Raw genomic sequence first — 44,275 nt, forward strand, 5'->3', positions numbered from 1 at the left:
GCTGTTCGAAGTTGCCCGCGCCCGAGTCCCAGGTCATGGTGGGGGCGTTGAAGCCGCCACCGGTCTTGGCGGTCCAGGTCCACAGGCCGGTGCGGCCGCCGGAGTAGTCGTAGAAGGTGCCGACGTCGGTCATGTGATCGCCGTTGAAGTCACCGACGATGGGCTTGGCGCGGGGCTGTTCGAAGTTCCCCGCTCCCGAATCCCAGGACATGACCGGAGCGTTGAAGCCACCACCGGTCTTGGCGGTCCAGGTCCACAGGCCGGTGCGGGCGCCGTCGTAGTCATAGAACGTACCGACGTCTGCGAGACCGTCGCCGTTGAAGTCACCCGCGATGGCCTTGGCACGGGGCTGTTCGAAGTTCCCCGCTCCCGAATCCCAGGACATGACCGGAGCGTTGAAGCCACCGCCCGTCTTGGCGGTCCAGATCCACAGACCGGTGCGGCCGCCGGAGTAGTCGTAGAAGGTGCCGACGTCGGTCATGTGATCGCCGTTGAAGTCACCGGTGACGGCTTTGGCGCGGGGCTGCTCGAAGTTGCCCGCGCCCGAGTCCCAGGACATGACGGGAGCGTTGAAGCCACCACCAGCCTTTGCGGTCCAGATCCACAGACCGGTGCGGCCGCCGGAGTAGTCATAGAACGTACCGACATCTGCCAGACCGTCGCCGTTGAAGTCACCCGCGATGGCCTTGGCACGGGGCTGTTCGAAGTTGCCCGCTCCCGAGTCCCACATGCTGACCGGCGGGTTGAAACCACCACCGGTCTTGGCCGACCAGACGAACAGAACCGTCCGGGCCCCCGGGTAGTCGTAGAACGCGGCCACGTCGTCCAGCCCGTCACCGTTGAAGTCGGCCCGAACGTCACTGGTGCCGCTCGCGTCGGTGGGGGGAGTGGCGGGCGGACCGTCCTCGGCGCCCACCGGCGCGGAATAGCCGACGATGTCGATGTTCGTGCGCGAGTAGCTGTTCTCCTTGATGCGGTCGCCGCTGTTGCCCTCGATGGTGTAGACGGTGGTGGCGTTCGAGGACTTGACGATCCCGACATGGTCGATGTCGCCGCTCTGGTCCCAGTCGAAGACGACCGCGTCGCCGGGCTGGGGGGCGTAACCGGTGGAACGCGCGTGCCAGGTCCCGTGCTTGGTGCCGTAATCCTTGAAGGAGCTGGCCCAGCCGGTGAGCACGCCGCCATTGGTCTCGGCGACGTCGGCGTCGGGCACTCCCGCGTTCTTCCACACGTACTTGGAGAAGTCCGCGCACCAGTCGCTGTCCCGCCACTGCACGCCGTCCGTGGCCGGGCAGCCACCCGCCGGCTTCCAGGACCGGAAGTACCCGGTGTAGTAGTTGCAACCACTGCCCATCGGCTCTTCGTGGTTGCGGGAGGCGTTGGCGAACTGGCTCTGCGCGACGGCGACGATGTTGCCGCGCGTCACGGCCGCGGCGGGCGCGGTCGTCGCGGCGACCAGCGCCGCAGCCAGGAACGCCGTGGCCGTGGCTCCCGCGCCCAGCCGTAAAAGGAATCCGGTGACGTTCTTGGACGTCGGTGCCGGGGGATTCTGCTCGCTCATGGCGGGCCCTTTCTCCAGGGGTGCTGACCTCTGTGAGAAAGGCTCGGCCAGGGCGCTCCAAGTACTCTCGAATCGTGCTCCAGCACCTTCTATAGAGGCGCGGCGCGCTCTATAGAGGCCGGTCGCCGGGCCTGATTCCGGTGGCTGAGGGCGTGGGCGGGCTAGCTAGGTGATCAGCGGAAGCTCAGCTCGTACTCGACCTGCTCGATCGGGTTGCCGTCACCGAAATCATGCTTGCGGGCCGCACCCGACTCGGTGAAGCCGCTCTTGGCGTAGAAGCGGCGTGACTGGGGCGTGTCGCGCAGCGTCCACAGATGTACCCCGCTGAAGCCCTCCTCGCGCAGCCTGGTCAAGGAGGCGGCGATCAGGGCGCCCGCGCTGCCGGTGCCCCACCCGTCCGGGTGGCTGTAGAAGCCGAAGATCTCCGCGTCTCCTGGCCGCGTCGGCGAGGGACCGAAGTAGGAGAAGGTCAGCGGCCGTCCGGCCAGGGCGGCGAGCAGGATGGTGCCTTGCCCGTCGGCGAGTGTCTCGTGCCACTTCTCGCGTCGGCTCCGTACGGCTTCGGCGAAGTACTCCGGGTCGAAGAAGCCTTCGTAGGCCACCTTCCAGGACTCCGCGTGGATCTCCCCCACCACGTCTCCGTCATCCGTGGTGGCCTGAAATGTCGATATACCTTCTGCCATGAGGTGATTCTTCCATTTTGGGCCTGCCGTCACCGCCCGTGACCACGGCGATCCCGCGCGGCTACAGGTCGCCGCGCCGCCACCGCCCTATCTCGGCTTCCAGCGCCCTCTCGTCCAAGGGGGACACCGACACGTTCTGGGCCCACACCGCCAGCAGCCGCGCGAGCTCCACATCCTCATGGTCGGCCTGGCCGTGGACGTGGAACCACGTGATCAGCGGCGCCGCGTGCGGCGCGTCCTCATCGCAGGCAGGGCAGAGCACGACCCCGGTACGACCGTGCACCCACCCTCCGCCGGCGTTGGCCCAGCCGTACGGTACCCGCGCCGACAGCAGCGCTTCGCCTTCGCAGCGCGGGCACGTGGGCGGCTCCGCGGTCAAGACGACCTCGATCCGCCGTTGGGTCACAGCATGATGGCTTCCGGCCCGAACAGCTGCTTCACGTCCGCGGCGAAGCTGGGCTCGGCGTTGACCGAGAACTCCGGCAGAGCGCACACCAGGGTCTTCCCGCTCAGCCGCTGCACGTTGATCCGCAGCGGCACGCTGCCCTGGTGCAACTTCAGCACGTTACGGAGCTCTTCCACGGTTTGCTGCGTGAGACGTTCCTCGCGAACCTGGATGGTGACGGGATGCCCGGAATCGCTGGTGATGCCGGACACGTCGAGCGGGGTGAGATCTTGCGCGAAGACGCTGATGGCGCCGTCCCGGTTGTTGACCTGGCCGCCGACCGACACCACGACGTCGCCGCGTAGCTCTGGGGCGTACAGCTCGTAGCTCTTGGGGAAGAACAGGCACTCGATGGCCGCGTCCATGTCCTCGACCGTGACGATCGCCCACACGTTGCCGGCCTTGTTGACCCGCTTGTCGACCTTGGTGATGAGGCCGCACACCCGTACGTCGCCGCGGTCGTCACGGCCGCTTTCGAGGAGTTCGGCGATGGTGGTGTCGCGGTTGCGGGCCAGCAGCCGCTCCGTGCCCGCCAGCGGGTGGTCCGACACGTACAGGCCGAGCATCTCCCGCTCGAAGTCCAGCAGCGTCTTCTTGTCCCACTCCATGTCGGGGATCTGGACGGAGAAGGCCGCCTCGCCCTCGTCGTCGCTCGGGCCGCCGAACAGGGAGTCCTGGCCGTGGGCCTCGTTCTTCTTGATGTCGATGACCGAATCGACCGCCTGCTCGTGCACCATGAGCAGCGCTTTGCGCTGGTGGTCGAGCGAGTCGAACGCGCCCGCCTTGATCAGCGATTCGATGACTCGCTTGTTGCAGGCCGTCAACGGCACCTTGCTGAGGAAGTCGTTGAAGTGCTCGTAGCGGCCCTTCTCGGCGCGGGCCTTGACGATGCCCTCCACCACGTTCTCCCCGACGTTACGGACGGCGCCCATGCCGAAGCGCACCTGGGTGTCACCGACGGCGACGAAGTCGAGCTGGCTGTCGTTCACGTCCGGCGGCAGGACCTGGATGCCCATCTTGCGGCATTCGGCGAGGTAGACACCCGCCTTGTCCTTGTCGTCACCCACGGAGGTGAGCAGGGCGGCCATGTACTCGGCGGGGTAGTTGGCCTTCAGGTAGGCGGTCCAGTAAGCGACCAGACCGTATCCAGCGGTGTGGGACTTGTTGAAGGCGTATCCGGAGAACGGCAGCATGACGTCCCAGAGCGCCTGGATCGCCTCGTCGCTGTACTTGTTGGCGCGCATGCCCGCCTGGAAGTTGGCGTACTCGGCGTCCAGGATCTCCTTCTTCTTCTTACCCATGGCGCGGCGCAGCAGGTCGGCGCCGCCCAGCGTGTAGCCGGCCAGCTCCCGGGCCACGGCCATGATCTGCTCCTGGTAGACGAGCAGGTGGAAGGTGGGGCCGAGGATGGGTTCGAGCGCTTCCTTGAGCTCGGGGTGGATGGGCTCGATGTCCTGGCGGGCGTTCTTGCGGTGCGCGTAGTTGGTGTGCGCGTTGGCGGCCATCGGGCCCGGCCGGTAGAGGGCGAGCACCGCGGCGATGTCCTCGAACCGGGTGGGCTCCATCAGTCGCAGCAGCTGCCGCATCGGGCCGCCGTCGAGCTGGAAGACGCCCAGGGTGTCGCCGCGGGCCAGCAGCTGGTACGTGGTCTTGTCATCGAGGGGAAGCGTCAGCGTGTCGAGCTCCACGCCCCGGTTCTGCTTGATGATCTTGATGGCGTGGTCGATGATGCCCAGGTTGCGCAGGCCCAAGAAGTCCATCTTGATCAGGCCCATGTCTTCACAGCTCGGGTAGTCGAACCCGGTGATGATCACCTTGTCCTTGTCCCGCATGTGCATGGGGATCAGGTCCAGCAGGGGCGCCGAGGACAGGATCACCGCCGCCGCGTGCACACCCGTACCGCGGATCAGGCCCTCGATGCCGCGGCCGGTGTCGATGACCTTGCGCACGTCCTGGTCGTTGTCGTACAGGGCGCGAATCTCGGCGCCTTCGACGTAGCGGGGGTGACTCTCGTTGAACATGTCCGCCAGCGGGACGCCCTTGCCCATGACGTCCGGCGGCATCGCCTTGGTGATCTTGTCGCCCATCACGAAGGGGTAGCCGAGGATGCGGGAGGCGTCCTTGACGGCGGCCTTCGCCTTGATCGTGCCGAACGTGTTGACCTGCGCGGTGGCCTCGCTGCCGTACTTCTGGGTCACGTACTGGACCATGCGGTCGCGCTGGCGGTCGTCGAAGTCGAGGTCGATGTCGGGCGGGCTGATGCGCTCGGGGTTCAGGAACCGCTCGAACAGCAGGCCGTGCTCCAACGGGTCGAGCTCGGTGATGCGCGTCGCGTAGGCGACGATCGAGCCGGTGGCGCTACCACGGCCGGGGCCCACCGCGATGCCGTTGTCGCGGGCGTGCTTGCAGATGTCGGCGACGACCAGGAAGTAGGAGGAGAAGCCGAGCGGGCCGATGACCTTCATCTCGGTCTCGTACCGCTCCGTGACCTCGGCGGGGACCGGGGTGCCGTAACGCATCTCCAGGCCGCGTTCGACCTCCTTGCGTAGCCAGGACTCCTGCGTCTCGCCCTCGGGGACGTCCGGGTATTGGGGCATCCGGTCCACGTAGGCGAACACGTCGCTGTAGTCGCCGACCATCTCGGCCACGAGCAGCGTGTTGTCACACCCTTCTGGCAGGTCGGCGAACAGCCTGCGCATCTCGTCGGCGCTCTTGAGGTAGTAGCCCGACCCGTTGAACCGGAAGCGGTTGGGGTCGTCCTTGTTCTTGCCCACGCCGACGCACAGGAGGCTGTCGTGCGCGTCGGCCTGGTCCTCGGTCACATAGTGGCTGTCGTTGGTGACCAGCAGCGGGATGTTGAGCTGCTTGGCCAGTCGCAGCAGGTCGGCCCGGACCTCCCGCTCGATGTCGATGCCGTGGTCCATCAGCTCCAGGAAGTAGTTCTCCTTGCCGAAGATCTCCTGGTATTCGCCGGCGACCCTGACCGCCTCGTCGTACTGGCCGAGCCGGATCCGGGTCTGCACCGCACCGGACGGGCAGCCGGTGGTGGCGATGATGCCGTTGGCGTATTGGGAGACCAGGTCCTGGTCCATCCGGGGCTTGGAGTAGTAGCCCTCGAACGAGGCCAAGGACGACAGCTTGAACAGATTGCGCAGTCCATCCGCGTCCTTGGCCCACATGGTCATGTGGGTGAACCGGCCACCGCCGGAGACGTCCTTGCCGCCTTCGCCGTCCGCCACACCGGTCTCGGCTCGCGACCCCCAGAAGACCGGCTTCTTCACGAACCGGTTCTCCGGCGCCACGTAGGCTTCGATGCCGATGATGGGCTTGACGGGGCTGTCCTTGGCCACCTTCTGGAACTCGTACGCGCCGAACATGTTGCCGTGATCGGACATCGCGATCGCCGGCATCTCGAGGCGGGCGGCCTCCTTGAACAGCGGCTTCATCTTCGCCGCCCCGTCAAGCATGCTGTACTCAGTGTGGACGTGCAGATGTACGAAGGACTTGCTCACCCGTTCCCCTAACCTTGCCCCGGCCCGACTGCACGCATGAGCCTATTCCGTCACGCGAGGCTGTTGGAGCATCGAACCCAAGGCACAGACACCCTGTTGCCAGGGTGTTGCCAGAGTGCAATGCGACTCCCGGAAGGTCAGCCCTTTCCGTTGGCGGCGCACCAGCCGGACCACGTGGTGGCACCCTTGCCCAGCTGCTTGTTGTAGAAGGAGCTCCAGGAGTTCTCGCTCGGGCCGGGCGCGGTGGGAGCGGCCTTGAAGAGCGGGTACGCGGTGTCGATCTCCGCCCGTAGCCACGGCTCGACGTCCAGGTAGGAATCCAGCGACCAGCTGCGGGCGTGGTAGGTCAGCTGGCCGCGGACGCCGGTCTCCGGCAGGCACATGAACGGCGCCCACGGGCTCGTCCTGGCCCAACTGATCTTGGTGTCCATCGCGCCCTTGGGGATGCTGCCCGCGACCGTACGGGCCGCGACCTCGCGATCGTCGACGTAGAAGTCGAACATCTCCTGGGCCGCGTAGACGCCGTTCACCAGGCCGAACTGCTCGCCCAGCGTGGCCCCGAAGTCGGTGCGTACCGGGATGTCACTGGTCCACTCGGTCTCGTCGTGCATCTGCCGCAGGGGCGGGCCGACGTAGGAGGAGGTGACGTTGAACGGGCCGAAGTTCACCGTGTCGTTGTTGATCGGGACGACGGGGTAGGTGCGCTGGTCGATCGGGTTCTTCCACTCCCGCAGGATCTTCGTGGGGTCGGCGGGGTCGGTGTAGAAGACGATCTCGCGGGAGAGCTGGTAGAGCTGCGTGGTGCCGGGCACCCGGTACAGCCGCCGGATGTTGTAGCCCTCGATGTTGAACAGTCTCTGGCCGTGGCGCAGCTGCGGGTCGTAGGCGTTGCCCTCGATGTTGGCGTAGACGGCCCCTGAGATCCGGAAGACCATGTCCTTTCCGTCCGGCCGCCCGTTGGTCTGCAGGGACAGCAGCCCGCTCTTGTCCGTGACCGTCTTGAAGACCGGTCCCGGATATGTCGGATCCTCGGTCTGCTGGTCCGCCGCCGCGCCGGGAATGGCGACGCACACGAACAGCGCGGCGAGGGCTGCGGACAGGGTTAAGCCACGACGCTTGGACAAGAGTGCTCCTGGGATGCCGAGGATGACAGTGATCACGCTGATCATCCCAGGCCGCTGTTCGTGATCATTCCGCGCTTCCCGGCGGTAAGAAATCTGACCACAATCGTCGACATAACTCGCAGGTACGGGAGGAGGCCAGGTGTCGAGCAGCGTGCTGACCCACGAATTCCACGTGAACGCCACACCGGAGAAGGTGTTCGAGCACCTGACGACGCCGGAGAGCTACATCGGCCTGTCCCCCCTCGTGGTGGCCGTCAGCGATGTGGACCGCTCGGAGCCCGACGTGATCCGGTACAGGGCCGTCGAGCGTTTCCGGTTTTTACGGATCTTCACCTACGACAACGCGATCGACGTGGCCCTGCACACCGACGGCCTGTCCGTCCACGGCGAGGTGCGGAGCCCGGGACGCATACGCATGGCCTACCGCTTCGACCTTGAGCCGGACGGTACTGGTACACGGATGAGCGACCGGCTCGACCTGACGGCGCCGTGGCTCCTGGCCGGGTTCGCGGCCGGCCAGGCGCGCAATGTCCAGCTCGCCCGCGCTCGGATCCTGGCAGCGCGGCTGTCTCGTAGGTAGGCCCTCAGTTGTCAGGCCCAGGTGTATCCGGACTGTCAGGCGCAGGTGTACCCGGACGGAAGTGCGGTGTTGCCGCTCGGGCGGGTCGCCTGGAAGCCCACGCTGGTGGTGCTGGCTCCGGGGGCGAGGGTGCCGTTGTGGGCGACGTTTCTGATGGTCACGGTCTGTCCGCTGACGGTGAGGGTGCCGTTCCACGAGCCGGTCACCGTGTGCCCGGCCGGCAGCGTGAAGGTGGCCGTCCATCCGGTGATCGTCGAGGTGCCGGTGTTGGTGATGGTCAGCGGCTGGACGACGTACCCGGTGGCCGCGCGAACTGGGCAAACATCCCCTTCGCAGCCGAAAATTTCGGAAATTAGCTGAAAATGGATGTTCTACGGAGAACGGCGAGGAGCCGCCCCCAGGGACCGGGGACGGCTCCACTCAAGTGGGCGACGTCATCTATGCCCAGGATTGTTCAACAATCCAGCTGACGTCGTTGGCCCATGAGGTGGCGCTGTCGAAGGCGTTCGAGCCGCCGTTGCTGGCGATGTAGACGATGTTGTTGTAGTGGCGGATGAAGCGGGTCGGGAAGTTGTAGGAGGCGAGCGAGGAGCCCTGGCCGCTCTTGCCGGCCTGCGGGCAGAAGGTGGCGTCGGCGGCGAACAGTGAGCTGCCGTCGTTGTGCTGCCGGTACAGCTGGTAGTTCTGGTGCCGCAGGAAGTCGCCGGGGTAGTTCCTCGACTCGAACGACACGCAAGAACCGCTGGCCAGGCCGCTGCGCACGACCCATGAGGCGTCGCTCTTGTCGAGAGACGAGCTGGCCGAGGTGATCACCGACGTGACGACCTGGTCGTTCTGGTGCCGGATGTAGCGGTCGGTGTAGGAGGGCGTCGTCGCGCGCAGCGAGATCGACGAGCCGGGGGTGAGCGTTCCGCCGGGGTTGCCGCCGCTCGACGGCGCGTATCCGGCGGCGACGATGCCGGCCTGCACCGAGTTCTCGGTGGCGTCCGACGGATAGCCGGAGGTCATCACACCTTCGTAGAAGGTGCCGCGGGCACCGACGCTGTTGTCGCCGCCGATGCCGAGGATGATCGCCCCTTCCTTCTTCATCGGGTTGTAGCCCGCGACATTGGGGCGCGCTCCGTTGTAGTACGTCGACAGGTTGCCCGACTGCGCGTTGCCGGCCCGGATCGACCAGTGGTTCGGCTCGCCCTTGATGATGGCGGTCAGGAACCGGTGGTTCACGGTCGGGTCGTTCGCGTTGTAACCCGGGTTCACTCCGGAGAACAGGCCGTTCTCGAGGTCGGCCATGACCCAGGGTCCGTTGCCCGTGCCGTAGCCCCAGACCTTGATGTTCCCGAAGTAGATGGCCTCCATGGTGCCGTTGCCGTTGTCACGGCTGTTGGTCTCGGCGTTGCCGTAGTCGAAGCAGCAGCCGCCGTTGTAGTGCGTGCCGTCGAAGACCGCGTACATCCCCTCGGGCTGATCGCCCTTCGCGACGCCATTGGTGTTGTTGTTGCGGTAGCCGGTGCCGGGAGCCACGTAGACGCCGTACGCCTTGTGACCGTTGATCATCGTCGGCGCGGCGGTCGCGTTCGCGAGGTTGTCATACCCGCCCGGAGACGGGCCGGGGAACCCGCCGGGAGGCGCCTGGGTGAGGTTGTTACCCCGACCCGACTGGTCGTAAATGATGGTGATGAGGCAGGTCGTACCCGCACAGAACGAATCCTGGGTGGCGGCGTTGGCGTATCCGCCCGCGCTCAGGAGGCCGATGTTCCTGGTGGTGTTGTCCGAGGTACGACGCACCTGGTAGAGCGAGCCGTTGTAGGTGCCGTACAGGGCGCGGGTCGTGCTGTGCGCCGCGACGCACGGGGTGCCGCCGGCGGCGTAGATGTCACACGACAGCGATGTGGCGGCTTGGGACGGCGCGGAGACCCCGGCCAGGAGGCCGGCGGCGAGCGCGACGGCCGCACCGGCGGACAGCAGTACCTTTTTAAGCTGCCGTAATTGGGACCGAACAATCATGATGAACCTCTGCCTTTCAGGGGGGCGTCGCTATATTCCAGGCACAGGTCATTAATGAAAGACGCGAAGGACGCCGCCATGCGGCCGTGCGCACAGCGACATGCCTGCCGACCTGCGATATCGCGACAGGGACGGAAAGGAGGTTACATTGTTAGCGCTAACATTCTTGCGTGCTATAAGACCTCCAGAGACGCGCTTATGGGTTGACTGGCTCACTATGGATCGGAAGCCTATGTTGCGTCAAGGTTTCAGCAGAGTTATGAAAACGCGGCGCGGCCAGAACGATCACCGGGAAACCCCGCATCGCCCCGCGAGGCGCTGCTAGATCCGGGCCAGCTCAAGGTCGGTGCCGCCGGCGCGGATCCCTTCGGCGGCCGCCTCGGTGAGCGCGGCGTCGGTGATCACCATGTCGAAGGCGGTCAGCGGCGCGACCCGGTACATCCCGAAACTTCCGTACTTCGACGACCCGGCCACCAGCACCGAGCGTGACGCCGCTTCCATCGCCGCCTGCTTGATCTCCACCTTCGCGGCGGTCGGAGTGGTGACGCCGCGGATGAGGTCCCACGAGCCGGTGCTGATGAAGGCCAGGTCGAAGGCGAGCTGCCGTACGGTGGCCGCGGCCAGCCGCCCCACACTGGAGCGGTTGTCGGGCTCGACCTGGCCGCCGGTGTGGATGACGGACAGGTGCCTGGCCGCCTGGAGCTCCTCGACCGTGGTGAAGTCGTTGGTCACCACGGTCAGCCCCTCGCGCGGGAACAGGAACGAGACCATGGACAGGATGGTCGTTCCGGCGTCGAGGTAGACGGTCATGCCGTCCTTCACCAGCTCGGCGGCGGCCCGGCCCATGGCCCGCTTCTCGGGCTGCTCGATCAGCGACTTGTCATGGAACGTCGGCTCGGTGTGCACCTGGTGGGCGATGCGCACACCGCCCGGCACGGAGAAGACCCGCCCCTGCCGCTCCAGCTCCGCGATGTCGCGCCGCACCGTCATGTGCGAGACGCCGAAGATCTGGGTGATCTGCTGGACGCTCAGCACACCCTCGCGCCGCAGCTGCTTGAGCAGCCGTTCGCGGCGCTGGTCCGGGATGAGTGGGGGCTCCTCCGGGGCGGTCATCGTGCGCTTTCCCTCCCTGTCGGCTGCTGGTCGCCCGCGGGTTCCGCACTGTGGTGGCAGTCGGTTCTGGCGGCCTGGAGAGCCTCGTCGACGAGCAGGCCGATGCCGTGGTGGTGGCGCTGAAGTCGCGCACAGCGCCCGTCGCCGATGCCGTGCGCGACTCGGTGGCGGCGCTGGACGCGTTGCGCGCCGCGGGATGCGAGCGCTTCTACTTCAAGTACTGCTCCACCTTCGACTCCACACCCGAGGGCAACATCGGCCCGGTGGCCGACGCGCTGCTGGACGCGCTCGGTGAGACCCGTACGGTGGTGGTGCCCGCCTTCCCGGCGACCGGACGCACCGTCTACCGCGCCCGGCTGTTCGTCCACAACGACCTGCTCGACGAGAGTCCCATGCGTGACCACCCGCTGACGCCCATGCGGGATTCGCACCTCGGCCGTCTGCCGTCGCCTCAGACGCGGCGGCGGGTGCACTTCATCGGACACGACACGGTACGGGCCGGCGCCTCGCACATCCGTACGGCCCTGAACGCCCCGGAAGCCGATGGCGCGCTGACCGTCGTCGACGCCACCACGGACGCGGACCTGCGCGCCATCGCGGCGGCTACCGCCGAGCTGCGGCTGGTGACCGGCTCGGCCGGTCTGGCGCTCGGCCTCACCGGCCCGCACCCCGGATCCGCCCGAGCGCTCGCCCGCCCCGCCGATCGCCGGTTCGGCGTGGTGCTGTCAGGCAGCGCCTCGGCGGCGACCCGCGCGCAGGTCGCCCATGCCCGCCCGGCACTCCCCCACCGGCGCCTCGATCCGGTGGCGCTGCGCCGCGACTTCGAGGGCGTCGTCGCCGACCTGGTCGGCTTCGTCGTGGCCAGCTGGCACGAGGACCCCGACCGGCCACCGCTGATCTACTCGACCGGGCCGGACACGAACCTCAGCCCGGACACGAACCTCAGCCCGGACACGAACCTCAGGCCGGACACGAACCTCAGGCCGACACAGACGCGAACCTCGGCCCAGACACGAACCTCAGGCCGGACACGAACCTCAGGCCGACACAGACGCGAACCTCGGCCCAGACACGAACCTGGGCACGGATGCGGAGCTCGTGGAACGCGCGCTCGCCCGGTGCGCGGCCGACCTGGTGGCGGCCGGGGCCCACCACCTGCTCGTGGCCGGTGGCGAGACGTCGGGAGCCGTGGTCACCGCACTCGGCGCCCGGACCCTGCGTATCGGCGCCGAGATCAGTCCCGGCGTGACCTGGTCGCGTACGGAAGCGCGGCTGAACGGGCGTTCCCTACCGATCAACCTCGCCCTCAAATCCGGCAACTTCGGGGAGACGGACATCTTCACCACCGCATGGGACAAGCTGTCGTGAGCGCCGAACTGGTCAAAGCGGGCGCCCACCTGGCCGCCCTCGGCCTGAGCCCCGGCTCGTCGGGCAACCTCAGCGTCCGCCAGGGCGATCGACTGCTCATCACCCCAACCGGCGCCGACCTGGCCGCCCTGGACCTCGAGGGGTTGTCGGTCCTGGACGAGCACGGTACGCACGTCGCCGGGCCCATGCCGTCGAAGGAGTTCCCCCTGCACCTCGCGCTCTACCGGCGCGATCCGGCCGCCAAGGCGGTCGTCCACCTGCACTCACGGCACGCCGCGGCCGTCGCCTGCCTGCCGCCGTGGTCGCCACGCAGCGCGATCCCGCCGCTCACACCGTACTTCGTCATGCGGGTCGGGCAGACACCACTGATCGGGTACGCCGCTCCGGGGGACCCGGCCCAGGCCGGGGAACTGGAACGGCTCGACTTCCCGTTCCGGGCCGCGCTCCTGCAGAACCACGGCCCGATCGTGACCGGCTCGTCGATGCGTGCGGCAGTGGACGCGGCCGTCGAGGTCGAGGAGGTCTGCGCGCTGCTCCTGCTGCTCGGCGACCGCGAACCCCGCTTCCTCGCCGACGCGGAGATCCGTGAGCTCACCGGCAAGTACGGGACTCCCTGGGACATGGGAGCGCGCCTCGCGTGAAGGACCAGGGCGCGCTTGCCTGGACAGTTGAGCGTTTCAACAAGCTTTGCGGAAAGATGTGACGCATGTTCGGCACGCCCCTTTCCGCCCGGCTTGAGCGTTCCAGCCGGATCCTCGTCGCCGGCGCGGGCGGAGGTTTCGACGTGTACGCCGGGTTGCCCCTTGCCCTGTCTCTCCGGGAGGCCGGCAAGGAGGTGCACCTGGCGAACCTGTCGTTCAGCCACCTCGACGCCCTCGACCTGGACGTCTGGCTGTTCGAGAACGCGGCGGAGATACGCCCGGACACCACGGCCCGCGACTGGTACTTCCCCGAGGGCTGCCTGGCCCGCTGGCTGGCCACGCACGGCCAGCCGTCGACCGTGTACGCCTTCCCCAAGGTGGGCGTCCGCCCGCTGCGCGCCGCGTACGCCAAGCTCGCCGAGCACCTCGACCTGGACGCGGTCGTCCTGGTGGACGGCGGCACCGACATCCTCATGCGCGGCGACGAAGCCGGCCTCGGCACCCCGGCCGAGGACATGACGAGCCTGGCCGCCGTCCAGGCTCTCGACGTCCCCGAGAAGATCGTGGCCTGCCTGGGCTTCGGGGTGGACGCCTATCACGGCGTCAACCACGTACAGGTCCTGGAGAACCTGGCGGCCCTGGAACGCGACGGCGCCTACCTGGGCGCGTTCTCCGTCTCCAGGTCCACGAAGGCGGGTGCGCTCTACCTCGACGCCGTCGCGCACGCCCAGGCCGAGCTGCCGACGTACCCGAGCATCGTGAACGGCTCGATCGCGGCGGCCGTGCGCGGCGAGTTCGGGGACGTGCGCTTCACCGACCGGACGAAGGGCAGCGAGTTGTTCGTCAACCCGCTCATGGCCATCTACTTCGCCGTGGACCTCGACGCGCTGGCCCGGCGCTCGCTCTATCTGGACCGGCTCCGGGACACCGAGCTCATGCGCCAGGTCGTCTCCGTCATCGAGACGTTCCGCGACGAGGTGACGCCCCGCCCGCCGAAGGCGTTCCCGCACTAGGGGATCCCGCCCGAGCAAGTCGTGCGAGGTGGAGAACCACGATGATCTCACGGTCGGCCTCTTCGGCCGTAGCAAGCGCGATCAAGACGGACACGATTTGATGGTCCTTCACATCGAAGATAAACACGCCGCCTGAGGACCGAGGCGTAGCTACGACCTGGAGCAGACCGCCGACGCGAACCTCGCCGCCGCGGCTGCAAGCTTGGGCCGCCGCCGGACTGGCGCCGCGGTACGACTCAGACACCGCTGAGCATCCAGCCCAAATCGCGCTATTTCCCCACAAGTTACATCTGGTCACTACCATTTCCCGATGTGTCTCCTGAGCATCACCACACGACAGCCGTCTTCGTCGACCAGAGCGGTCGTCGGCGACGGCTGATCATGATCGGCTCGATCGCGTCCGGCGTGCTGGCCCTCGCGCTGCTCGCCGTCGTCATCGGCGGCCTGTTCTCCAACACGACGCTGTCGGTGACCGGGTGGCCGGGCGATCAGAAGGGCGGGATGGGCAGCACGGCTTCGCCCGACCCTTCACCGACGCCTCGGGCGAGCCGGACCAAGCGGCCCATCCCTTCGGTGACCCAGGCCCCGGCGCGTCCCACTCCAAGCAGCACCCGGTCCGCCGTACGGTCGAAGGACCCTGCGACCGTACGGACCCCGTCGCCGTCGCCCAGCGTGAAGCCGAGCACGGAACCGGCACCGGAGCCGACCGCTGAGCCCACGGTCGAGCCCGTAGCCGAGCCCACCGACCTGCCGCCGGGCCAGAACAAGACGCCGCCGGGGCTCGACCCGGGCCGGACCAAGGGGCCGAAGAAGTGAGCGACCTGGCCGACCAGGACAAGCAGGCCTGGCCGCGCCCAGCGGTCTCCGCCTGGCAGGATCCCGCTTCGGTCCAGTGGGCGGGTCAAGGTGAGGCGGGTCAAGGTGAGGCGGGTCAAGGTGAGGCGGGTCAGGCTGAGCAGGCCCGACCACCCGCCCCCACGCCATCTTCCGCCAAACGGGCCGACCCGAGGGGCCACTGGTTCCTGCTGGCCATCGGCATGCTGCTGGCGGTCGGCGCCCTCGTACTCAACGGGTACGTGACCAACGTCGTCGGCGAGACCCGCGCCGCTCCGCCCGCCACCGACCACCCTTCCCCGCAGCTGGCGGCGATGCGGCGCGGCGGACCCGTGCTGAACCTCACCGGCAGCGAGCCCTCCAGCGCGCACCTGCCGAACAAGACGATCGCCCTCACCTTCGACGACGGCCCGGATCCCGCCTGGACGCCGGCGGTGCTCGACGCCCTGAGGAAGCACGGTGTCAAGGCGACGTTCTTCGTCGTCGGCTCGAAGGTCGCGAAATACCCCGAACTGGCTCGGCGGATCGTCGCGGAAGGTCATGAGCTGGGCAGCCATACCTACACGCACGCCGAGCTGGCGACGGTTCCCGGCTGGCGGCTCAGGCTGGAGCTGTCCCTGACGCAGAAGGCCCTGGCGGGAGCGACCGGGCTGCACACCGCCCTGGTCCGCCCGCCGTACTCCTCCACTCCCGAAGCGATCACGGGCCCGCAGTGGGAGAGCATGAAGGCGCTGGCGGCCGAGGGGTACCTCGTCACGCTGACGGATCTCGACACCAAGGACTGGAGCCGCCCCGGCACCCGGAAGATCGTGACCTCGTCGCTTCCGGCCGGGGGCCGGGGCGCGATCGTCATGATGCACGACTCGGGTGGCGACAGGCGGCAGACCGTCGAGGCCGTCGATCTGGTCCTGAAGGAGGTCGCGGGCAAGGGCTACCGGGCGGTCACGGTGACCAAGGCCCTCGGCATGCCGCCGGCACAGCAGCAGGCCGGCGGAGTGGACCGGTTCGTCGGCTCGGCCTTGAACGTGGCCCAGCGCGTATCCGGATGGTTCACCGACTCGCTGTCGTGGGTGCTCGTCGCCGCGGGCGCGCTCACGCTGGCGCGACTGGTCTTCTTCGCCGTACTCGCGTGGGTGCATGCCCGCCGTACCAGAGGTGGAAAGCGGCGAAGAGGGCGCGCGCCCGCGTGGCCCGCGCCCCCGCCCGTGACGGTGATCGTGCCCGCCTACAACGAGGAGGCGGGGATCCAGGCGACGGTACGCTCACTGGCCGACACCACCTACCAGGGCGGGCTGGAGATCCTCGTCATCGACGACGGCTCGACCGACGCGACCGCCGAACTGGCCGCCGGGCTGGGACTGGCCAACGTACGGGTGATCCGGCAGCGCAACGGCGGCAAACCCGCGGCGCTCAACACGGGCATCGCGGCGGCCGGGCACGAGTTGATCATCATGGTGGACGGCGACACCGTCTTCGAACCCGCGACGATCGGCCACCTGGTACGCCAGCTCTCCGACCCCACGGTCGGCGCGGTGAGCGGCAACACCAAGGTCGGCAACCGGCGCGGCATGATCGGCCGCTGGCAGCACATCGAGTACGTCATCGGGTTCAACCTCGACAGGCGTGCCTTCGAGCAGCTCGACTGCATGGCGACCGTACCCGGCGCGATCGGGGCGTTCCGCCGCTCGGCGCTGGTGGCCCTGGGCGGCGTCAGCACCGACACGCTGGCGGAGGACACCGACCTCACGATGGCACTGTGCCGGGCCGGATGGCGCGTGGTCTACGAGGAGAAGGCCCTGGCCTGGACCGAGGCCCCGACCACGCTCGGCCAGCTGTGGAAGCAGCGCTACCGCTGGTGCTACGGCACCATGCAGGCGATGTGGAAGCATCGACGCGCTGTGCTCGACCAGGACCCGTTCGGTCGGCGCTGCCTCGGCTACCTGGCGCTGTTCCAGGTGCTGCTGCCGCTGCTCGCACCCGTCGTCGACCTCATGGCGATCTACAGCACGGCCGTGGGCGATCCCCTGCCGGTGGTCGCGGTGTGGGCCGGGTTCGTCGCGGTGCAGGCGGTGACCGGCTGGTACGCGCTCCGCCTGGACGGCGAGCGCGCCTCGGCCCTGTGGGTGCTCCCTTTGCAGCAGTTCGTCTACCGGCAGCTGTTGTACCTCGTGGTGATCCAGTCATTGGCGACCGCGGTGCTGGGCGTCCGGCTGCGCTGGCACACGGTACGCCGGGAGGGCACGTTCAGCGCGCCCACCGCTCCCGGTCTCTTGCGCTGACGGCTTGACTCTTCCTCTGTGGGAGACCCCATGCTGCTTTCGCCGATCGCCCAACCACCGAGGAGAGCGACATGACCATCGTGCACGACATCGAGGGCCGTGGCCTGCAGCACTGCGAGACGACGGCCCTGGGAGTGTTGCTGCGGCATGAGGGACTCGATCTGTCCGAGCCCATGCTGTTCGGACTCGGCTCGGGCCTGTCCTTCATCTACTGGGACAGCAAAAGCATGCCGTTCCCCTTCCTCGGCGGGCGCGTCAAGCCCTTCGAACTCACCAGAAACCTGGCTGCCAGGCTCGGGCTGACGCTGTCGGTCGATGAGACCACCTCACAACGCAAGGCGTGGGAGAACGTGGCCGCCCAGATCGACGCCGGTCGCCCGGTCGGCCTGCAGCTCGACTCCTTCCACTTGGCCTACTTCCAGTCCAAGGTGCACTTCGGCGGCCACGTCGTCGCCATGTACGGCTACGACGAGCACGATGCCTACCTGGTGGACACCGCGCAGCAGGGAGGAGCCGTACGTACGAGCCGGGCCAGCCTGGCCATGGCGAGGGCCGAACGAGGCCCGATGACCGCCAGGAACCGCTCGTTCTCCATCACCCGGCCTGCGCACGCGCCCTCCTGGCAGGACCAGATCATCTCCGCGATCAAAGCCTGCGCCGACGCCTTCCTGGCCCCTCCCATCGCGAACCTGGGCCACCGCGGCATCGAAAAAGCCGCGAGCCAGGTGCCCAAGTGGCTGCTGCGCACGGACGATCCGCAGCGCGACCTACCGCAAGCCGCCGTACTCATGGAGAAGGCCGGCACCGGCGGCGCCCTGTTCCGCGCCCTCTACCGTGACTTCCTCGGCGAGTGCGCCGAACTCGTCGACGATGACCGCCTGCGCACAGGTCACCGGCTGTATGCCGAGGCCGCCGCGCTGTGGACGAGCGTGGCCGACTTGATCGCGAAGGCCGGAGAGAGCGGCGACGCGGCGCGGCTTGAGCAGGCCGGCGCCATCCTCCACGACCTTTCGCGGATCGAGCGGGACGCCATGCAAGTGCTGAGCGAGCTCTAACGCCCGCCGCGGCCCTCCACCAAGACGGCGAAACCGTCGAGATGACGTGCGAGGGCGTACTCGAACAGTCCGTTCAGGTCCGACGCCGCTTCCTCGGGAATCGCGGCCAGCAGTGGAAAGCGTCCGCTGTGGAGGAGTTCGTCGGTTCGCTTCCGCTGGGCCAGCCACCACCGGTCGAGCGTCACACCGGTCTCCTGCTCCGCTTCGACCTCATCCGCCATGGACAGAGCGATGGTGAGGACCAGCGTGTGCAGCGTGAGCGCCTCTTGGATCCCGGTCGTCACGGGCAGCCCGAGCCCGTCGAGCGCGCGCAGGGTCCACTCTGTGTGCTCCATCATGTTGGGGACGAGCGACGGGCGAGTGAACGAGATGGCCCTCGGTAACCAGAGGTGTCGCCGGCACAGCTCCCATTGACTGCGGGAGATCAGTTCGAGCTTGGCTCGCCACCCCTCCGGCCCCGGGATGGGCAGATCCGGTTCGCCGAAGGCTTCGTCGACCATCTGCGTCACCAGCTCGTCCTTGTTCGCCACGTGCCGGTACAGCGACATCGGACCGACGCCGAGTTCGGCCGCGAGCCGCCGCATGGAGACGGCGTCGAGCCCTTCGGCGTCGGCGGTCGCGATGGCGGTGCGGAGAACCTGCTTCCTGTTCAGCCTGGAGATGCCGCCCTGACGCGGCTTCGGTGACGCGCTCGGGCCGGTCGGCTGCTGCCGGGCCGCGCGTGCGCTGACCACCGCGCCAGAACCGACCTTCGTCTCGACCAGCCCCTCGTCGCGGAGCGTCGCCATCACTTTGGTCGCGGTCGCGACCGCGACGCCCCATCGCTGGGCGATCTGCCGGATGGACGGCATCCGCTCGCCGGGCCGCAGGTCGCCGGTCAGGATCCGAGTACGGATCTCCGCGACGATCCGCCGGTATGGCGGGTCCGGCCGCTGCGTTGACGACGACATGTGCCCCCGATTCGTTTGGCGAGATCGCCACAGTGTACTAGTTCGATCGCTACAGCACTAGTTCACTTTATCTGTCCTAAGTGCAGAATAATGCGGCTTTCGTGCCCGACGTAGCTACTCTGTACGCATGACACTTGATACACCGTACGCACCGGCCCGATCGGAGGACCCGATGTCCATCTCGTTAACCGAAGTGCGGTCATGGCATCGACCGTTGATGATCATGGTGGCGGCGATGTCCGCGCTCATCGTCGTCGCGCTCTTCGGCCTCCTCACAGACGGCCGCGAGCTCATGCAGCAGTCGCTCTGGGTGAAGCCGCTGAAGTTCGGGGTGTCGTTCGTCATCCATGGCGCGACGCTCGCCTGGCTGCTGCCGAAGCTTCGCAAGGCAAGGCGCACGATGTGGAACCTCGGAACGGCCTTGGCCGTCGCCGGGATGATCGACGTCGGCTTCATCGCGGTGCAGGCCGCTCGCGGCACCTACAGCCACTTCAACACCGGCGCCGACACGTTCAACACGATCGGACAGCTGGTCTTCTCCACAGGCGTGGTCGGGCTGTTCGCGGCGAACCTGCTCATCGCCATCATGCTGCTGTTCCAGCGGATCGGTGAACCGGCACTCACCTGGGCCCTGCGTGCCGGGATCGGGCTGGCCGTCATGGGCATGGGGCTGGCCTCCTTCATGGTCGGGACGCTCAACAGGACGCCCCGGATGGCCGAGGATGCCTACGGGAACCCGGTCCCGCTGGTCGGGGGGCACGGGGTGGGGGTGCCCGACGGCGATGGCATGCCGATCACGAACTGGAGTACCGTGGGCGGCGACCTGCGCGTTCCGCACTTCATCAGCCTGCACTCCATGCAGGTGTTCGTACTCGCGGTGCTGGTTCTCACCGCCCTCGCGGCCCGGGTCAGCTGGCTGCGCGGCGAACGCGCCCGCGCCCAGCTGACCGGGGTCGTCATCGTGGGCTACGCCGCTCTGTTCGCCATCACGGCGTGGCAGGCGCTGCGCGGTCAGTCGCTGATCCACCCCGACACGGCCACGTGGATCGCGCTCGGAGTGTCGGTTGCCGTGACCGCCCTGCTGGCAGTGCTGGCCATCTTGGCGGCCCGCCGCAGGGAGATGTCACCCGCCCGCCATGGGCGCACGCCCAACGTGCAGCACCTGTCCGGCAACCCCCGCTAGACCCAGCAGGCATAAAGGCGTGGGCCGACCTCAGGGGCGAATCGTATGATCAATTTCATGCCGATCCCCCGAGCAGTCGCCGTGGTCACCGACGGTCTCCGAGTCCTGGTCATCAAGCGTTTCCTCATGCGCCGCCCCGGCATCCCGTGCGTCATGTGCGATGCCGCAGGCTGGCGGGGGTCGTCGTGTCCTGGTCACCGCTACACGGTTCTCCCCGGGGGCCATGTGGAGGATGGCGAGTCGCCAGAGAGTGCGGCAGTACGCGAACTCCACGAGGAGACGACTCTCACCGGGAAGATCGACCGGCTGCTCTTCACCAGCTCACACAATGGCCGGCCCGCCTTCTACTTCCTCATAGGTGATGTCAGCGGCGTCCCGTCGCTGGCCGGCGACGAGGCTTTGGACCACGGGCCGGACAACACCTTTGAGCTCAGATGGCTGAGGGCTGACGAGTTCGAGCAGCTGAACCTGTATCCCGCCGACGTGCGCGGGCCGCTCACAGAGCTGCTTCACGCTTGACCCCGGCCACCATCGACGACTGGACCCGCCACACCGCCGCGAGCCGGCCACCAAGCGAATTGTCAGACCTCGAAGAGCGTGAACTTCACGTCCCACAGGTCACCGAAGCCGATGCCGGTCCTGTCGAACAGGACGTCCATCGCCCACGTCTCGCCGTCCTCGCCATCGGGTTTCTGCTCCTCCATCACCGGTTGACCGTTCACGAAGTGCAGGGCGATGGCCTGATCGTCGATCCGTACGAGATGCAGCTCGGTCCCGGCCGAGCTCTCCTCCAGGTAGTCGCTGCTTGCGGACAGCCTGCGGCCGGAGTCGATGGTCACGGCCCATTCGCCGACCTGCGCCACGCACAGGTTGGGGAAACGCGAGACGGAGGTCGCGTCCTCGAACCCCATCGTGGTCTCCGTCGACAGGAAGACGTCCGGCACCGCCATGAACAGCTCGTCGGTCTTGACCGCCGCTACCTCTAAGTTCCAGCCCATGGACGCAGCCTAGCGATCAATGATCTTTTCGTCCCGGTGTCCCGAAAGGGCACTCACCTTGCGCGTCAGGCGAGGGCCGGGTAGTGCGGCCCAGACCCTCGCCGGAGCGGTCACTTGATGTCCGGGGCGCTCCGCAGGTTCATGAACGGGTTGAATGCCGATGCTTTCGCCTGCAGCAGGTAGGCCTTCATGTCGCCCCCGTAGAAGGCGTTCGGGTTGGCCATCATGAAGTTCTTGCGGCGCCCGGCGTCCTCGTCGTTGCCGAGCGACAGCAGGTAGTTGATGGAGACGAAGTTGCAGAAGCCCTCCACATAGGGCTTTTTGGAAAGCTTGTTCTCGAAGAGCCAGATGTGGGTGAGTTCGTGGACCAGGGTCTCCATGAAGGCCGCTTTGCGCATCCCGTTGAGAATAAAGATCGTGTAGCTGGTGATCTTGTTGTCCACACTCTGAGCCTTGCACAGGCCCAGCAGGGTGCCCTTCTCACCCAGCCCGTGGCCCTCGGCCAGGAGGACGTTCGCGGGCACTACCTTGACGCTGAAGTTCGGGATCTCCTTGGGGAAGGTCTCCTTCTTGCTGTCGAACCACGAACGGATCCAGAACAGCCCGTCCTTGACGCAGGCTTCGACGTCGAAGGCGGGACCGGAGGCGCAGAACGCGCATCGGGCGTCGTTCTCGGCCAGCAGCTTGGCCCCCCGCAAGGGGGTCTTGGACTCCGCCAGGTAGGCGGGAGTGCAGCAGGCCCGGCACGTCTGCGCGACGGAGCAGGGCTTGCAGAAGGAGAGTCCGGAGAACTTCCACGGGCCCGAGACGGAGGTCATCGTCGTGGGCGTCACGGTGAATTGGATGATCTCGACGTACTCTTCCTTGCCCACGGTGAGCAGCGTCGTGCGCTCAGGACAACCGTCGCACCACTTCTTGGGGTACTTGGTCTCGTCGTCGTGATCCCTGCAGAGTAGGGCCCGCTCCAGCCCGTTCTTTCCGTTGTACTCCTGGATGGGCTGCTTCTCGCACATCTTGCATGTCGCTGTGTTGGCTTCCATGGCGTACAGCGTCAGGCGGGCCGTTTGCCGTCCGATACACGCGCAATTTACGCATGAGCGCAAAGCCGAGATTGGGCCCTCGGCTTCACCCGCAGTGAGGTCACTCACAAAAGAGGACTTTCAGACTCCTGTTTAAGTAGAGTCGTCCTGTGTACCTCAACCGCTCCACGGACATCAGCCTCCGCATCCTCATGCTCGGCGCGACCCGCGACAGCCTGCTCACCATCGACGAGCTGGCCGAATCCCTCGTCGTACCCCGGCACCACCTGGCCAAGGTGGTCCAGCGGCTGCAGCACCTGGGCCTGCTGGAGACCGTCCGTGGTCGCAGTGGCGGGGTACGCCTCGCCGCCACGGCCCGCACCGCCTCGATCGGCGGCCTCGTACGCGAACTGGAGGGCGGGACCGAGGTCGTCGACTGCGACGGCGACCCGATCTGCCCGCTCAGCCGAGGCTGCCTGCTGCGCGGAGCCCTACGCCGCGCGCAAGAGGCGTTCTACGCCAGCCTCGACCCGCTCACGGTCGGGGACCTGACCGCGCCGCCGACCCGGCAGGTGCTGCTGAGCCTCGGCCATCGCTGATCCGCCATCCATCCCCGCACCAGGAGGAACAAGTGCTATCCGCAACCAGTCTCCCGATCGTCAAGGCGACTCTCCCCGTCGTCGGCGAACACCTCGGCACCATTTCGGGAGTCTTCTACGACACGATGCTCGGCGAGAACCCTGACCTGCTCAACCTGTTCAACCGCAGCGCGCAGGCGACCGGCGAGCAGAAGCACGCGCTGGCCGGTGCGGTCGCCGCGTTCGCCGGGCACCTGATCGGCGCCGGCCCGGACGGCCCGGTCTTCGACCACATCGTGGAGCGCATCGCACAGCGACACTGCGCCCTGGGCATCCGCCCGGAGCAGTACACGGTGGTCGGCAAGTACCTTCTGGGCGCGGTCGGCACCGTGCTCGGCGACGCGGTCACCCCGGAGGTCGCCGCCGCCTGGGACGAGGTGTACTGGTTGTTCGCCGCCCGGCTGATCGGCCACGAGGCGCGCCTCTACGCCAACGCCGACGTGAACAGCGCCACCCCGTGGCGGGAGTACGTCGTGGCCAACAAGATCACCGAGGCGCACGACACGGCGTCGTTCATCCTCACGCCGGCCGACGGCGACCCTGCCCCCGCCTTCCTGCCCGGCCAGTACGTCACCGTCGCCGCCGACCTGCCCGACGGCACCAGCCAGTTGCGGCAGTACTCCCTCTCGCAGGCGGCCGCCGCCGGCATGCTGCGGATCACCGTACGCCGGGTGCGCGGCACCGGCGGCACCCCGGACGGCATAGTCTCTGGCTTCCTGCACGATCAGGTGGGTATCGGCGACCGCCTGCGGCTGAGCCACCCGTACGGCGAGCTCACCCTGCGCGCCAGCGATGCGCCATTGGTCCTGGTCAGCGCGGGCGTCGGCATCACCCCGATGGCCGCCATCCTGGACCACGTCTCGCGCACCCAGCCCACCCGCGACGTCACGGCCGTGCACGCCGACCGCAGCATGGAACGCCACCCGCTACGCGCCGACATGATCGCCAACGGCTCCCGGCTGCTGTCCTTCCGCAACCTCGTCTGGTACGAGCAGACGGTCCCGGACGCGCCGGATTCCTTCACCGGTTTCATCGACACCGACGCGATCCCGCTGCACCCCGAGGCGGATGTCTACCTGTGCGGGCCAGTCCCGTTCATGCAGATGGTCCGGGCCGGCCTGCACCGCCGCGGCGTACCGGACGAGCGGATCCGCTACGAGGTCTTCGGCTCCGAACAGTGGCGCCCGGCCCCCGTACCGACGCCCGCTTGACCGTACTAGCCCGTGCTGAGATCCCTGAGAGCGGCGTCAACCAACTCATCATCCGCGAGATCGTTCCGGACATTTCCTGATCACGGAGTGTGCCGTCCGAACGGGGAGGGTGGGACGAGAAGCGCTTCCGCACCGATCGGAACGTAGTCGGCGGCGAGGAATGTTCGGACGCTCGCCGCATTGCCTGGGGCGATTTGAGCCCAGAGGGGGTGCGTGATGAGATGCCTGGCGGCGCGGGCGAGGGTCCGGCCCAAACCGCCTCCTCGGCTGGAAGAGTCGACCTCGATCGCGACCTCCCATCGAGCGGCGACGCCTCGTCCGATGACCAGCAAACCTCCTGGGCAGGTCCAGACGCGCACATCGTCACGGTAGCGGTGGGCGCGCCGGACACGAGGATGGGCGGTATCCGTGACCTCGACCAGTTCGATCGGCGGAGGACCAACGCAGGGGACAGCCACAGCGAGCATGTCGATGTTGTTGACTCTGCGCCCCATGGCCTTCTGTAGTTCCATGAGGAAGGGCGGGTTCAGTGGCGCCGACAGGTCTCCGTCGGGAAGCCGGGATCTGATCCAGTCCTCATCGAGGTCGGCGTAGATCACATTGTGCGCGGTGAAGGCGATCACTCCCGCGTCACGCGGGGACGGCTGCGGGACGATCGTGGGGCCTGCCCCAGGCCGGGGCATATGTCCGCTAGCCGCATCGGCGAGGATGTCCTGCAAAGCGATCACCCGCAGACCGTAGTCGCTGGCACGACGTACTTTCAAGGGCCGTCAAATCCGAAGCAGACGCCCTGGTCTTTACCGCGATCAACGTGCTGGTCCGCACCGGACAGGCCGGCCGCCTGCGCGGCGATGACGGCCGCGACCTGCTCGGGGGCTCGGGACCGGCCGTCTCCTGGTGGCGGATCGTACTGAGCGGGACCTTCATCGGCAGCTTCGCCGCCGTCTTCACCCAGGGCGCGCTGGCCGCGGTCATCTTCACCTGGCTGCCGTCCTACTTCCACGAGGGGCTCGGCTTCCCCATCACCACCGCCGGCACGCTGTTCACCGTGCCGAGCGCGATGGCCATCGTCTCGCTGCTCTGCGTCGGGCCGATCACCGACATGCTGCTCCGCAAGGGCGTGCCCTCACGCCTCGCCCGCGGCGTCTTCGGCGGCTGCTGCCTCATCGCGTCCGGGCTGATGTTGATGCTGCTCTACTGGGTGAGCTCGCCGGTTCTCGCCATCGTGGTCCAAACTCTGGGGTACGGCCTGTCGACCACCGTCAATGTCATCGCCAACCCCTCGCTCGCCGAGATCACCCCGGTCGCCAAGCGGGCGCGCGCTCTCTCCGCGCTGGTCGCGCTGGGCTCGCTCGCCGGGGTCACCAGCCCGATCTTCACCGGCTGGCTGCTCGACATCGCCGACACCCAGCAGCGCGGCTACGCCGAGGTGTTCCTCGTCTTCGGCGCGCTGGTGGCGCTCGGCGGGCTCTGCTTCGCCGTACTCGTCCATCCGGAACGTGACCGGCGCAGGGTGATGGGCTGATCCATCGGAGCCCGGCGAGCGGACCGGCGTGGACACCATGCCGGCCGACTCGGCTCCTGCGACACCTGGACTGCCCCCAAGAAAGAGATCGGCTAACCAGGTGAACCTCTTACCGATCTCCAGGCCACGCACCGAGAATCTCGATAGTGATCGCCCGGCCATCCGCACCGAGATCCATGTTCACCAACGCGCGCTGAATGCGTGCACCGCGACGATTGGGGGTCGTGCATGCCAGGAGTTCTTCCGGCTTCTGGACGCTAGTAGAGCTCCCGCTTGAACGTGTAGGTGATTTCCTGATCGCCGACTCCATGTGTGGCCAGTTCCCAGCCGTCTGCACCCACCTTGTTCAAAATGTCAATCACAGATGCGTTCCGGTCAAGATCTTCTCTCCCTTCTGGAGAGAGCCACAACTTGATGACAGGCGTGATGAAGATCTGGGCATACTCCCAGCGGCTAGCCATTCGAATTCTCCGATCCCGTCCTCACGATTCGATGCTGACGCGCCCGGGCCAGCGAACTTACCGAGAAGCTAATCATGCACGCGCCCAGCGTGAAGTGGATCGCCGTCTACGACCAGGACGGCACCCCCAGCAGCGCAATGCCCGATGGCGCCCGGCATGTATCGCATCGGACACAGGCCCCGCACCCCGCAGACCATCGGCTACGCGCTGACCGACTCACCGGTCGGCCATTTGGCTGGGCTCGCCGAGCGCTTGGCGCAGTGGACCGACCCGCGCACGTCGGCATTTACCTCGCCAATGCCGAACCACTGCGGTGTGACACCCGGCAGGCGCCGGGGTGGTTACCGAGCCCCCGTCGCAGCCAGGGCGAATCGATTGCGAAAAGTTCACCCCATCGTTGAACCGGGTCGGCGGCTACATCGTTTCGAAGATCAGCCAAACGCGGACAGCAAGCTCACGTCGACTCAGCGGGAGACTTCCAGTGACACTGCGTCTGAATCGCTCGGCTCTCGTCGATCTTCCTTCTGCGGATCGGATCCTGTTCCAGAGTTTCGGCGCCGGCCCGGAAGCCGCCCCGGCGTTCGACCGCATTCACCATGCCTTCGAGGCCCACGCCAAGGCCACGCCGACCGCGACCGCCGTCACTCATCTCGGCGAGAGTATGACCTACCTGGAACTCGACCGCCGCGCCGACCGCCTCGCCGCGTCGCTCGCCCACCGTGGCGTGCGTCCCGGCGACCGCGTCGGCCTGTTCATGACACGGTCGATCCCCATGGTCGTGGGCATCCTCGCGATCTTGAAGGTCGGCGCGGCCTACGTGCCGCAGGATGTCCGGATCACCCCGGCCGTCCACCTGCGCCACATTGTCGACACGGCCTCCGTCAAGGTGATCCTGACCTCCTCTGATTCGGCGCCGAGGATCCCCGCCGGCGATCGTCACGAGGTCATCGCGGTGGACGAGGTCCCGCGCTCAGGCGAGTGGTCCTCGCGAGTCCCGGGCGGGTCGGGCGACGTGGCGGTGGTCATCTTCACCTCTGGGACGACAGGTCATCCCAACGGTGTCAACGTGACCCACGCCAACCTGTGCAATATCCTGCTGAACGAGCCGGGCTCCCTGGGGATCGGCCCTGACACCAGGGTGGCCCAGATCCTCAACATCGCCTTCGACATGGCGGTTTGGGAGATCCTTGGAGCCCTGTCGCACGGCGCCACGCTCGTCATCCGCGGCGACGACATCGAGGAGACCGTACGCGACGTCGACGTCGTCATCGCCACCCCGGGAATCTTGGGCTCCCTCGACGCCTCTCGGTGCCGCAACGTCAAGGTGGTCGCGGTCGCGGGCGAGCGCTGCCCCCAGCATCTGGCGGACACCTGGTCTCGCTTCAGCGCCTTCCACAACGCGTGCGGACCCACCGAGGTCACCATCGTGAACACGATTCAGCGCTACGATCCGCGACGCCGCGTCCTGACCATCGGCAGACCGCTGCCCAACACCACGGTCTACATCCTCGACCAGAACGGCAGGCCATGCCCGATCGGCGAGATCGGCGAGATGTGGGCGGGCGGCGCTTGCGTGACCGCGGGCTACCTTGGAAACGACGTCGTGACCATGCAGAGGTACCGGCCCGATCCCTTCCGTGGCGGCGGCCACATGATGTTCCGCACTCGCGACCTGGGCCGCTGGACACCGGACGGTGAGCTGGAACACCACGGCCGCACCGACGACCAGGTGAAAGTCAGAGGCTTCCGGGTCGAGCTGGACGCGGTCACCGGCGCACTGGAGCTGACCGCGGACTGCGCCCGCGCCACCACGGTCCTGCGCGAGGGCGAGCTGATCGGCTTCGTCAGCCCGGCGAGCGTGGACGTCGAGGCGGCGAGGAAGTCCGTCGAGCAGTCGCTGCCGTACTATTGCGTGCCCTCCCGCGTCGTGGCCGTGGACGAGCTGCCGATGACCGACCGCGGCAAGGTCGACAAGAACGCCCTGCCCGACCTGATCGACCCGCTGATCGACGTGGTCGCATGACGGTCGTGCGCTCCTTGTCGGATGCGCTCGAACTGCCTCCGCCGCGCTCGGCGATCAGGATCCTCGGCAGTGGCCGGCGCTGCATGCACTACAACCGGCTCGCCGCCGTCGTGTTGGCCGTCAACACAGGGTTCCTCGTCCACGCGATCACCGCCGGCTGGTGGGCCGACCCGAGCACCCTGTCCCTCCTGGTGGTCGCCAATGTCACCCTGGCCGTGCTGATCCGCCAGCAGTACGTCATCAACCTGCTCTTTCACCTGGCCACCGATGCCCCCGTCCGCTGGCCGCTGGCGGTCCGCCGCATTCTGGGCAAGGTCTACCATTTCGGTGGACTACACGTCGGCGGGGCGGTCGCGGCCACCCTGTGGTTCGCCTTCCTCACCGGGGTGATGACCGTGCGCCCCGCCGGGGTCTCCGCGGGGCTGCTCACGCTCGCGTACGCGATCCTGGCGCTGCTGCTCGCGATGGTGGTCTTCGCGCTGCCCTCGCTGCGGGCGCGGCTCCACAACGTGTTCGAGGTCGTGCACCGGTTCGGCGGCTGGACGGTGCTCGCCCTGTTCTGGGCGTATGCGCTGCTGACCGCGGCCCACCAGGCGACGTTCTGGGCGCTCACGGCCATCACCCTCAGCGTCGCGCTGCCGTGGCTGCGCCTGCGGCGCGTGCCTGTCCGGATCTCCAGGCCGTCGTCGCACGTGGCCCTACTCGGGTTCGACTACGGCGTCACGCCGTTCGCGGGCTCGTCGACGACCGTGAGCCGTAACCCGCTGATCGAGTGGCACTCCTTCGCCAATGTGCCCGCCCCCGGCAGGAATGGCTTCCGGCTCACCGTCTCGCGGGCCGGCGACTGGACGGGGTCGCTGATCGACGACGGTCCCTCTCACCTGTGGGTCAAGGGCATACCGACGGCCGGCGTCGGCAACATCGACAAGCTGTTCGCGCGCGTCGTCTGGGTGGCCACGGGCAGCGGCATCGGCCCGTGCCTGCCGCACCTGCTGTCGCGCGACACGCCGTCGCGGCTGGTCTGGTCGACACGGCGCCCCCGCACGACATACGGCGACGAACTGGTGGAGGAGATCCTCGCCGTGCAGCCGGACGCGGTCGTCTGGGACACCGATGCCAACGGCAAGCCCGACCTTCTGGCCCTGGCCTACCGGGTGTATGTGGAGTTCGACGCCGAGGCGATCATCTGCATCTCCAACAAGAAGACCACATGGCACCTCGTCGAACAGCTTGAGATGCGGGGTGTCCCCGCGTACGGAGCGATCTGGGATTCCTGACCTGACAGCGCGTGATCTCTGGAGGACGATCCATGGCTTTTCGAACACTGACGGTCGACGACAAGGATGAGATCGTGACGCTCGCCATTGACAGGCCCGGCGTGCTCAACGCCCTGTCCCGGCAGACCCTCACCGAGCTGCGACGCTTCCTCACCGGCCTGACCGGCTTCCGCGGGATGATCCTCACCGGTTCGGGAGAACGCGCCTTCGTCGCCGGTGCCGACATCCGGGAGATGGCGGCGATGACGCCGGAGGAGGGCGAGGAATTCGGCAGGCTGGGCCAGGAGGTCACCCGGCTGATCGAGGCGGCGCCGTTCCCGGTGATCGCCTGCGTGAATGGGTACGCGCTCGGGGGCGGGTGTGAGCTGGCCATGGCCTGCGACTACATCTACGCGACGGCGGACGCCGTATTCGGCCAGCCGGAGGTACGGCTCGGGCTGATCCCCGCCTTCGGCGGATGCGTGCGGCTGCAACGTCACGTCGGCCCCGGCCGGGCCCGGGAGATGATCTACACGGGCCGCAACGTCGATGCCGGGGAGGCCCTGCGGATCGGCCTGGTCAACCGGGTGTTCGTGACCAGGGAGGAGATGCTGCAGGCGGCGTACCAGTCGTTGGCGCTGGTCTCAGCGAACTCGCCGATCGCCGTGGCGTTGTGCAAGGAGGCCGTCAACGACTCGCGCGGCCGGGAGATCGGCGCCGCGCTCGACATCGAGGCGCACGCTTTTCGCCGCACGTTCACCAGTGAGGACATGCGCGAGGGCACGCAAGCCTTCCTGAGCAAGCGAAGGCCCGTTTTCCCGGGAAAGTAACCCCCTTCTCACATGGGTGTGGACATGACCGATGCGCATGCGGCACTCCTGCGGGCACTGTACGACGAGCACGCGCCCGCCCTGTGGCGCTTCGTTGTCCGCTTGACCGGCGACAACCAGTTCGCCCATGACGTCGTCCAGGAAACGCTGCTACGAGCGTGGAAGAGCCCGGAGGTCTTCCACAAGGGTGAGACGGCGTCGCGCGCCTGGTTGTACACCGTGGCCAGGAACGTGGTGATCGACCATAGCCGCAGCGCTCGGGTACGCCGGGAGGTCGGCACCGACCGGCTCCCCGAAACCTCCAGCGCCGACCAGATAGACGCCACACTCGACGCTTGGCTGGTCACAGACGCCCTCGCGCAACTGTCGGAGAACCACAGAACCGTCATCGTGCGCACCTATTATGGCGGCGAATCCGTCGCCGAACTCGCCGACGAGCTCGACCTGCCGCCCGGCACGGTGAAGTCGAGGCTGCACTACGCTCTCAGGGCCCTGCGACTCGCGCTGCAGGAGAGGGGGGTCACCACTCATTGATGTCCTCAACGGATCCGTACGCGGAATGGGACGCGGCGTACGTCATCGGGGCCCTGTCACCCCGCGAAAGACTCGAGTACGAAGAGCACCTGAGTGGATGCGCCGCCTGCTCGCAGGCGGTCGCCTCGCTCGCCGGCATACCCGGCATCCTCTCGACCGTCCCGGCGGACCGCGCCCTGCGCCCGCCGCACGCCGACCCCTCGCCTGCCGAGGTGCCGGCGAGTCTGCTGCCCGAGCTGATGGACTCCAGCCGACGGGCCCGGCGGTGGGGCCGGATACGTGCCGCCGCGGTCGCCATCGCGGCGGCCCTTGCCGGGGTGATGGCGTCCCCGCTCCTGCTCGAGCGGCAAGAGGCCGCCCTGCCGATGCAGGCGTCCCCGCTCCCGCCCGAGCGGCAGGAGGCCGCCCTGCCGATGCTGCAGACGATGCCCAGCCCGGTCACCGCCGAGGTGCGCGTCATCCAGCAACCCTGGGGCACTCGAGTGGAGTTGACCTGCCGTTACGCCGTGCCCGCCGACCCGGCCCCGCCCAAGACGTTCGAGTACGCCATGTACGTCACCGACCTTCTGGGCAGCAGTACCAAACTGGCCACCTGGATGGCGTCGCCCGGCACCACGACCATGCCCGTCGGCACGACCGGGCTGACCATGAAGCAAATCAGGAGTATCGACGTCCGGCTTACCAAGAACGGGCGTGTCCTACTCGACAGGCACCTGTAGCGGCCGACTCCGAGGGCGACGCTCCAGGCGCGCGGAGTCAGGATCGGGGTCGCCTCCAGCGTCCGAGCCGCGCAGTGGGCAGCGGCCGAGATTTACCCGGGCGCAAATCACCCGCTACTTCCAGCAGGAACGCCCGCCGTACAGCCTCATGGCGACGCGGCACGTACTGGCCGGGATCGATGGCTGTCAACGGTTCGACCCGATGACAGCCGGGGCCGCGTTTGTCGGGTCCGCTTGGGCGCGCAGGATCCGCCAGCACAGATAGACGCAGACGCCCAGCGCGGGCGAACCACCCAGCAGTGTGGCGGCGATGCCGAGCGGAGTCACCTTCCCGGCCAGGTACAGAGGGACCAGCACCATTGCGGCAATCACGTACTTCGCCAGGAAGACCGCCGTGCACACCTGATAAAGCCGTCGCCGTGCAGGGTCTCGCCGCCAGCCGAATCGTTCACCGCGTGCTGCCCCCACCGCCAACCCGATCACAGGCCATCGCACCAGAACGGACACCAGGAACACCGCGCCCCCAGCCGCCTGCCAGAGCACGGTCGGAAGGTAGAAGTCGACCGCGCGTCCGGTGCTCCCGGCCAGCAACGCGGAGACCCCCACGACAACCAGCCCGACCGCTGCCTGCCAGTACTTTCTGTCGGTGAATACTCGAGCCACGGCGAACACCATCACGCCACCGACCGCCACCAGAGCGGAGGTCGATACCTGATCGCTCACCAGATAGGCGATCAGGAACAGCACCCGGGACGCGGATCCTTCGGCGACCGTACGCCAACCGCCCACCGCGGCGAACAAGGACAACGACTTCTGGGTCATGACGTTGAGACTCATGTGCCCGCCTTCGCCGAGGCGGGCGCGGAGAAGCTGTCCCGGCGCATCGTGTCTTCGTACGCCTCGATCGCGTCGATCAGGTCAAGCCGGCCGCGATACGTCTCGACCAGGGCCTCGCAGAGGCGGTGCGCATCCTGCATCGCCAGGTTGCCGCCGAAACCCGGGGCCAGGTGGATGGCGTCACCGATGACCGTCACCGGACTGGCGGGCCAGGCGGGTATCGGCGGGATCGTCCCGGCGCGCAGCGCGACCGTGATGTCCGGCCACGCCTCGGCGACGACCAACCGCAGGGCCGAGGGCAGGTTCACGACCAACTCCTTGGCCTGGCGCCACATCGCAGCCGACGATCCGGCCGAGCCGAGCTGCTCCCGCGTGATCGGCAAAGCCCACATCGCGAAGTCCTCGACCGGGGCGTCCGCGCTGAGGGCCAAGGCAGGCAGCCACCGCTGCCGCGCGGCCACCGGCGACTCGGTGAACCGCAGCACGCCCAGCACCATCATCGTGCCGTCCACCCGCGCGCTGGCGGGGCTGTGGCCGATCAGCTCGGACAGCCCGGTATCGGCGATCGCCCGCAGCGCGGTCGCGCCCATGAGCATGCGCCGTCCCGTGTCGACCACCCGCGCGTGCGGCAGGTACTGACGGCGGACCGCCGAACCGATCCCGTCCGCGCCGACCAGCACGTCCGCCGTGTCCGTGCCGCCGCCGGCAAACCACACCCGGACCGTACCGTCGGCTCGCTGCTCGAACCGCGTGAACTCCGCCCCGAATCGAACCACGTCCTCCAGCCCCGTCAGCAACACCGCACGCAGCAACGGACGATGAACCTGCCGCCCAGGCCGCGGCCGGCCCGCCACGCCGTCGGACGGCTGAGCGCCCACGATGGTGAGCGCTCCATCCACTTCGGACAACGTCAGCGTCTGCTCGCGCGGCCCACCCATCGTGGCCTCAGCCATCGCGGCGTGCGCCGAAGGCAGGCACGCTCGCAGCGCCTTGGCGCCTCGGTCGTCGACATGCAGGCTGACACCCTGCGCACGTCCCCGCGCGCTGTCTCGCTCGTACACGACGACATCGATCCCCGCCCGACGTAAGCCCTGTGCCAGCGTCAACCCGCCCAGACCGGCGCCAATCACGATCACCTTCAACGCGACTCCTTTCTTCATCGCTGATGAAGTTCAAGCTAGCGGGGTGTGACATGAAAGTCCATCTAGGATGAAGAAACTCCCGATACACTGGTCCGGTCATGACAGAACACAGTTCCCCCGCTCGCCCCGGGCGCTGGCGAACGGGCGCGGAGAGCAAGCAGCGGATCTTGGACGCGGCACGTGCACTTTTCCGCGAGCACGGCTACGGCGGCACCACAGTGCGCGCGGTCGCCGCCGCCGCGGGGGTCGATTCAGCGATGGTGTTCTACTTCTTCGGCAGCAAACAGGGCCTGTTCGCCGCCGCTATCGAGATGTCCGCCCAGCTCCCGCCGGCCATCGAAGCGATCTTCGCCGACGGCCTCGACGGCATCGGTGAGCGCATTATCCGGACACTCGTGGAGACCATCGACGCATCAGGCCGCACCCCGCTCGCGATGCTCACCCGCTCGGCCCGAACCAACGACCAGTCCGACACACTGATTCGCGAATACATCGACCGGGAAATCACCAGCCGACTGGCGACCCTGCTCGGCACACCGGATGCCGCATTTCGGGCCGGCATGGTCAACGTCCAACTCTTGGGCCTCACCGTGGCGCGCTACATCGTACGGATCGAACCGATCGCGTCATCGTCCGTCGACGAACTGGTCAGCCGGTTCGGACCGCTCGTGCAGCACTGCCTGACCGGGCAAACCGCACCGCCCTGAGTGACGCTCACCAGCACAGGTTGCGTCCACGGGAGTGGTCGCCGGCCCCTACACCTTCGTGTGGCTGGACGCGCTGACGCAGAAGGTGCGTGAGGGCGGCCGCACCATCTGCACGACCGCACCATCTGCACGACCGCTACAACACCGTGCTCACCGAACTGTTCGCCGACCACCCTGTCTACATCGTGACCATGAGGTTCGTCCCCGACGAAGGCATCGAGGGGTTCTCCCTCATCGATCCGCACGCCCTCAATCCTGGATCACGCCCATGGACGAGGCTCCGCGAGGACGACGACGCCGATCCCAGCGGAACCATGCGCCTACACGTCAGCGAGCAGCCCTGGAAGCCACAAATCCTGGACCCTCTGCTGCGGGCAGTCGCCGATGACGAGTGCGCCGGCATCATCATCATGGACATCGACCTGCGATGCCTCTACCTCCCCTATCATGGCGGCGCCGACGTTATCCTGGCCTGCCCGCAAGAACGAGACGCCCTGAAGAACGCTCACGCAGACTGGCTCCTTACACACCCGCTCGGACTCTGATCCCACCCGTCTATCCGACTTCCTACTTGCAAACGGGAGCCAGCCACAAAGCCGAGCGGTCGTTGGCCTGGTCAAGCGGTTGGTGCTGACTGGTGAAGGATGCTGCTGTACGCCGGTGTTGCTGTATCGGGCTGCTGTACGGCCTTCAACTGCAACCGCTGATCGTCATCCGACCCTTTGGGAAGGGGCGGACGCCTCGTGAGGCTCCTCCCGCACTGGTTAAGCGGTCGATGTGGGCCGCGCTGCATGGTCGAAGGTGACCGTGTTGCTGTGTGGCGCCGCTGCGCAGCACTCCCCAATGAACTGCGGGACGTCGGCTGCGGCAATCCTCCGAGAAGGTTGAGAGCCAGCACAACCAGTTACTCCTGCTTATTCGCCTTTTTGTCGATCGCATGGCGAACCGCGCGAAACATTCGAATCAGCTCCGGGAGCTTGGCCAAAACCTCCCTCAGTTGAGTGATCAGGAGGGTGAGGAAGCCGAAGCCCGCGAGCATGAAAAGTGTCAGGGTGTTCCAGTTCACGAGGACACCTCCGAGTCCATATCGTCCTCCCGGTCAGCGTCCTCTTCCCGAACGGTCACGCCGTGCCGCTCCAAAGCTTCATATATCTCGTCGGGACCGCAGTCGATGTGTTCGACGTCGTGGCGCCCCTGGCAGTCCGACGGGCACTCGAGCTCAGCGCACGTCTCGGGCTCGGCTGGGGCGGCCTCATTAATGAGGTAATAGGTGAAGATGTTCGCTACGAGGCTCCTGACCTGGTGCATTTGGACGAAGAGTGCGAACTCATTGCTTTTCACTTCAGCGCCGCCCTCGGGAGATATTGGCTCGGGTCGCTCCTCCATCGCCCATGCGTGGGCGGACTCCAGAGAGACCCCTAGCCAAGCGAGTTGCAGTGGCTCCAGGTTCCCAGTCTCGGCAAGGCGCTCTACCGCCTCTCCCGCGCGCCGAACGTTCTTGATCGACGACAGGTAGCGTTTCAGAGCTGGTGGCAATGTGTCGCCAGCGCTCTGCGCAGCGCGTCGGCTCTCATCGTGGCGCTCCCGGCGGACTTGGGCGACGAATGCAGTGAGGCAGTCGCGGCACGCGTAGAGGGAATCGTCATTACCGGGTTCCACCGCGATGCGCTGCTTCCCAGGACTTGCAAAAGGCTCGTCGCACAGGGCGCAATTCACGCCCAGCGCCTGGTTCCCGCTCGTTGAAGTCGGCATTGCGTCCAGGAGCTCATCCTGAGCGTACGCGGGTATATGCATGGCCCCTCTATCGCTGAACGGCGCGAGCGGTTTTCTGCCGCCTCAACCATCTTCAACGCCCTCTAGCCGAGGGTGTCGGCTGTTGACAGACGATCGCGGAAATTGGCGGAAGCTGACTCGCGCGCTCCCTGCTCTCCTTAGACTGCTGACAAAATCTGACACCTGAAGGGATCAAGGGCGCTTCCCATGTCAACTTCGCCGCACCCGGAAAGTCACGAGGCTCTTAGAAATCTGACAACGGCGCTTCAGGAGCTCCATCGGGCGGCGGGGCGGCCCAGCCACCGCCGGGTCAGCGATTCGATCAAGGATGGTCCCTATCCCGGGACGGTTAGCCACGAGGGCGTTCGGAGCACGCTCAAGGGCTTGCGCTCGCCCCGCTGGGAGACTGTCGAGTCGATCGTCTCGTTCCTCGCGGGCTGCTGCCGACCGCCGCGGGACCCTGATATCGAGGTTGCGCGTTTCCTTCCGCTATGGCGCGCTGTCAAGGAAGGCGACGCGGGCGCCCTGAAGTCGGCCCGGGAATTCGTCCTAGCGCAGAGCTGGGGTGATGATGTCGGCTCCTGGACTCCCGAGATGGTCGCGGGAGTGACGATCAACCCCTTCAATGCGGTCGAGCTCGACCCGGCGCTCACCGCCCGGCACGATCCTCTGATCTCCGAGGAGGAGTGGGTAAAGGCCAACCTCGGCGTCATCGAGCAGTACGGCGCTGAGTTCTTCCTGTACGCCCTGCTGCGCATTTTGAAGGGCGAGTACGTAGGCGAAGAGAGGGGCAGCCCTTACGGCTACCAGTCTCCCAGCCAGGATATGGATGAAGACACGGCCCGCGAGGCCTTCGACTTCGCCTGCGACCAGATTCGGCGGCGCCTGCGCGCCGAGCCGAACCTGCTGGCACGTTCGATCAAGGCGTTTCATTGCGACGACAGCCTGGACGAGGAGGAGCGCGAGGAGATCTTGCGCGCAGAGTCGGACCCGAGCCTCATGAGGGAGGTTATGACGCTCTCCCCGGAGAGCTGGCTGGAAGTCTCCGAGGAGGCCCACTTGCTGGTCTTTACCTACCTCGTCAAAGAGGGCAGGACGGTTGGGCGGCCGGGTCTTCCCCCCGAGCAGCGCTTTTTGATCACTTGGCGCGTATCGGAATCGCCAGATATCTAGACCCTGGATCGACTGGGGTTCAGTGCCAAGAACCATGCCCCCTGGCCTGGTCCTTAACGACGATGCACGTCTGCAACGATTGGCGTAACGTCCAGAACGGTACTCGTCTCCCGTTGGCCGGCTTGCGTACAGCCCCAATTCACCGCCACCCGCCTGGGCCACAGCCGGCGCCCTAGCCCAGGTCCAGCACGCCGCCACAGTCGTGACAGCGGAGGTCAAGCCACTCAGCCGCACCTTCCGGTGGGGCACGCAGCTCGACGTCCGCCCCATCACTATGGGCAACGACCTCACCGAACAAGCCGTCGCCGCCTACATCGCCAAGTACTCCGCCAAAGCCGCCGAATGCGTCGGCACACTGGATCGCCGCTTCTCCACCAAGAGCCGCCGCTACTCCACCACTCTCAGCGAACTCCGGGCAGCGAGAGAACGAAGAAGACCCTCGGGGCGGCACCGTCCGCTTGCAAGCACTACGTCCGTCAGCGATCACGAAGTTCTCCGGTGACCTGCTGACGAGCGGCGGCAAGAAGGGCGGCCCGCTGGCGGCGAACACCGTAAAGCACGTCCACACGGTGCTCCGTAAGGCCCTCACGGACGCCGTGCTCGTGGACGAGTTGCTTCTGTTGTGGCGCGCATGTGGCGGATGGGATTTAGTACGCCCCCGCCGCGAACCGGCGGGTGACGTCCGCGCTGAACCCGCAGGGCCACTCGCCCAGCGCGCATCGCTCGGCGATGCTCAGACGCGGCAGCAGCCCGGCAAGAACGCGGGCAGGCTGGGGAACCGTCTCCACACCGCCACGCCGGCACCCGGCGCATGCGGCCTCGTCGCCTCGCGAGGTTGGCGGTGTAGCCGCACTTCCGGCAGTCGGGGCGGTCATATGGGTGAGGACTACGGCCAAGTAGCGACCGGACCAAGTGGGCATTGACTCGTGATCTTGCTGGCTGTATAAATGGTGTATTTATGTGGCATTCGTCCTGAGCGGCGATATCGACATCCGATATGGGGATCGCTCTCTGAGTGCATCGACGCCGGCCAGACATACCCATACGAAGGATGGAACTGCAAATGCATCGGCTTTTGGTCGAACGAGCTCTTTGTTCAGCAGGGGCAATGTAAGTCGCGGCTTCGTCTGGTCCCCAAGCGCTCGCCATCGGCGGGGGTGCTACGTGCATCAACCACCACTACATCGAGCCTTGCCGGTCGACAGTGAAGGCGGCCCCGCCATCCGTCGGCGTAGATGCTCCGTTAGTAATTGCGAGCGGTTGCTGTAGATCATGGAGATGAGGAACATCGCCGCCGACGATCTGGCCCCTGCGGGGATACTGATATTCGACCCGGAGAGCTGGCTCAGCGCGGGGAAAGGCGTCCGGAAGGCCGCTGATGATCTGGCCGAGGGCGTGGACGAGTTCTGCCGGGCGGTGGATGAGCGCCCCTTCGGTCAGGACGATCTAGGCCGGGCGCTGTTCGAGGGCGATCCCGAGGCGGGCCTGCCGGGGTTCGCCCGACTACGTGACGACCTGCTGAAAGACCTGGTCGGAGCGGTGAACCTGCTACGCGCGATGGCGGCCGGGATGGTCGTCGCCGGGTGCAGGTACGCCGCAACCGAGGACTTGAACGCCAGGATGATTGCCGGGGGCAGGTACGCCGAGGCCGGGGAGGCGACCACCGAGATCCCGTACGCGCAGGAGTACCCGGGATGGCTGACGGATCCGGATGTGTACAAGCCCGGGCTGAGCCCGAGCGGTCTGCCGACGACCACACCAGCGCCTGACTTCGTGAGCCAGGCGATCTGGTTCCTCGAATCTGTAGGAGTCGGGTCCGCGTGGCCGGATGGTGATCTCGACGGTGTGGCGCGGCTGCGGGATGCCGCGACGACGGTGGGACGCGTGGTCGCTTACGTCCAGGAGCAGGTCGCCGGGCAGGCCGGGCGGGTGACCGGGGCCGGGTCCGGGCTGGCCACGGCTGTGTTCGGACGTACCACGCGGGTGGTGCACGGCGAGAATGGGCAGCTGGCCGACCTGCATCGGCGGTGCGCGCACCTCGCCGACAGCGGCCAGATCGGCTACGACGCGATCGTGGAGGCCAGACGGCGATTCCTGGCATCTGCGGCGTTCGTGGTGGCACTGATGCTCATCGCAAAGCTACTGGCCCCCCGGCTCGGCCCGCTCCTCGACGCCGCGGTGAAAAGGCTGCTCCGAACCGAGGGCCAGGTACTGCGGATCACTTTGCTGATCATCCGTCAGGCAGCATTGGGCGCGATGTACTCCGGCGGACTGAGCGCGATCGACCAGCTGTTCGCCACCGGCACCATCAATGTCGGAAAGCTGGTTCGGGATATGTTGCACGGAGCGCTCGCCGGCGGGTTGATGGCCGGTACGCACGGCGCGCTGCCCGCGTTGCTGCGCCGAGGCGGACCCGCGCTCACGGGCCTGGCCGAGGCCATGGAGTCGGCCACATGGGAGCGGGCATTCTCCCGGATCATGGTCGGCGGTGCGGTGGGCTCAACTGTGCTGGCAACCACGGGATGGGCGAGCGGCGCCGGCTGGGATTGGAAGCATGCCGCTGAGATGGGCTTCGGCATGGCCGCACTCAGCACCGGCGCGGGTATCGCCGCTCGGTCCTGGCCTGCCCCACCCTATGCGAGCCTGAGGGGCAGAGAATGGAAGCAGAGCCCGGCCAAGCGGTGGCATGACGTCAAATGGGCCACCGGGATTGTCATGATCACCACTCCTGCGAACGCCATCTTCGCGCTCGCAAAGTTCGCCGAGGACGGAAGAAATCCCTTCTTCTTCCAGAAACGGGTTGGCCAGTTCGGCCGCGAGTTCGACATGGCCAAGGGCCGTACGATGAAGATGACCGACGGCATGAAAGGCGGTAGCGGCGAACGTACGAGCGTCGGTAATGGGTGGTCGCGAACCACTCTCGACGAGACCGTCCAAATGCTCTACAACGTCATCATCAAGGGAAACATGTCGGTCGTAAACGACCGACCGCTATTGACCCCCGACAGGCAGAGGACAGTAGCGGCGCTCGGGCCCATCCTGGGGCCACGCTGGAACGAGGCGGATCTGGCCGGAAAGCCTGGGTGGCTCGGCGCCTTCCCCAACAAGACCGTCGAGCTCAATCTCAAGCAGGGGACATTCGCCTACGACCTTCAACGAGGCTTCACGGGCCTCTGGCATGACCAGCACGCGAGCCTGAAATTGGATCGGGAGATCGCCCGGAAATTCCTCTCCACTTACTGGAAGCGCATTCTCTAGGCCCGATCTTCCGTGCGCCCAGCAGAACAGGAGTGAAGCCGTGACGTAGCGGTGAGTCTTGCGGTTCGTAAGCTCATCCTCACTTGCCGGGTGGGAGTCGGTCCGAGCAACCGTCAGGAGGCCCGGTAGCAGACTGGTGGTTACTGACACGCTGATATACATGCGCGTGATCTGGGAAAGCGCCACGTCTGACGACCTGCAGCGCTTTCTGAACGCCTCGCTTCTACAGAGGCTCTGACCCGAGTTAATCTTGCCATCCCGGGTTCGCGCTCTGTGGCAAGACCGATTCCCCGAACTCCGGCGCCAAGCTGCTGCCCGATGGGCGAATTCCATCATCGCCTGGCCTACCTTCCGAGTGATCGCGCCTCGGCAGTCGTCGACCCGGGACCGTGCCTACGCGGGGCACGCGAGGGTCAGCATTCGGCCACCCTCAAGGGCCACCGAGACATGATCCGCCTCTACATCAACCCACCCATCGGCACCGTCCGACTCCAAGCGCTGTGCGCGTCGGCGATCACGAAGCTCTACCGTGAGCTGCTGACAAGCGGTGGTAGGAAGAGCCGCCCCCTCGCCGCCAACACCGTCAAGCACGTCCACACGGTGCTCCGGAAGGCGCTCTTTGACGCCGTACTCGTGGACGAACTCCTCCCCAACAACCCCGCTGAAAGGGCCAAGCTCCCGCGGGTCCAGGCCACCGAACCCGGCATGGTCTGGGCCCCCGCGCAACTCCGGGCCTTCCTCGTCACCGCCGGCGACCACCGCCTGTTCGCCTTCTTCCACCTGGCCGCCTACACAGGCGCTCGCCGAGGCGAGCTACTCAACCTCCGCTGGAGAGACGTCGACCTGGACAAGCCGCAGATCCACATCACCGGTACAGCAGCGGTGATCGACCGCCAGCGGGTGGAGGGCACTACCAAGAGCGGACGTTCCCGCGTGGTATCCCTCGACCCCGGCACGGTCAAGGTCCTCAAGGCACACCGCGCCCGCCAAGACGAGGACCGTCTCAAGCTCGGTGAGTCATGGAAGGGCGGCAACGCCTACGTGTTCACGACGGGCTGGGGAGACCCTCTCTTCCCTGATACACCCAGTTCCCTGATGCCCAAGCTCATCGAGACCCACAACAAGCAGAACCCGAGAGGTCAGCTCCCCCACGCCTGCCTTCACGACCTCCGACACATCCACGCCACCACGCTGCTCCTGGCGGGCGTACCCGTCCACGTCGTCGCAGCCCGCCTCGGCCACGCCGACCCGGCCATCACCCTGCGCGTGTACGCCCACGTCATCCACGAGCAGGCAGCCACGGCCGCCGACGTCTTCGCCAAAGCCGTCAACGGCTGATTGGGAGCCACCCGGGAGCCACCGTGTTAGCAAGGGTGTTAGCAAGATCTCGACATTGTCCTGACAAACAGGAAGCCCCTGACGGCGTATCGCCTGTTCAGGGGCTTCCTCTTGTAGAGCCGACGAGGGGAATCGAACCCCTGACCTTCTGTTTACAAGACAGATGCTCTGCCGATTGAGCTACGTCGGCGCGGCCTATCAGTGTAGACGGTCAGCGACCCCGATGACGAGCCACCTCGTACAACGCCACACCAGCCGCCACCCCAGCGTTCAACGACTCCGCAGCCGCCCGCATAGGAATCCGTGCCACAACGTCGCACTGCTCCCGCACCAACCGCGACAGCCCCTTGCCCTCGGAGCCCACCACGACCACCAGCGGCTCGCTCAGCAGGTCGACGTCGCCGATGTCCGCGCTGCCCTCGCCATCGAGTCCGATCACGAACAGGCCGGCGTCCCGGTATTCCCGCAGCGCCGCCGTGAGGTTGGATGCCCGTGCCACGCGGAGGTTGGCCAGCGTGCCTGCGGAGGTCTTCCAGGCCCCGCCCGTCACTCCGGCCGAACGCCGCGACGGGATCAGCAGCCCATGCGCCCCGAAAGCGGTCGCCGAACGCGCGATGGCGCCCAGGTTGCGGGGGTCGGTGACGCTGTCGAGGGCCACGACCAAGGGGACTTCTGCCGCATCCTGCGCCAATTCGACCAGCTCAGAAGGGTGCGCATAGTCATAGGCCGGGATCTGCAGCACGATCCCCTGGTGAACGGCGCCTTCGGTGAGCCGGTCAAGCTTCTCGCGGGTCGATTCGAGCAGCGCGATGCCCCGCTCCGTCGCGACCTTGATCGAGTCGCGTACGCGGTCGTCGCTCTCGATGCGCTGTGCGACATACAGCGCGGTGGCCGGCACTCCGGCGACCAGGGCTTCGAGCACCGGGTTTCGGCCGCCGATGTATTCGGGCGCGTCCTCGGAACGCCGCTGCCGAGCCGGGCCGGGCCGGCGTCCGCCTTGCTCCTCACGGGCGATCCGTTCGGAACGGGCCTTGTCCTTGTACCAGTGACGCATCTCGGCAGGCGGGGTGGAGCCCCTGCCCTCGAGCCCGCGGCGTCCCTGCCCACCGGTGCCCTTGGACGGGCCCTTCTTCTTCGCGGGCCTGCCCGATGCCCTACCGCCTGCTGCCATGGCATTAAGCGTACTCGGGCCATCACCCACCTCACGCCCCACTCAAGATCACACTCTGCTATGAGTACGGCCAGAGCCGTGCGACCTGCACGCCCCTCAGCTCGATAGGAGCCAGTTGGTTCTCTTACGCCGATAGAGGGTGACAATCCCGGCGCATCAACTCTCAACCCATTCAGTTACTCTAAGTACATACACATGTTCATATTGTTTCCCGAAAGGCGAAATATATGGATAGGCGAACGTTCTCCAAGCTGTTCCTCGCGGGAACGGCCGCGGCTTCACTGCCCAACCTCCCGGCCGCCTCGGCCTCGGCGGTCGTACCCGATAACCGGAAGACGCCGCTGAAACAGATCAAGGCCGGTGTCCTGAACATCGGGTACGCGGAGGCCGGTCCCGCCGCCGGCCCCGCGGTCATGCTGCTGCACGGGTTCCCGTACGACATCCAGAGCTTTGTCGAGGTGGCACCCCTGCTGGCAAAGGAGGGCTATCGAGTGATCGTCCCTTACCTCCGGGGCCACGGCACGACCCGCTTCCTCTCGGACCGGACATTCCGGAACGCACAGCAGTCGGTGATCGCCCTCGACATCATCGCCCTGATGGACGCCCTCAAGATCGAGAAGGCGATCCTGGCCGGGTTCGACTGGGGATCGCGCACGGCCGACATCATCGCCGCCCTCTGGCCCGAGCGCTGCAAGGCCCTGGTCTCCGTGAGCGGCTACCTGATCACCAACCGCGAGGCGCAAAAGGAGCCCCTGCCGCCGCGGGCCGAGCTGGCCTGGTGGTACCAGTACTACTTCGCCACCGAGAGGGGCCGACTCGGTCTCGAGCGGTACCGGCACGATTTCGCCAGGCTCATCTGGGAGAACGTCTCCCCGACCTGGAAGTTCGACGATGCCACGTTCGAGCGCACGGCGGCGTCCTTCACGAACCCGGACTGGGTGCCCATCGTGCTCCACAACTACCGCTGGCGACTGAGCCTGGCCGCGGGCGACCCGAGGTACGACGGCATCGAGAAGCGGCTGGCCGCGGCTCCCGCCATCTCCCTGCCTACGGTCACCCTCGACGGCGAACGCGACCCCTTCACTCCCCCAGGCGACGGCTCTGCCTACCGCAAGCACTTCACTGGCAAGTACGTACACCGAACCCTGCGGGGAATCGGGCACAACGTGCCGCAGGAGGCCCCGCAGCCGTTCGCCGAAGCCGTCGTCGAAGTGGACAGGCTCTAACCTGCGGCTTTCACGGCGAATTTGAGCCGACCTGATCGTTCACATAAGAAAAGTGCCCTTGAACTGGGAGGATCGGACTTGTCTAAGGCCC

The 44,275-nt window shown here is 66.9% G+C and carries 42 protein-coding genes, 1 tRNA gene and 2 pseudogenes; 25 read left to right on the plus strand and 20 right to left on the minus strand.

What is annotated here, in order from left to right; genetic code table 11:
• The 5 genes from AB0J16_RS58360 to AB0J16_RS58380 all read right to left on the minus strand — a co-directional run.
• On the minus strand, positions 1-1,561 hold a 1,561-nt coding region (locus tag AB0J16_RS58360), incomplete at its 3' end, for an FG-GAP-like repeat-containing protein (protein WP_358557676.1).
• Between the two features lie 173 nt (positions 1,562-1,734).
• Entirely contained in the window at positions 1,735-2,244 is a 510-nt protein-coding gene (locus AB0J16_RS58365; RefSeq protein WP_358557679.1) for a GNAT family N-acetyltransferase, read from the minus strand.
• A gap of 61 nt (positions 2,245-2,305) precedes the next feature.
• Positions 2,306-2,650 carry a DUF6300 family protein gene (locus AB0J16_RS58370; RefSeq protein ID WP_358557682.1) on the minus strand — a complete coding sequence of 115 codons (345 nt, stop codon included), beginning with the start codon at positions 2,648-2,650 and terminating at the stop codon, positions 2,306-2,308.
• The gene (gene dnaE, locus AB0J16_RS58375; protein ID WP_358557685.1) at positions 2,647-6,201 is read right to left on the minus strand and encodes a DNA polymerase III subunit alpha; all 3,555 of its coding nucleotides are present in this window, start codon (positions 6,199-6,201) and stop codon (positions 2,647-2,649) included. The genes AB0J16_RS58370 and dnaE overlap by 4 nt, the downstream gene beginning before the upstream one ends.
• Before the next feature lie 137 nt (positions 6,202-6,338).
• Complete coding sequence (locus tag AB0J16_RS58380) at positions 6,339-7,325, minus strand: DUF1838 family protein (RefSeq protein ID WP_358557687.1); 987 nt, start codon at positions 7,323-7,325, stop codon at positions 6,339-6,341.
• A gap of 139 nt (positions 7,326-7,464) precedes the next feature.
• Here AB0J16_RS58380 and AB0J16_RS58385 point away from each other — a divergent pair, with 139 nt between their 5' ends.
• The gene (locus AB0J16_RS58385) at positions 7,465-7,905 is read left to right on the plus strand and encodes an SRPBCC family protein (RefSeq protein ID WP_358557690.1); all 441 of its coding nucleotides are present in this window, start codon (positions 7,465-7,467) and stop codon (positions 7,903-7,905) included.
• A gap of 35 nt (positions 7,906-7,940) precedes the next feature.
• Here the strand turns inward: AB0J16_RS58385 and AB0J16_RS58390 are convergent, their stop codons facing one another.
• The 3 genes from AB0J16_RS58390 to AB0J16_RS58400 form a co-directional block, all read right to left on the minus strand.
• The gene (locus AB0J16_RS58390; RefSeq protein WP_358557784.1) at positions 7,941-8,273 is read right to left on the minus strand and encodes a cellulose binding domain-containing protein; all 333 of its coding nucleotides are present in this window, start codon (positions 8,271-8,273) and stop codon (positions 7,941-7,943) included.
• Between the two features lie 70 nt (positions 8,274-8,343).
• Positions 8,344-9,909: an alpha-L-arabinofuranosidase B gene (locus tag AB0J16_RS58395; protein WP_358557693.1), complete on the minus strand. Its 1,566-nt coding sequence runs from the start codon at positions 9,907-9,909 to the stop codon at positions 8,344-8,346.
• A gap of 321 nt (positions 9,910-10,230) precedes the next feature.
• Positions 10,231-11,022 carry a DeoR/GlpR family DNA-binding transcription regulator gene (locus AB0J16_RS58400; RefSeq protein ID WP_358557696.1) on the minus strand — a complete coding sequence of 264 codons (792 nt, stop codon included), beginning with the start codon at positions 11,020-11,022 and terminating at the stop codon, positions 10,231-10,233.
• On the opposite strand from AB0J16_RS58400, the pseudogene AB0J16_RS58405 reads away from it, so the two are divergent.
• From AB0J16_RS58405 to AB0J16_RS58435, 7 genes and pseudogenes are all read left to right on the plus strand, one after another.
• Positions 10,998-11,663: pseudogene (locus AB0J16_RS58405) on the plus strand (four-carbon acid sugar kinase family protein); the annotation flags it as partial. The gene AB0J16_RS58400 and the pseudogene AB0J16_RS58405 sit on opposite strands and share 25 nt — an antisense overlap.
• A 457-nt stretch (positions 11,664-12,120) precedes the next feature.
• A complete protein-coding gene (locus AB0J16_RS58410) occupies positions 12,121-12,390 on the plus strand; it encodes a nucleotide-binding domain containing protein (RefSeq protein ID WP_358557787.1) in 270 nt (89 codons plus the stop codon).
• Positions 12,372-13,031 carry a class II aldolase/adducin family protein gene (locus tag AB0J16_RS58415; RefSeq protein ID WP_358557790.1) on the plus strand — a complete coding sequence of 220 codons (660 nt, stop codon included), beginning with the start codon at positions 12,372-12,374 and terminating at the stop codon, positions 13,029-13,031. The genes AB0J16_RS58410 and AB0J16_RS58415 overlap by 19 nt, the downstream gene beginning before the upstream one ends.
• 65 nt (positions 13,032-13,096) lie before the next feature.
• Positions 13,097-14,044 carry a DUF1152 domain-containing protein gene (locus tag AB0J16_RS58420; RefSeq protein ID WP_358557699.1) on the plus strand — a complete coding sequence of 316 codons (948 nt, stop codon included), beginning with the start codon at positions 13,097-13,099 and terminating at the stop codon, positions 14,042-14,044.
• 312 nt (positions 14,045-14,356) lie between these two features.
• Complete coding sequence (locus AB0J16_RS58425; RefSeq protein ID WP_358557702.1) at positions 14,357-14,860, plus strand: hypothetical protein; 504 nt, start codon at positions 14,357-14,359, stop codon at positions 14,858-14,860.
• Positions 14,857-17,157 (plus strand): bifunctional polysaccharide deacetylase/glycosyltransferase family 2 protein, encoded by a 2,301-nt coding sequence (locus AB0J16_RS58430; RefSeq protein ID WP_358557705.1) that lies wholly within the window; start codon positions 14,857-14,859, stop codon positions 17,155-17,157. Before AB0J16_RS58425 ends, AB0J16_RS58430 begins: the two co-directional genes overlap by 4 nt.
• 71 nt (positions 17,158-17,228) lie before the next feature.
• Positions 17,229-18,212 carry a BtrH N-terminal domain-containing protein gene (locus tag AB0J16_RS58435; RefSeq protein ID WP_358557708.1) on the plus strand — a complete coding sequence of 328 codons (984 nt, stop codon included), beginning with the start codon at positions 17,229-17,231 and terminating at the stop codon, positions 18,210-18,212.
• Here the strand turns inward: AB0J16_RS58435 and AB0J16_RS58440 are convergent.
• Positions 18,209-19,162, minus strand: coding sequence for a GntR family transcriptional regulator (locus AB0J16_RS58440; protein ID WP_358557711.1), 954 nt, complete (start codon positions 19,160-19,162; stop codon positions 18,209-18,211). The genes AB0J16_RS58435 and AB0J16_RS58440 overlap by 4 nt on opposite strands.
• 172 nt (positions 19,163-19,334) lie before the next feature.
• On the opposite strand from AB0J16_RS58440, the gene AB0J16_RS58445 reads away from it, so the two are divergent.
• Both AB0J16_RS58445 and AB0J16_RS58450 read left to right on the plus strand, forming a co-directional pair.
• Positions 19,335-20,345 carry a hypothetical protein gene (locus AB0J16_RS58445; protein ID WP_358557714.1) on the plus strand — a complete coding sequence of 337 codons (1,011 nt, stop codon included), beginning with the start codon at positions 19,335-19,337 and terminating at the stop codon, positions 20,343-20,345.
• Positions 20,346-20,402: 57 nt separating this feature from the next.
• A complete protein-coding gene (locus tag AB0J16_RS58450) occupies positions 20,403-20,864 on the plus strand; it encodes an NUDIX domain-containing protein (protein ID WP_358557717.1) in 462 nt (153 codons plus the stop codon).
• A 62-nt stretch (positions 20,865-20,926) separates the two neighbouring features.
• On the opposite strand, the gene AB0J16_RS58455 is transcribed toward AB0J16_RS58450, so the two are convergent.
• Complete coding sequence (locus tag AB0J16_RS58455; protein WP_358557720.1) at positions 20,927-21,343, minus strand: hypothetical protein; 417 nt, start codon at positions 21,341-21,343, stop codon at positions 20,927-20,929.
• A 110-nt stretch (positions 21,344-21,453) separates the two neighbouring features.
• Positions 21,454-22,383 carry a hypothetical protein gene (locus AB0J16_RS58460; protein ID WP_358557723.1) on the minus strand — a complete coding sequence of 310 codons (930 nt, stop codon included), beginning with the start codon at positions 22,381-22,383 and terminating at the stop codon, positions 21,454-21,456.
• A 149-nt stretch (positions 22,384-22,532) separates the two neighbouring features.
• Here AB0J16_RS58460 and AB0J16_RS58465 point away from each other — a divergent pair, with 149 nt between their 5' ends.
• Positions 22,533-22,961 (plus strand): Rrf2 family transcriptional regulator, encoded by a 429-nt coding sequence (locus AB0J16_RS58465; protein ID WP_358557726.1) that lies wholly within the window; start codon positions 22,533-22,535, stop codon positions 22,959-22,961.
• A gap of 32 nt (positions 22,962-22,993) precedes the next feature.
• Positions 22,994-24,211 (plus strand): globin domain-containing protein, encoded by a 1,218-nt coding sequence (locus AB0J16_RS58470; RefSeq protein WP_358557729.1) that lies wholly within the window; start codon positions 22,994-22,996, stop codon positions 24,209-24,211.
• Between the two features lie 80 nt (positions 24,212-24,291).
• On the opposite strand, the gene AB0J16_RS58475 is transcribed toward AB0J16_RS58470, so the two are convergent.
• Positions 24,292-24,834: a GNAT family N-acetyltransferase gene (locus tag AB0J16_RS58475; RefSeq protein WP_358557732.1), complete on the minus strand. Its 543-nt coding sequence runs from the start codon at positions 24,832-24,834 to the stop codon at positions 24,292-24,294.
• Positions 24,835-25,022: 188 nt separating this feature from the next.
• Here AB0J16_RS58475 and AB0J16_RS58480 point away from each other — a divergent pair, with 188 nt between their 5' ends.
• A complete protein-coding gene (locus AB0J16_RS58480; protein ID WP_358557735.1) occupies positions 25,023-25,736 on the plus strand; it encodes an MFS transporter in 714 nt (237 codons plus the stop codon).
• Between the two features lie 257 nt (positions 25,737-25,993).
• Here the strand turns inward: AB0J16_RS58480 and AB0J16_RS58485 are convergent, their stop codons facing one another.
• Positions 25,994-26,197 carry a hypothetical protein gene (locus AB0J16_RS58485; protein WP_358557738.1) on the minus strand — a complete coding sequence of 68 codons (204 nt, stop codon included), beginning with the start codon at positions 26,195-26,197 and terminating at the stop codon, positions 25,994-25,996.
• A gap of 481 nt (positions 26,198-26,678) precedes the next feature.
• Between AB0J16_RS58485 and AB0J16_RS58490 the strand changes: the two genes are divergently transcribed.
• From AB0J16_RS58490 to AB0J16_RS58510, 5 genes are read left to right on the plus strand one after another with little or no spacing between them, the layout of a single operon-like run.
• The gene (locus AB0J16_RS58490; protein WP_358557741.1) at positions 26,679-28,220 is read left to right on the plus strand and encodes an amino acid adenylation domain-containing protein; all 1,542 of its coding nucleotides are present in this window, start codon (positions 26,679-26,681) and stop codon (positions 28,218-28,220) included.
• Positions 28,217-29,497, plus strand: coding sequence for a hypothetical protein (locus AB0J16_RS58495; RefSeq protein ID WP_358557744.1), 1,281 nt, complete (start codon positions 28,217-28,219; stop codon positions 29,495-29,497). The genes AB0J16_RS58490 and AB0J16_RS58495 overlap by 4 nt, the downstream gene beginning before the upstream one ends.
• 32 nt (positions 29,498-29,529) lie before the next feature.
• Positions 29,530-30,306, plus strand: coding sequence for an enoyl-CoA hydratase-related protein (locus AB0J16_RS58500; protein WP_358557747.1), 777 nt, complete (start codon positions 29,530-29,532; stop codon positions 30,304-30,306).
• 24 nt (positions 30,307-30,330) lie between these two features.
• On the plus strand, positions 30,331-30,840 hold the full coding sequence (locus tag AB0J16_RS58505) for a sigma-70 family RNA polymerase sigma factor (RefSeq protein ID WP_358026731.1): 510 nt from the start codon (positions 30,331-30,333) through the stop codon (positions 30,838-30,840).
• Positions 30,840-31,559, plus strand: a complete 720-nt coding sequence (locus AB0J16_RS58510; protein WP_358557750.1) for a zf-HC2 domain-containing protein — start codon at positions 30,840-30,842, stop codon at positions 31,557-31,559. Before AB0J16_RS58505 ends, AB0J16_RS58510 begins: the two co-directional genes overlap by 1 nt.
• Before the next feature lie 186 nt (positions 31,560-31,745).
• On the opposite strand, the gene AB0J16_RS58515 is transcribed toward AB0J16_RS58510, so the two are convergent.
• Complete coding sequence (locus AB0J16_RS58515; protein WP_358557753.1) at positions 31,746-32,396, minus strand: DUF3159 domain-containing protein; 651 nt, start codon at positions 32,394-32,396, stop codon at positions 31,746-31,748.
• The gene (locus AB0J16_RS58520) at positions 32,393-33,532 is read right to left on the minus strand and encodes an NAD(P)/FAD-dependent oxidoreductase (RefSeq protein ID WP_358557793.1); all 1,140 of its coding nucleotides are present in this window, start codon (positions 33,530-33,532) and stop codon (positions 32,393-32,395) included. Before AB0J16_RS58520 ends, AB0J16_RS58515 begins: the two co-directional genes overlap by 4 nt.
• Before the next feature lie 173 nt (positions 33,533-33,705).
• Between AB0J16_RS58520 and AB0J16_RS58525 the strand changes: the two genes are divergently transcribed.
• Together AB0J16_RS58525 and AB0J16_RS58530 are read left to right on the plus strand one after the other, a co-directional pair.
• Positions 33,706-34,245, plus strand: coding sequence for a TetR family transcriptional regulator (locus AB0J16_RS58525; RefSeq protein ID WP_358557756.1), 540 nt, complete (start codon positions 33,706-33,708; stop codon positions 34,243-34,245).
• Positions 34,246-34,334: 89 nt separating this feature from the next.
• A complete protein-coding gene (locus AB0J16_RS58530; protein WP_358557759.1) occupies positions 34,335-34,790 on the plus strand; it encodes a hypothetical protein in 456 nt (151 codons plus the stop codon).
• 359 nt (positions 34,791-35,149) lie between these two features.
• On the opposite strand, the gene AB0J16_RS58535 is transcribed toward AB0J16_RS58530, so the two are convergent.
• Positions 35,150-35,311 (minus strand): hypothetical protein, encoded by a 162-nt coding sequence (locus AB0J16_RS58535; protein WP_358557762.1) that lies wholly within the window; start codon positions 35,309-35,311, stop codon positions 35,150-35,152.
• Positions 35,308-35,631: a hypothetical protein gene (locus tag AB0J16_RS58540; RefSeq protein WP_358557764.1), complete on the minus strand. Its 324-nt coding sequence runs from the start codon at positions 35,629-35,631 to the stop codon at positions 35,308-35,310. The genes AB0J16_RS58535 and AB0J16_RS58540 overlap by 4 nt, the downstream gene beginning before the upstream one ends.
• A gap of 594 nt (positions 35,632-36,225) precedes the next feature.
• Between AB0J16_RS58540 and AB0J16_RS58545 the strand changes: the two genes are divergently transcribed.
• The gene (locus AB0J16_RS58545; protein WP_358557767.1) at positions 36,226-37,191 is read left to right on the plus strand and encodes a hypothetical protein; all 966 of its coding nucleotides are present in this window, start codon (positions 36,226-36,228) and stop codon (positions 37,189-37,191) included.
• A 133-nt stretch (positions 37,192-37,324) separates the two neighbouring features.
• Positions 37,325-37,606 (plus strand): annotated as a pseudogene (locus AB0J16_RS58550) (replication initiator); the annotation flags it as partial.
• A 232-nt stretch (positions 37,607-37,838) separates the two neighbouring features.
• On the opposite strand, the gene AB0J16_RS58555 reads toward AB0J16_RS58550, so the two are convergent.
• Entirely contained in the window at positions 37,839-37,979 is a 141-nt protein-coding gene (locus AB0J16_RS58555; protein WP_358557769.1) for a hypothetical protein, read from the minus strand.
• A gap of 490 nt (positions 37,980-38,469) precedes the next feature.
• On the opposite strand from AB0J16_RS58555, the gene AB0J16_RS58560 reads away from it, so the two are divergent.
• Positions 38,470-40,449, plus strand: a complete 1,980-nt coding sequence (locus AB0J16_RS58560; protein WP_358557772.1) for a sugar transferase — start codon at positions 38,470-38,472, stop codon at positions 40,447-40,449.
• A 447-nt stretch (positions 40,450-40,896) separates the two neighbouring features.
• Positions 40,897-41,787: a site-specific integrase gene (locus tag AB0J16_RS58565; RefSeq protein ID WP_358557775.1), complete on the plus strand. Its 891-nt coding sequence runs from the start codon at positions 40,897-40,899 to the stop codon at positions 41,785-41,787.
• A 117-nt stretch (positions 41,788-41,904) separates the two neighbouring features.
• Here the strand turns inward: AB0J16_RS58565 and AB0J16_RS58570 are convergent.
• A tRNA-Thr gene (locus AB0J16_RS58570) sits at positions 41,905-41,977 on the minus strand.
• Between the two features lie 21 nt (positions 41,978-41,998).
• Entirely contained in the window at positions 41,999-42,958 is a 960-nt protein-coding gene (rlmB, locus tag AB0J16_RS58575) for a 23S rRNA (guanosine(2251)-2'-O)-methyltransferase RlmB (protein ID WP_358557778.1), read from the minus strand.
• Positions 42,959-43,185: 227 nt separating this feature from the next.
• On the opposite strand from rlmB, the gene AB0J16_RS58580 reads away from it, so the two are divergent.
• The gene (locus AB0J16_RS58580) at positions 43,186-44,184 is read left to right on the plus strand and encodes an alpha/beta hydrolase (protein WP_358557781.1); all 999 of its coding nucleotides are present in this window, start codon (positions 43,186-43,188) and stop codon (positions 44,182-44,184) included.
• Positions 44,185-44,275 lie beyond the last annotated feature (91 nt).

Source organism: Nonomuraea sp. NPDC049750 (assembly GCF_040659625.1).
Classification (GTDB): domain Bacteria; phylum Actinomycetota; class Actinomycetes; order Streptosporangiales; family Streptosporangiaceae; genus Nonomuraea.

What these genes read in the sequence shown, in the direction of transcription:
- AB0J16_RS58565 (WP_358557775.1), top strand. Translation starts at nt 40,897, where the DNA reads ATGATCCGCCTCTACATCAACCCACCCATCGGCACCGTCCGACTCCAA.
- AB0J16_RS58395 (WP_358557693.1), bottom strand. Translation starts at nt 9,909, where the DNA reads ATGATTGTTCGGTCCCAATTACGGCAGCTTAAAAAGGTACTGCTGTCC.
- AB0J16_RS58400 (WP_358557696.1), bottom strand. Translation starts at nt 11,022, where the DNA reads ATGACCGCCCCGGAGGAGCCCCCACTCATCCCGGACCAGCGCCGCGAA.
- AB0J16_RS58485 (WP_358557738.1), bottom strand. Translation starts at nt 26,197, where the DNA reads ATGGCTAGCCGCTGGGAGTATGCCCAGATCTTCATCACGCCTGTCATC.
- AB0J16_RS58415 (WP_358557790.1), top strand. Translation starts at nt 12,372, where the DNA reads ATGGGACAAGCTGTCGTGAGCGCCGAACTGGTCAAAGCGGGCGCCCAC.
- AB0J16_RS58450 (WP_358557717.1), top strand. Translation starts at nt 20,403, where the DNA reads ATGCCGATCCCCCGAGCAGTCGCCGTGGTCACCGACGGTCTCCGAGTC.
- AB0J16_RS58445 (WP_358557714.1), top strand. Translation starts at nt 19,335, where the DNA reads ATGTCCATCTCGTTAACCGAAGTGCGGTCATGGCATCGACCGTTGATG.
- AB0J16_RS58495 (WP_358557744.1), top strand. Translation starts at nt 28,217, where the DNA reads ATGACGGTCGTGCGCTCCTTGTCGGATGCGCTCGAACTGCCTCCGCCG.
- rlmB (WP_358557778.1), bottom strand. Translation starts at nt 42,958, where the DNA reads ATGGCAGCAGGCGGTAGGGCATCGGGCAGGCCCGCGAAGAAGAAGGGC.
- AB0J16_RS58580 (WP_358557781.1), top strand. Translation starts at nt 43,186, where the DNA reads ATGGATAGGCGAACGTTCTCCAAGCTGTTCCTCGCGGGAACGGCCGCG.
- AB0J16_RS58435 (WP_358557708.1), top strand. Translation starts at nt 17,229, where the DNA reads ATGACCATCGTGCACGACATCGAGGGCCGTGGCCTGCAGCACTGCGAG.
- AB0J16_RS58365 (WP_358557679.1), bottom strand. Translation starts at nt 2,244, where the DNA reads ATGGCAGAAGGTATATCGACATTTCAGGCCACCACGGATGACGGAGAC.
- AB0J16_RS58440 (WP_358557711.1), bottom strand. Translation starts at nt 19,162, where the DNA reads ATGTCGTCGTCAACGCAGCGGCCGGACCCGCCATACCGGCGGATCGTC.
- AB0J16_RS58460 (WP_358557723.1), bottom strand. Translation starts at nt 22,383, where the DNA reads ATGGAAGCCAACACAGCGACATGCAAGATGTGCGAGAAGCAGCCCATC.
- AB0J16_RS58540 (WP_358557764.1), bottom strand. Translation starts at nt 35,631, where the DNA reads ATGGAGGAGCGACCCGAGCCAATATCTCCCGAGGGCGGCGCTGAAGTG.
- AB0J16_RS58500 (WP_358557747.1), top strand. Translation starts at nt 29,530, where the DNA reads ATGGCTTTTCGAACACTGACGGTCGACGACAAGGATGAGATCGTGACG.
- AB0J16_RS58510 (WP_358557750.1), top strand. Translation starts at nt 30,840, where the DNA reads ATGTCCTCAACGGATCCGTACGCGGAATGGGACGCGGCGTACGTCATC.
- AB0J16_RS58515 (WP_358557753.1), bottom strand. Translation starts at nt 32,396, where the DNA reads ATGAGTCTCAACGTCATGACCCAGAAGTCGTTGTCCTTGTTCGCCGCG.
- AB0J16_RS58455 (WP_358557720.1), bottom strand. Translation starts at nt 21,343, where the DNA reads ATGGGCTGGAACTTAGAGGTAGCGGCGGTCAAGACCGACGAGCTGTTC.
- AB0J16_RS58545 (WP_358557767.1), top strand. Translation starts at nt 36,226, where the DNA reads ATGTCAACTTCGCCGCACCCGGAAAGTCACGAGGCTCTTAGAAATCTG.
- AB0J16_RS58420 (WP_358557699.1), top strand. Translation starts at nt 13,097, where the DNA reads ATGTTCGGCACGCCCCTTTCCGCCCGGCTTGAGCGTTCCAGCCGGATC.
- AB0J16_RS58505 (WP_358026731.1), top strand. Translation starts at nt 30,331, where the DNA reads ATGACCGATGCGCATGCGGCACTCCTGCGGGCACTGTACGACGAGCAC.
- AB0J16_RS58560 (WP_358557772.1), top strand. Translation starts at nt 38,470, where the DNA reads ATGAGGAACATCGCCGCCGACGATCTGGCCCCTGCGGGGATACTGATA.